Raw genomic sequence first — 56,455 nt, 5'->3', positions numbered from 1 at the left:
CGAACTCGCGAGCCAGCCCCATGTTGACGTAGTCACCCGCGCGCAGGTTGATCTCCGCCGGTGAGCCGGCGCCTTCGCAGACGACGAGCTCGTACTCGTCCGCGAGCTCCCGGTAGGCCGCGAACGCCGCGTCGGCCAGGTGGGCGCGCCCCACGGCATACTGCCCCGCCTCGAGCGTCCCGGCCGGCTCGCCGCGCACGACGACGAACGACCGCCGGTCGGTACCGGGCTTGAGCAGGACGGGGTTCATCGCCGTCGTCGGCTCGAGGCGGGCGGCCTGGGCCTGGAGGTACTGCGCGCGGCCGATCTCACCGCCGTCGAGGCAGACCATCGAGTTGTTCGACATGTTCTGCGCCTTGAACGGCGCCACCTTCACCCCGCGGCGCGCGAGGGCACGACACAGGCCCGCGACGATGACGGACTTGCCCGCATCGGACGACGTGCCGGCGACGAGGAGGCCGGACGCGCCGGAGCGGTCTGGACGGCCGGGGCGGTCGGAGGGCGCGGACGAGGGCACCCGGCCATCCTGCCGGACGACCCCCGCCGCACCCGGGTCGGTCCTACGCTTCAGGCATGCAGCTGCGCCGTGTCGACGAGGCCAACCCGGTCCAGCGATCGCTGCGCGGGCTCGTCGCGTCGCGTCCCGGGGCCTGGGTGTCCAAGCGCGTGCTGCACCGGCTCGACGGGCTCGGGCACCGGCTCGCACCCGGTCGCACCCTGCCCAGCCAGTGGCTCGCCGCCGTCCCGGTCGGGTTGCTGACGACGACCGGCGCCCGGTCGGGTCAGCCGCGCACCGTGCCGCTCATGCTCGCCCCGCTCGAGGACGGGTGGGGCGTCATCGCCTCGCACTACGGCTCCGAGCGGCCGCCGGCGTGGTACTTCAACCTCCGCGCCCACCCGCGGGCCTCCCTCGAGATCGACGGCGTCGTGCACCGGGTCCGGGCCGAGCAGGTGCAGGGCCCCGACAAGGAGCGGGTGCGCGAGGCGGCGCTGGAGTACTACCGCGGCTACACGGCCTACGAGGAGCGCGCCGGCGGCCGCGACCTCGGCTTCTTCGTGCTGCACCCCGAGCGCGACTGACGCGCCCGGGGTGCAGGTGGTGCCGGCTGGTGACGTCGGCTCCTACTCCGGGTCGCCGTCGGCGAGCAGCCGGTAGAGCTTGCGTCGGGTCTCCGTGAGGATCTCCGCCGCCTCGGCGCGCTGCTGCGAGGTGCCGGTCGTGACGACCTGCCACATGCCGCCCATGACCTGGCCGACGAGCGGCATCAGGTCGTTCGCGCCGCCGGAGGGCCGGGGCGCCTCCTCCTCGGCCTGCTCCTCGAAGGGCCGCCAGGTGGCAGCCATCTCCTCGGCGTTCTCCTCGACGTAGGCGCGACCCGCGTCGGTCAGGCGCAGCAGGCGCCGGCCGTCGACGTCGCGTCCCTCGACGAGGCCCTCGTCCTCGAGCTGCTGGACGGTGGGGTAGACCGAGCCGGGGCTCGGCTTCCACGCGCCGCCGGTGCGCTCGGAGATCTGCTGGATGAGCTGGTAGCCGTTCATCTCGTCGCCCGCCAGGACGTCGAGGATGGCGGCGCGGACGTCGCCTCGACGGGCGCGGGGCCCGCGGCGCGGGCCACCGAAGTCGGGGCCGAAGCCGGGCCCGCCGAAGTGGCGGACGAGGTCGGCGACCCACGGGGGCGGACCGGGGCGGCCGCGGCCGCCGGGGCCGGGTCCTCCGGGACCGCCCCAGGGGCCCCGTCCGGGTCCGAAGCCGGGGCCGTTGCCCTGGCCTCCCCAGCCGCCGCCCCAGCTGCCGTCCCAGCCGGACTCACGTCGGGTGTGGTGATGGTGGTGTCCGTGCATGGTGGTTCTCCTTCTACGAACGCGACTCACGAACAGTCGCGATAGGTCGACGATATATCGTGACTGTTCGCTATGCAAGAGAAAGAAAAGTGGGTACGGGCGGCCCGGGTGGACAGGCCACCCACCGCAGATCGTCACGATGGCGTCGTCTGTCACCGTCTAGCGATTCGGCTAGAACCTCGAAGACGGAAGAATTCGCAGGTCAGCGGGCTGGTAAAAACTCACACCCCGTTGAGGTACGGCGCAGGTTTCGTTAGCGTTCGACGACGGGGGCAGGCGAATCGCCCGTGAGGAGGACTTGACGTGGCGAGCACACAGGGGAGCGGCTCGGCGTCCCACGCCGGTGTGGATGCCAGACGAGCCGACGCAATCGCGAGGAGATCCATGAGCAACGTCCCGGCTGCACCGCTGGGCGAGAAGCGCACGGTCCGCATCCAGTGGGCCCCGTCAGCCGCACCGCGCATCCGCAAGGAGCTCGTCGAGGACCTCCTGTCCAGGGCGGTCGCACCCCAGGTCATCGACGAGGCCGAGATGGTGGTCAGCGAGCTCGTCGCCAACGCGATCCGCCACGCCCGTCCGCTGGCCGACGGCGCCATCCGGATCCACTGGAAGGTCAAGAACAACGTCGTCGAGGTCGAGGTGTCCGACGGGGGCGGCCCGACCGCGCCACGTCCGGCGCCGCCCACGACCTGGGCCCCCGGTGGCCGCGGCCTGCGCATCGTCCGGTCGCTCGCCCACGAGTGGGGTGTCATCGACGACCCCAACGGCCGCACCGTCTGGGCCTCGCTCGGCGGGCCGTCCCGCCGCCGCTCGCACTGAGCCGACCGGTCTGACGCCGCGGTGCGCCTCCCGGACCCGGCGCTCGTCGTCCTCGTCGGCGCGTCCGGCTCGGGCAAGTCGACGTGGGCCGGGTCGCGCTACCGCTCCGCCGAGATCGTCTCGTCCGACGCCCTGCGCGAGGTCGTCGGCAGCGGCGAGCACGACCTCGACGCCTCCACCGACGCCTTCGCGCTGCTCGAGCAGGTCGTCGCGGCCCGCCTGGGCCGGGGCCTGACCACCGTCGTCGACACGCTCGGCACCGACGTGTCACGTCGCCGGGGCTGGCTGGCCGCCGCCCGTGCCGCCGGCCTGCCGGCCGTCGCCGTCGTCCTCGACACCCCTGCTGGCGTATGCCGTTCGCGCAACTCGGCCCGGGACCGCCCGGTCCCTGCCCGCGTCCTCACGAGCCAGCTCGCCGCAGTCGCGTCGGCGGTCGACCTGCTCGAGGGGGAGGGGTGGCACGTCGTCCGGGTCGCCCCGGACGACGTGCCGGACGACGCGCCGGCCGCTGCGGGCGAGGCCGCGGCTCGCGCTACGACGTCGCCGGCCGGTCGCACGGGCCTGCGCGGTGTCGTGCTCCAGCTCTCGCACTTCCCCGCCGAGGGCGACCTGCTCACGTGGCTGCGCGACATGGTGGCCGCCGCCGAGCAGGCGGGGCTCGCCGGCATCGCCCTGATGGACCACCTCGTCCAGATCCCGCAGGTCGGCCGCGCGTGGGACCCGATCCCCGAGCCGTGGGTGACGCTCGGGGCGCTCGCGGCGCCGACGACGCGGCTCCGGCTCGGCACCCTCGTGACACCGGTGACGTTCCGGGCTCCAGGAGTTACTGCCAAGGCTGCGGCGACCCTCTCGGCGCTGACGGGTGGAAGGGCGTTCGTCGGGGTCGGCGCGGGCTGGTGGGAACGCGAGCACACGGCATACGGCCTCGGGTTCCCTTCTGCGAGAGCGCGGCTCGACGCGCTCGAGCGGGGGATCGAGACGATGAAGGCGCTCTGGGCGCCCGGCACGAAGCCGTATGCCGGACGGCTCGTCTCGCTGCCCGAGACGACCTGCTACCCCCGGCCGGTCGGCGAGCTGCCGGTCGTCGTCGGTGGCGGCGGCGACCGCACCCTGCGCATCGCCGCCCGGCTCGGCGACGGGTGCAACGTGCCGTCCGACGACGCCGGGCTGGCCAAGGTCGCGCGCTACCTCGAGCTCGTCGAGGAGGCGGGCCGCGACCGGGCCACGGTCCACGCGACGGTGCTCGACCTGCCACTCGTCGGCCGCGACCGCGACGACGCCTGGTCGCGCGTCGAGCGGCACCGCGGACGCGTCGCCGCAGCCACGTTCGCCGCCCGGCACCATGCCGGCACGCCGAGCGAGCACGCCGACCGGCTCGCGGGCCTTGTCGAGCGGGGCGTCACGACCGCCTTCGTCGCCCCCGTCGGGCTCGCAGGCCCCGACGACGTGCTGGCCCTCGCCCCGCTCGCGACCGCGTTCGGCTGACCCCGCCCCGGCCACTAGGGTGGCGCGCATGGGTAAGGCATCACGTCGACCGCGCGGCGAGCGCGCTGACCGTTCCGCACGTCCGCTTCCGGCACCCTTCGTGGCGCGCCCCTTCGAGGGCCTGCCCAACGAGACCGACTGGGTCGCCATGCGCGAGATCGTCCCGGCCGCGACCGCGACGGTGCGCTTCGCCAAGGGCAAGGCGCCCGAGGGTGCGCCCGACGAGGTGATGATCGCGACGGTGCTCCCGCTCGCGTGGCCCGGCCTGCACCGCGAGGGCGGCGAGGTCGTCGTCGGCATCCAGTCCGGCAACGGCAGCGGCGACACGAGCCGCGACATCGCCCAGGCCATCGCGCTCGCGTCGGTCGCCGAGCCCGGCTCGCCGGTCGCGACGCTGCCCGTCTCGATGGCCGACACCGCGCGCCTGCAGGACGTCCTCGACACCGACGCGCCCTTCGAGATGCAGCTGCACGAGGGCTTCGACTTCTGGGTCGCCGACGCCGACCTCGACGCCGACGGCAAGGAGTCGCTCGACCGCGCCAACGAGTCGGCCATCCCGACCGTCAAGCTCGACGCCGCCCCGTCCGCCTTCTGGTGCCGCATCGGCGAGCGCACCTACGTGCGCTGGGTGCTGCCCTTCGCCGAGGACGAGGCCACCAACGCCCTGGCGCGCCTGCACGCCGCCGGCGAGAGCCACCTCGGCGAGGACGGCCGCCTGCTCGGCTGCTTCCGCTCGAGCGGCTTGCTCATCCCGGTGTGGGAGGTCGACCCGGCCTCCGAGGCGGCCGACTTCGAGGACGCCGTCGCCGCCATGAAGACGAAGATCGACGCGGCCGCCGCCTCCACCGAGCCGCTCACCGCGGCCGAGCGCGGCGCCAAGGCCGGCCTGACCAACCGCCAGGTCACCCTGCGCTGAGAGGACGGGCGACGATGACGACGACCCCGCCGATGTCCGTCGCCGTCGTCATCCCGGCCAAGGACGAGTCGGCCCGCATCGCCGAGACGATCCGCGGGGTGCGCACCATCCCGGGCGTCTCCGCGGTCGTCGTCGTCGACGACGGGTCGGCCGACGGCACCGCCGCCATCGCCGCCCGCGAGGGCGCCGAGGTGGTGCGGCACGTCCGCAACCACGGCAAGGCCGACGCGATGATGAGCGGGCTGGGGCGCGTCAACGGCCTGCGCCGCGTCGGGCGGCTCGACGACAGCACCTCGGTGCTCTTCGTCGACGCCGACCTCGAGGCGTCGGCCCAGGCCGTCGGCGCCCTCGTCGGCCCGGTCGCGCGCGGCGAGGCCGACCTCACCATCGCGACCCTGCCCCGGCAGCAGGGCAGCGCCGGTGGTCACGGCCTCGTCGTCGGCCTCGCCCGCCGCGGCATCGAGGAGCTGACCGGCTGGTCGCCGCAGCAGCCGCTCTCGGGCATGCGCTGCCTGTCACCGGCCGCGATCGATGCGGCGACCCCCTTCGCGCGAGGGTGGGGCGTCGAGGTCGGCATGACGGTCGACGTGCTCGATGCCGGCCTGACGATCCTCGAGGTGCCGTGCGACCTCCAGCACCGGGTCACCGGCACCGACTGGCGCTCGCAGGTGCACCGGGCCGCGCAGTACCGCGACGTCGCCCTCGCGCTCGGGGTGCGACGGCTGCGCCGCCGCCTCGGCGCCGACTGACCCGCCGCCGCGGCACACTGTGCACTCGACACTCGAGTGCACACTTCCCGACGAGGTGGGCCGTGGGGAACTGGGCACTCGACGCTCGAGTGCTCATTTTCTGGCGGGGTGGGCCGTGGGGAAGTGTGCACTCGACGCGACCACTGCCTCCCGGGCTGCCCCGCGGGGCGCTCCTCAGATGTGGTGGCGGTCGCGGCGCCGGCGGACCGGGGCCTTGCGGGCCTCGATGGCCAGGAAGTGCATGACGGCGGACACGACGAGCGGCACGGTGAAGATCGCCGCGACCGGCGGGATCGCCGCGCCCGAGTCGTTGGTGAGGAAGCCGATGACGGCCATGACGATGATCGAGAGCAGGCCGCGACGCATGAGCGGGGCCTCGTCCAGCAGGCGGCGGAGCGGCTCGGTGCCGAGGATGCCGGGGCGCAGCACGACCATGACCGCGAGGACCATGAGCACCACGACGATGACGAGCAGCACCGGCAGGTGGACCGCGAGCGAGACGTTGGCCCACAGCTTGCGCGACATGACGTCCCACGCGCCGCCGTCGATGACGGTCTGGAGGAACCGGCCCGGGTGTGAGCGCTCGGACTCGGGCCGGCGCCAGTCGAGGTAGCAGACGAGCCCGACGACGAGACCGGCGACGAGCAGCACGATGGACACGTTGCGCACCGACGTGCGCCAGCCCATGACGCCCATGAGCAGGAAGCCGAGGGCGGGCACGAGCGCGATGGGACCGCCGAAGTCCGCGCCCCACGCCGGGAGCACGTCCACGGCCAGGGCGACGCCGCCCACGACGACGACGGCGAAGACCGCGAGGCGCGGTGCGTCCCGCCTGACGAGGGCGTGCGCGAGGGCGGCGCAGAGCAGCAGGACGGCCGCGGCATACAACGCGAAGGCGACGTTGCCCATGCCGTAGAAGCGGCCGCCGACGAGCGGCTGGAGGCCGAAGATCGACGAGATCTGCAGGTGCGACCCGGTGAGCAGGTCGATGCCGATGACGCCCGCGGTGATGGCCGACATCGCCGACAGCGGGCCGAGCGCCGAGCTGCTCCAGGGGCCCTTGAGGCTGGCGAGGGTGAGCGCGACGCTGATGACGAGCACGAGGACCATCAGCATCGCCACGAGCACGACGGTGTTGGTCGACCACCGCCACCACGGCACGAGGTTGGCGAGGAACGTCGCGGCCGGCATCGCGGCCGAGACGAGCCCGATGAGGCGGACCAGGCGCAGCACGCGGGCCCGGGTGAAGCGGCGGTTCCACGGACGCGCGCGCCGGACGACGACCCACAGCACGAGCATCGCCAGCGCCGTGCCGACGAGCCAGATGAGCAGGAAGGGCGCGACGATGCGGTGCATCGCGTCGGCCTTGGTGTCGATGTCGGTGAGCACGGTCAGCTTGCTCGCGGCGGTGGACTCGCTGTTGTTGGCCGACGGGACGACGCTCAGGGCCCGCCCGCCGATGGCCGACGTCGGCTCGACGCCGCCGCGCTGCAGGATCGTGGCGGTGATGTCGGACAGCTGCGCGACCCCGGTCAGGCGCGTCGACGCCGAGGCGAGCAGACCCGGCCCGTAGTGCGGCCCGCTCGCCGTCAGCAGCCGCAGCCGCTCCTGCTGGTCGCGGTCGGCCAGGCCCGCGACGACGAGGTCGGCGCCGTTGGGCATCGCGTCCATGACGAGCTCGATGCGCCGCTCGATGCCGTTGATCTTCTCCAGGTGGCGGGTCGGGTTCGGGTCGGTCGCGTCGATGCCACCGACGTCGACGATGCTGACCGGGCACTGCGCGAGGTCGGAGACGAGCGTCGTCGCCTGGAAGGGGGAGTACTTGGCGACCTTGCCGTCCGAGGTCGCCGCTGCGAGCCCGGCACCCGGGCCGACGGCCTGGATGCACGTCTTGCCCGTCGTGAAGCTGTCGCCGAGCAGTCCCAGCTGCGCCCGGAACTCGGCGTCGCGGGACGCCGTCGCCAGCGCGTCGAAGCCGATGACCCGGAAGCCGGTCGCCGCGCTCCCCGCGATCGACGGCAGGGGCGAGCACTGGGGGCGGGACTCGGCCGTGTCCGGACCGGCCGCCTCGCCGGCCGAGACAGTGGCCCAGCCGTCGGTGGGGCAGGTGGTCAGGCGCAGGCTCTTGACCGACACCGAGGCGGCCGACCCGTCGCGCAGCAGGCCCCACAGGATGGGGGTGTCCTCGGCGGAGACGTCGTCCCAGGAGAGGCCGCCGAGCCCGACGACGACGAGAGACTCACCCGGCTGGGGCTGCGTCGTGGGCGGGACGGGGACGGTGGTGCGCTTGACGTAGGCGAGCGTGAGCGCGGCCACCATCACCAGGAGCAGGACGACGAGCGTCTTGACGGGGTGGCGGCGGATCACGGGGGACAGACTACAAACCGGGGCTGTCCGTGGGCGCCGCGGTCACGGGCTGGAATCGAAGGGCTGGGCGGCACCCGCACGGCTACCCTTGCCGATCGTGGACGCCTCGACGCTGACGACCCTGGCCATCGCGGCCGTCGTCGTCGCGCTGCTCGCCCTCGTCCTCGCCGTCGGCGCCCAGCTGCGTCTCGCGGGTGTGCGGCGCGACTTCGCGGCGCTCGACGACGACGGCCAGACCGACATCGCCCGCGTCGCCGCCACCCAGAACCACCGCATCGACCGGCTGACGGCCGAGGTGACGAGGCTGCGCGAGCACGTCGAGAGCGCCGAGGAGGACGTGCGCCAGAGCCTGCGCAACGTCGCGGTCGTGCGCTACGACGCGTTCGGCGACATGGGCGGCCGCCTCTCCTTCTCCGCCGCCATCGTCGACGACCTCGGCGATGGCATCGTGCTCAGCTCGATCCACGCCCGCGGGGAGTCCCGCACCTACGCCAAGGGCATCGTCGGCGGCCGGTCGAGCATCACCCTGACCCCCGAGGAGCAGCAGGCGCTCGCCTCGGCCACCGGCCTGCCCGACCGCACGAAGGACGCGTCGTGACCCCACCCCGCACCCCGGACCAGCTGCACCGCTTCGGCTACCTCGGTCCGCGCGGCACCTTCACCCAGATGGCCCTCGACGCGTGGGACGCGGCCGAGGGCCGGGAGCACCTGCCCTTCGGGTCGGTCGACGCCGCGCTGTCGGCCCTGCGCGCCGGCGACATCGACGCGGCCATGGTGCCCATCGAGAACTCCGTCGAGGGCGGGGTCTCCGCGACGCTCGACTCGCTGGCGACGGGCGAGCCGCTCGTCGTCATCGGCGAGGTGCTCGTGCCGATCACCTTCGTGCTCTGCGCGAGGCCGGGTATGCCGTTGGCCGACGTCCGCACGGTCGGCACCCACTCGCACGCGTGGGCCCAGGTGCGCGGCTGGATGGGTCGCCACCTCCCCGACGCGGCCTACGTCCCGACGCTGTCGACGGCCGCGAGCGCAGCCGCGCTGGCCCAGCCGGGTGACGTGATGTTCGACGCCGGAGTGTGCGCTCCCGTCGCCGCGCGCAACGAGGGGCTCGAGGTGCTCGCCGAGGACATCGGCGACAACGCCTCGGCCGTGACGCGCTTCGTCCTCGTCGCCCGTCCCGGCACGCTCCCCGAGCCGACCGGCGCCGACAAGACGACCGTCGTGCTCTTCCAGCGCGACGACCACGCGGGCGGGCTGCTCGAGCTGCTCGAGCAGTTCGCGGTGCGCGGCGTCAACATGACCCGCCTCGAGTCGCGACCGACCGGCGCGGCCATGGGCTCGTACTGCTTCTCCATCGACTTCGAGGGGCACGTCCTCGATGCCCGCGTCGGCGAGACCCTAATGGGCCTGCGGCGGGTCTGCGCCGAGGTGCGCTTCCTCGGGTCCTACCCCCGCGCCGACGGCGGCCGGCCCGACGCGCGGCCCGGCACCGCCGACGAGGACTTCGACCGGGCGCGCGCCTGGCTCGACGACCTGCGCGCCTGACAGCGCACCGGCACGGACGGTGCCGGGTCAGCCGATCGTCGCGCCCATCTTGAGCAGGAAGAGCGTCTCCTCGCCGACGACGCCGTCGTCGCCGACGCGGTTGGCCTGCTGGAAGCGCTGAACGACCTTCTTGGTCTGGGCGCCGAAGCTGCCGTCGATCGTGATCGTGCCGCCCGCCGCCCGCAGCGCACGCTGGAGCGTCACGACGTCGGGGCCCTTGGCGCCGACCTTGAGCGTGCCATCGCCGAGGGTGCGCGAGATGAGCAGCACCCACATGCCGGCGTCGATGCGGCCCGGCTTGGGCGCCGGCCCCTCGAAGCTGGCCTCGACCTTCTTGACGGCCGCTCGCGTCTGGGCGCCGTAGACGCCGTCGACGACGACCGGTCCGTAGTCGCCGTCGTTGAGGAAGCACTGCAGGGCGCGTACGGCCGGGCCCTTCGCGCCGGGCTGGAGCACGGGGTATGCCGGGAGCGTCCGCTCGCACGAGCCCGCGACGCTCCCCGGGTCGGTGGCCGTCGCCTGCGGGGTGGGCGGCGCGGTCGTCGTCGTGGCCGGCGCGCTCGGCGTCGGCTTGGCCGGGGTGAGCGGGTCGGCCGTCACGGTCGGGATCGGGCCGTCGGTCGCCGCCGGGTCGGTGGGGCCGGGGTCGACCGCGCTGACCGCCGAGGCGGTGACCGAGGGCGTGGACGGCTCCTCGGTGGAGGTGCGTGCCGCGCCGCTGCTGCAGGCCGTCAGGGTGAGGCCCAGAGCGAGAGCGGTTGCCGCAGAGACGAACCCACCTCTTCGGCTGCCACTGTCGCGAACGCGCGTGCTGACCTGCATCTGACTCCCCTGAGCTCACGTGGCGGGCCCTGACGACCGCTCACGTTGGTGAAGTATGCGCCCACGCGAGCGAGCGCGCGAGCGCGACGCGCGGCACGGCATACGCCCGCTCGTCCCTGCGCGCCGACGCCGGCCACCGACGGGCAGGGGAGGGGGCGCCGGTGCTGCCAGGCCCGACGCCCCACGGACGGGACTGCCCCCTGGTAGTCCCGAACCCCTGCGAGGTCACCGGGCCAGCTGCCCCTCCGCAGCGCCCCGTAGCAGCCCGGTGACCGTTCCCCCTGCCCAGCCAGAGTGGGCGGGCGACGCCCTGATACGTCCTCGGACGAAGATTTTTCGGCGATGTTCTCGACGGTCCGACCGCGACCGATGTATCAGGAAACCGAGTACGCACACTCAGTCGGGTGTAAGGGTCTTTCCAACACCATCCGCCGCTCCACCACCAGCAGGAGGCAGTCGATGTCAGAGTCGGGTCCCGACGCCCCCCAGGGCGCGAACGACGACAGCGCGGCCGGCGGCTCCCGCCGGGCCGAACGCCCGCCCGTCCGCGCCCTCGACCCGGCCACGGCGATGCGCCTGACCGACGGTCGGACGCCGCTGCCCGCGCTCTACCTCTCGGAGCGGCTGCTCGTGCGCACCGTCACGAGCGGGGGCAAGCCGCGCGGTCTCACCGACCTGCGCACCTCGCTCGAGAAGTACGACCTCGACTACCGGCTCACGCCGCGGTCCGACGGCTCGACGCGTGACCTCGAGGGGTCCTCCTGGGGCACGAGCATCACGTTGACCCCGAAGCGGTCGATCGACCCCGTCGACGCGTGGAGCGTGCTCCAGCGGCTGCGCGCCGACCACGACCCGATCGCCGACCAGCTGAGCCTCGAGCACGTGCTCCGGCCTGCCGACGGCTACTGGGGCGGCGTGGGCGGCTACTGGGGTGGCGTGGGTGGCTACTGGGGTGGTGTCGGTGGTTACTGGGGTGGCGTGGGCGGCTACTGGGGCGGGGTCGGGGGGACCGCGCTGCAGGAGTACTCTGTGCCCGGCCGCGGAGGTCGTATGCCGGTGGCCCTGGCCCTGCCCGACCCGCGGCTGCGTGCCCGCTCCCTCGACCGCCCGCCCGTCGTCGTGCTGCCCGACACCGCGATCGCCCCGCACCAGTGGTTCAAGGCGGACTCGGGCATCGTGCGGATGAAGCTCGAGGGCGGCCGGCTCGTGCCTCTCCTGACGTCGCCGGGAGGTCCACCGATCTCGGGGGCGCCGGCCCCGGCCGAGCCCGTGGGCCTGCTGCAGGGGCACGCGACGTTCATCGCCGGGCTCGTGCGCCAGGGGTGCCCCGAGGCCACGATCCTGTCGATCCCCGTCATGGACGACGACGGCATCGTCGACGAGAGCGTCATGCTCGACGTCCTGCAGGCGCTGCTCGACCGGCACGTCCACGGGCAGGAGCACAACGACCCCTCGGAGGTCGTCGACGTGCTGTCGCTCTCGCTCGGCTACTACGCGGAGGACAGCAAGTACCTCTCCGGTCCCGTCGCCGACCTGCTCGACCGGCTCGCCGAGCGCGGCGTCCTCGTCACCGCCGGCGTCGGCAACGACGGCACCGACGCCCCGTTCGTGCCCGCGGCGCTCGCTGCAGCGCCTCCGAAGAGGATCACCCCCACGGCCGTGCCTCCCCTCGCGAGCGTCGGGGCGACCAACCCCGACGGCACGACCGTCGCCCTCTTCTCCAACAACCTCAGCGTCGTCAGCGCCGTCCGGTCCGGGGTCTCCGTCGTCAGCACCATGCCGCTCACCAACGGCATGGGCCAGCCGTCGGCCGAGGTCAGCAAGGACGGGACGGTGCGCTGCACCGTCGACCCCGACGACTACACCGGCGGCTTCGGGATCTGGAGCGGCACGTCGTTCGCGACCCCGGTCTTCGCCTCCGAGCTGGCGGCCGAGCTCATCACCATCTCGAAGGGCGACCTGACCGACGTCTCCGCCCGCACCATGCGCAGCCGCGCCATCCGCGCGCTGCGCACCTGCACCGGAAGGACGCGGTCATGACCCCGACCCCCACCGCCCCCGACGGCCTCGGCACGCTCGCCGGACGGGCGTTCGCCGCCTACCGTGCCGGTGAGCGCGAGCGGCTCTCGGAGCTCGTCGACCTCGTGACACCCGTGCTGTGGAACGCCGCGCGGTCGCAGGGCGGCGCGCCGGCCATGTGCGAGGACGCCGTCCAGACGGCCTTCCTCCAGCTCGTCGACCGGGCCGACTCCATCCAGGAGCCGGCAGCGGTGCTCGGCTGGCTCGTCGTCGTCGTCAAGCGCGAGGTCTGGCGCCTCGCGCGGGGCGCCCGGCGCGAGTTCGGCGTCGACGAGGTGCCCGAGGCCCCGGCCCAGCAGCTCGACCCCGAGGCCCAGTCGATCCTCTCCGAGCGCCAGCGCGTGCTCTGGAAGCACGTCTCCACCCTCTCACCGCGGTGCCAGGAGCTGCTCCGGGTCATCGCGTTCGCCGACCGCCCCGACTACGCCGCCATCGCGGAGTCGCTGGGCATGCCCGTCGGCAGCATCGGCCCGACCCGCGGCCGCTGCCTCCAGAAGCTGAGGACCACCCTCGGCACCGATCCCGGATGGGCGGTCTGACATGACATCTCACACTGACGCCATCGATGCCCGCGACATCGCCAACCTGGGCCACGTGCGTGACCTGTTCGCCCACGCCGACCCCGTGCCGAGCGACCTCGCCGAGCGGGTCAAGTTCGCCATCACCGTGCACGCCCTGCACGCCGAGGTCGCCGAGCTCATGGACTCCGCCCTGCTGACGACGCGGGGCGCCGAGGCCGAGGTCGAGCCCACGCCCACCGAGTCCGTCACCTTCACCGCCGCCTCGATGAGCCTCATGGTCACCGCGGCACCGATGGACTCCGACGAGACCGAGGACCGCGTGCGCGTCGACGGCTGGGTCACCACGCCCGGCGCGCGCGTCGAAGCCGTGACGAGCGAGGGCAGCAGCTCGGTGATTTCGGATGCGAACGGACGCTTCGTTCTGGATGATCTACCCCATGGGCCGGTGCACTTCGTCGTGACCGACCCGGGCAACGACGACACGCGACCGGTCATCACCCCCACGATCCAGATCTGACGATCCCGACGCCGTGGTGACCGGCCCTGAGCGAGAGGCCGGGCGGGACCCATCGATCTGCTCGAGAGTGCACGCACCCTGCGCGAGCAGGGCGCCGCGGACAACGTGGCCGGCCGCCCCGTCGACGCGGCGCGCTCGCTGACCGCGGCGCTGGACGAGATCGACCGAGCCGGCTCGGCCCCCTCGCGCGAGCGGCTCGAGCTGCGCTGCAAGACGCTGATCACCCTGGCGCTGACGGAGTTCATGCTCTCCGGCGTCGAGGCGGCGTCGGCGCGGCTCGCCGAGGCCGAGGAGGTCGTCGACGACCTCGGCGACGACCGGCTCCGGGCGCGTCTCGACTACCAGCGCGCCAACATCCATGGCCGCGTCGGCGACCTCGCCTCGGCGTGGGACGGCATCGAGGGCGCCGTGCGCCGGCTCGACGCCTTCACCGAGCCCGAGCAGTGCTCGGTGCACCTGAGCCGCGGCATGCTCGCCTTCGAGCTGCTGCGTCCGCAGGAGGCCCTCGAGTCGTTCGCCGAGGCGGCCCGGCTCGCGCACGCCCTGGGTGGGCCGGCCCAGGAGTTCATGGCCCGCCACAACGAGGGGTATGCCGCCTACCTCCTCGGCGACATCCCGCGGTCGCTCGCCGGCATGGCACGCGCCGAGGAGCTCGAGTCCGACGTCTTCACCGGGCCGGCGCGCCTCGACCGGGCCCAGGTCCTGCTCGAGGCCGGCCTCGTCAAGGAGGCCGTCGAGGCCCTGCACGCGGGGCTCGAGTCCCTCGAGGGCGACGGGCACGACCAGATGCGCGCCGAGTTCGAGCTCGCCCTGGCCCGCGCCCACCGGCTCCTCGGGCACCTCGACCTCGCGGCAGGGGCGGCGGCGTCGGCGCGCGAGACGTACGGCCGCATCGGGGCGACCGCGTGGGCCGCCAAGGCGATGCTCGTCGAGCTGCTCGTCGACCTGGACCGGCAGCGGCGGACGCGCCGGACGCGCCAGGCGCAGGAGGACGGGACGTCCGAGTCCGATCTGGTCCGCCGCGTCGTGGGCGTCGGCGACGCCACCGTGGCGCTCGCGGCAGCTGCGACCGCCGACGAGCTCACCGAGATCGCGACGGAGCTCGGGGACCCCGAGCTGGCCGACAGCGCCCGGGTCGTGGCCGCGCAGGCGCTGCTGCTCGCCGGTGACGCGGCCGGCGCCAACACCCGGCTGCTGAGCCTCGAGCGGGTCTCGACCGGGTCGCTTTCCGACGAGCTCGACGCGGCGGTCGTCACCGCGATGACGCTCGTGGCCACCGGCGACCTCGCGCCGGCCCGACGCATCCTCGTGCGGGCGTCCCGCCGCCTCGCCGCCGGTCAGCAGGGCAGCGCGAGCCTCGACCTGCGCACGGCCCGCGCCGTCCACGGCGCCCGGCTCTCGGAGCTCGACCTCGAGCTCGCCGTGCCGCGCGGCAGCTCCTCCGTGCTCGAGGCGCTCGAGCGCTGGCGCAGTGCCACCGACCGGCTGCCGTCGCTCGGGCGGCCCGACGACGAGCAGCTGGCCCAGCTCACCGAGCAGCTGCGTGCCGTGCGCGGCCACCTCCGCGGCGAGAGCGATCCCGCTCAGCTGCGCGAGCTGCACGACCACGCGTCACGCCTCGAGCGCCAGATCCGCGACCGTGACTGGGCCCTGAGCCGCAGCGGCGGATCGGCGCAGACCGTCCCGGTGCGCGTGCGCGAGGCCCGCGAGCACCTGCGGCAGGTCGACCGCGACCTCGTGTGGTTCTTCCGGCACCAGGGGCGCATCGGCGCCGTCGGGGTCATCGGCGGACGGGCGATGATGCGCGACCTCGTGGCCGCCGACCGCGCGGCCGAGCTCGCCCAGCGCATCCGCGTCGACCTGCGCACCGCAGCCACCCACCACCTCGGTCCGCTCGCCGGAGCCGTCTGGTCCTCGCTCCGCTCCAGCGCGACCGAGCTCGACGACGTCCTGCTGCGGCCGTGGCGCTCGAGCCGCGGGCTCGTCGTCGTGACCTGCCCCGAGCTCTCGGCCCTCCCGTGGGCGCTGTTGCCGTCGATGTCCGGGCGGCCGTTCACCGTGGCGCTGTCGCTGACGTCGTTCGCGCGGCGGGGCGCGCCGCGTCCGGACGCACCCGCTCCCCAAGACGGGTCAGGTGCGCCCGGCGTGCACGTCAGCGTCGGCCCGTCGGTGCCCCGGGCCTCGAGCGAGGGGCGCAGCATCGTCGGCACCTGGGGCGAGCGCGCCCGGCTCGCCGAGCCCTCCCGGCGCGACGAGCTCGTCGGGGCCCTCGCCCGGCCCGGGGTCGTCCACGTGGCCGCCCACGGCACGCACCAGCTCGAGTCGCCGCTCTTCTCCTCGCTCATGCTCCACGACGGGCCTGTCTTCGCCCACGAGCTGCAGCCGACCGGTGTGCGCGCCGACCACGTCGTGCTGTCGGCGTGCGAGGTGGGTCTCGCATCGGCGAGGCCCGGACACGAGTCCCTGGGGCTCGCGCTGTCGCTGCTCTCGCTCGGGGCCCGGTCGGTCGTCGCGGCGGTCTCACCGGTGCCGGACGACGTGGCCGCGACGACGATGACCCGCCACCACGAGCTGCTCGCCTCGGGGCTCCCGAGCGACGAGGCACTGGCCCGCGCGGTCGCCGAGACCGAGGACGTGGCCGCAGCCTTCCTCAACATCGGCGGCCAGCACCGCCCCTGACGCCGTGGGTCAGCGGACGAGGCAGGGGCGCTTCGGGTCGAAGGTCCAGTCGTCGACGAGGTACTGCATGGCCGCGGCGTCGTCACGCGCGCCGAGACCGTGCTCGAGGTAGAGCTCGTGCGCCTCGGCGAGCGCGTCGCGATCCAGGGTCACGCCGAGGCCGGGCACGGTCGGCACCTCGATGGCGCCGTCGTGGATCTCGAGCGGCGCCGTCGTCAGGGCCTGGCCGTCCTGCCAGATCCAGTGCGTGTCGAGGGCCGTGATCTCGCCGGGGGCGGCTGCGCCCACGTGCGTGAACATGGCGAGCGAGATGTCGAAGTGGTTGTTGGAGTGCGACCCCCACGTGAGGCCGAAGTCGTTGCACAGCTGGGCGACCCGCACCGAGCCGGCCATCGTCCAGAAGTGCGGGTCCGCGAGCGGGATGTCGACGGCGCTCGTGCGGATCGCGTGCGCCATCTCGCGCCAGTCGGTCGCGACCATGTTCGTCGCCGTCCGCAGCCCCGTGGCTCGCTTGAACTCGGCCATCACCTCACGGCTCGAGAACCGGCCCTCCGCACCGCACGGGTCCTCGGCGTACGCGAGCACGTCACCGAGCCCGCGGCAGAGCCGGACTGCGTCGTCGAGGAGCCAGCCGCCGTTGGGGTCGAGCGTGATCCGCGCGTCGGGGAAGCGGCGGGCGAGCGCCGTGACGGCCTCGACCTCGTCCTCGCCGGCGAGCACCCCGCCCTTGAGCTTGAAGTCGCTGAAGCCGTAGCGCTCCTGCGCCGCCTCGGCCAGCGCGACGACGCTCTCCGGCGTCAGTGCCTCGCGCCGGCGCAGCTGCGACCAGCGGTCCTCGCCCTCGTCGCCGACGAGGTAGGGCAGGTCAGTGCGTGCCGGGTCGCCGACGTAGAAGAGGTAGCCGAGCATCGGCACGTGGCTGCGCTGCTGCCCGTCGCCGAGCAGCTCCGCGACCGGCACGCCGAGGTGCTGGCCCATGAGGTCGAGCAGCGCCGACTCCAGCCCGGTGACCGCGTGCACGGTCGTGCGGAGGTCGAACGTCTGGGCGCCGCGACCGCCCGCGTCGCGGCCGGCATACGTCTCGGAGACCTGGCGGAGCAGCTGGCGGAACCGCGCGATCTCCTTGCCCTGCAGCAGCTCTGCGGCTTCGCGGATCGTGCCCGCGATCGTCTCGCCGCCGGGCACCTCGCCGAGTCCGGTGTTGCCGTCGCTGTCGGTGACGACGACGACGTTGCGGGTGAAGAACGGGCCGTGCGCGCCGCTGAGGTTGAGCAGCATGCTGTCGTGCCCGGCGACGGGCACCACCTCGACGGAGGCGATCTTCGGTGACATCGGCGTGCTCCTGTCAGTCCTGGGCGAGGCGGAGGCGGCCGTCGACGCGCTGGTTGAGTCCCCACGGGTTGTCGTCGCGGGTGGCCTCGGGCAGCAGGTCGGCCGGCACGTCCTGATAGGCGACGGGCCTCTGGAAACGGTAGATCGCGAGCGAGCCGACCGAGGTGGTGCGCGGGTCGCTCGTCGCCGGGAACGGGCCGCCGTGCACCATCGCGTGGCCGACCTCGACGCCGGTGGGCCAGCCGTTGAAGAGGATGCGGCCGGCCTTGGTCTCGAGCAGCGGCATCAGGGTGCGTGCGACCTCGTGGTCGGAGTCCGCCGCCTGCACGGTCACGGTCAGCTGCCCCTCGAGGCCCCGGAGCGCGTCCGCGAGCTCGTTGACGTCGCCCCACCTGACGACGACGCCGGCAGCGCCGAAGACCTCCTCGCTCACCGCGGCCTCGTCGCGCAGCGCCGCGGTGGTCGTCGACGCGAGGAGCGGAGCGGGTGCGTTCGCGGCCTGCCCGGGCGCACCCTCGGCCTCCACGGTCACTCCTGCAGCGCCGCGCAGGGCGTCCGTGCCCTTGCCGAAGGCCTGCGCGATTCCGGTGGTCAGCATGGTCTGCCCGGTGGCGTCGGCCACAGCCCGCGCCGCGGCGGCGAGGAAGGCATCGCCGTCGGGTCCGGCAGGCACGAAGGTGAGGCCGGGGTTGGTGCAGAACTGTCCGCTCCCGAGCGTCAGCGAGACGACGTAGGCCGCCGCGAGCCCCTCCGCGCGCCCGTCGCCGATGCTGCCGGGCAGGACCACGACGGGGTTGACCGAGCTCATCTCGGCGTAGACGGGAATCGGCTCGCGGCGGGCCGCGGCGGCGGCGACGAGGGCGAGGCCCCCGGCGCGCGAGCCGGTGAAGCCGACCGCCTTGATGCGCGGGTCGCGCACGAGGGCCTGGCCGACGGACGTGCCGCTGCCGAAGACGAGCGAGAACACCCCTGCGGGCAAGCCGCAGGCCGCCACGGCGCGCGTCACCGCGGTGCCGACGAGCTCGCTCGTGCCGGGGTGGGCGTTGTGCGCCTTGACGACGACGGGGCATCCCGCGGCCAGGGCCGACGCGGTGTCGCCACCGGCGACGGAGAACGCAAGGGGGAAGTTGCTCGCGCCGAAGACCGCGACCGGACCGAGCGGCACCTGGCGCTGGCGGATGTCGGCCCGGGGGAGCGGCGAGCGGTCCGGCAGGGCCGGGTCGATGCGTGACTCGAGATGGTCACCGACGCGTACGACCTCGGCGAACATCCGCAGCTGGCCCGTGGTGCGACCGAGCTCACCGGTGAGGCGGCCGAGCGGAAGTCCCGACTCGGCGACCGCACGCGCGACGATGGCCTCGCCGTCGGCCTCGATCTCGTGGGCGACCCTCTCGAGAAAGGCGGCCCGCTCCGCAGGTGAGGTGGCGCGGTACGCGTCGAAGGCCTCGGCTGCGGCCTGCGTCGCCGCCGCGAGCTGGTCCTCGTCGACGTAGGTGTAGGTGGGCTCGAGGGACTCGCCGGTGGCCGCGGCCACTCCAGCAGAGCCGGGGAGCTTTCCGGCAGTGGGGGATCCGGCGATGATCGAGTGCCCGGTCAGGGTGGTCATGCGGGAGTGCTCCGTTCAGCTGATCTTGTCGACGAGGATCTTGAGGTCGGACAGGTCCTGCTCGGTGAGGTTCGTCAGGGGCGGCCGCACCGGACCCGCTGGGCGGCCGATCGCGCTGAGACCCCCCTTGATGATGCTCACCGCGTACCCACGCTCGCGGTCGCGGATGTCGAGGTAGGGCAGCACGAAGTCGTTCAGCTTGCGGTAGACGGCGTCCTTGTCCTGGCGGCGGACGTCCTCGTAGAAGCCGACGGCGAACTCGGGCACGAAGTTGAAGATCGCCGACGAGTACGTCGTGACGCCGAGCTGCAGCAGTGGCAGGGCGAAGGTCTCGGCGGTCGGCAGGCCTCCGACGTAGAGCAGCCGGTCGCCGACCCGGGCGTAGGTGCGGGTCATCTCCTCGACGTTGCCGACGCCGTCCTTGAGCCCGATGAGGTTGGGGTTGCGCTCGGCGGCCTCGGCGACGGCGACGTCGCCGAGGATGGCGTTGGCGCGCGAGTAGGCGATGACGCCGAGGGAGGTGGCGCGGCACACGGCCGAGACGTGCTCGACGAGACCGCGCTGGCCCGCCTCGGTGAGGTAGGGCGGGAAGAGCAGGATGCCGTCGGCGCCGGCGGCCTCGGCCGCCCTCGCCTGGGCGACCGCGACGGCGGTGCCACCGGTCGCCGGGGCGAGCACGGGCACCTTGCCGCCGATCTCGTCGACGGCGACGCGCACCACGGTGTCGATCTCCTCGCTCCGGAGCGAGAAGCCCTCACCCGTGCCGCCCGCGGCGAAGAGGCCCGCGACGTCGTAGCCGCTGAGCCACGAGAGGTGCTCGCGGTAGGCGGCCTCGTCGAACGCGAGGTCGGGCGTGAAGTGGGTGACGGGGAACGAGAGCAGTCCGGTGCCCAGCGTGTGAGCGAGTTCGTCGGGAGCCAGAGGCACGGGAGCGTCCTTTGCGACAGAGCGGCGGCCGTCCCGCAGGTCGGGAGGCACGTCGCCGGGCCAGTGAGTTGGCCTCAGGCTAGGAAATCGCTGGATACCTGTCCAAGACGGATTCTGTATGCCGTGATGCTCGCCGAGCATCACGGTGTGCGGTCGCGCTCACTCCTCCTCACCGAGCCGCATGCGGCCGATCTGGGCGAGGACACGGCGCAGCATCGGGCTGCGCCGTCCCCGTGCCCAGATGGCGTGCAGCTCGACGGGGCGGCCCGGCACCTCGCTACCGTCGGGGTCGCCGCCACCGTCGACGAGATCCTTGTAGACCACGCCCTGCACCCCGAGCGAACGCGCGGAGGCGGGCACGAGGGCGCATCCGCGACCCGCGGCGACGAGCAGGACGGCGGTGAGGATCTGGTGGACCTGTTGCTCCACCCGAGGGTGCGCGTTGGTGAGGAACCGGACGGTGAGCTCGTGGAAGTAGCGCGACTGGACCGGGTTGTAGCTGATGACCGGCACCCCGTCGAAGTCGCCGGCGGTCAGCGGGCGGTCGACCTCGGCGAGGGCGTGGTCGGCCGGGACGGCAGCGCAGAGCGCCTCGCGGAAGACGACGCGGGACTCGAACTCCGAGGTGTCGAACGGAGGACGCGCGAGCCCGAGATCGAGCTCGCCCCTGCGGATGCCGTCGGCCTGGGCGGCGGTGACGCGCTCGTGCAGGATCACCTCGATGCCGGGGAGGCTCCGGTCGAGGTCCTTGAGCAGGGGGCCGAGCATGCCGATGGCCGACACCGCGGTGAACCCCAGCCTCAGGGTGCCGGTGGCGCCGCCGTCGATCCGGCGGGCCAGGTCGCCGGCGCTGTCGACGAGGGCGAGGAGCCGGTAGGACTCGTCGAGGAAGGCGCGACCGGCCTCGGTCAGCTCGACCTTGCGGTTGTCGCGCTCGAGGAGGGTGACGCCGACGGTGCGCTCGAGCTTCTGGATCTGCCGGCTCAGCGGCGGCTGCGTCATGCGCAGGCGTTCGGCGGCGCGACCGAAGTGCAGCTCCTCGGCGACGGCGACGAAGGCCCGGACCTGGTCGAGGGTCATCATGCCGGCCGACGCTACCGGACGATGCGGCGAAGGTATCAACTTATGCACTATCGGGTTTGGACAGGCATCGAGTGGCTTCGTAGTGTCGGGCCGCACGGGGACAGACCTCACACCCCAGAGCACCCACGTCGGTGCCCCAGCTCGTAGGAGACCTTCAATGACGAATGTTCGAACGAGGACCCGCATCGCGTCCGTTGCGGGCGCCGCCGCTCTCGCCCTCGCCCTCTCCGCCTGCGGCGGGGTCAAGACCGCGTCGGGCGGTGGCGGAGACGCCTCGGGCGGCAGCGACTACCCGACGAAGAGCATCGAGATGACCGTCGGCGCCTCGGCCGGCGGCAGCAGCGACCTCATCAGCCGCGCGATGTCCAAGGGGATGGGCCAGTCGCTCGGCGTCGCCATGCCCGTCGTCAACAAGCCGGGCGCCAACGGGGCGCTCGTCGCCAAGGCGCTGCAGTCCGCCGCCCCCGACGGCTACTCCATCGCGATCCAGAACGCCTCGCTCTTCGCGATCACGCCGCTCGCCGTCTCGGAGTCCGAGGCCGTCAAGGTCGACGACTTCGACATCGTCTACGGCGTCTCGCGCGACGACTACGTGCTCGCCACGAACCCGAAGACCGGGTGGAAGAGCATCGCCGACATGAAGGCGGCCGGCAAGACGATCCGCTACGGCACGACCGGTGTCGGCACCGGCGCCCAGCTCAACTCGGCGCTCACGTTCGCGACGGCGGGGATCAAGGCGACGGCGGTGCCCTTCGACGGTGGCGCCCCGAACCTCACGGCCCTGCTCGGCGCGCAGGTGGACGTGTCGACGATGCAGGTCGGCGAGGCCATCGAGAACATCCGCGCCGGCAAGCTCGTCCCGCTGGCGGTCTTCTCCGCCGACCGCGTGAAGTTCCTGCCCGACGTGCCCACGGCCAAGGAGCAGGGCTTCGACGTGCAGGTGTCGCAGTACCGCTTCATCACGACGCCCAAGGGCACGCCCCAGGCGGTCAAGGACAAGCTCGTCGAGGCGGCGAAGAAGACCTTCGCGACCGAGGAGTACAAGAAGTTCAACGAGCAGAACAACCTCACGCCGCTCGAGATCCCGGGCTCCGAGGTCGCGACCAAGCTCAAGGCCGACCTCGAGTCGAACACCGCCAAGCTCAAGGAGTTCGGCATCTCCCTCGCGTCCAACAGCTGACGCGGGACACCACGAGGCCCGGCGTGGGGTGGGTCCGCCCATCCCACGCCGGCCACGACCGACCACCATCCACTCGAAGAGGAGTCACGGATGAGCACGACGAGCGAACCGGGCCGGCAGCAGACCGGCGAGGTCGACATCCTCGAGGAGCTCAAGGCCGAGCTCGCCCAGGACCTCGACGAGGAGCGGCCGCCCCATGCCGGCCCCCTCGCCCAGGTGGCCGCCGGCCTCGTGACGCTGGCCCTCGGGCTGGCCGGCACGGTCCTGTCCCTCGGCTACGGGCTCGGCAGCCTGACCGAGCCCGGTCCGGGGCTCTGGCCCTTCGCGGTCGCGGTCGCGGTGACGGCCCTGTCCCTGGCGCAGATCGCCTTCGGGCGGAGCGCCCAGGACACGGAGCAGTTCACCCGGTCCAGCGTCCTCACCGGCCTCGGGGTCCTCTCCCTCGTCGGGCTCGCGGCCCTCCTGCCGGTGATCGGCTTCGAGGTGCCTTCGCTCGTGCTCATGGTGGTCTGGCTCCGCTTCCTCGGCGGCGAGTCGTGGCGCATGACGGCGGTCGTCAGCGTCGTCACCGTCGCGGCGTTCTACGCGCTGTTCGTGCTCGCCCTGTCCATCCCCCTCCCGCGACTGATCTGAAGGGAGGCCTGCCATGGACTTCACCCCCATCATCGACGGCTTCGGCATCGTCCTGCAGCCGACGAACCTGCTCTACTGCCTCGTCGGCGTCGTCATCGGCATGCTCATCGGCGTGCTCCCGGGCCTCGGTCCGGCGGCGACGATCGCGATCCTGCTGCCGATCACCTACGGCATCGAGCCGGTCTCGGCGATCATCATGCTCGCCGGCATCTTCTACGGCGCCCAGTACGGCGGCACCATCACCTCGGTGCTCCTGCGGCTGCCGGGAGAGGCGAGCTCGGTCGTCACCGTCTTCGACGGCTTCGCGATGGCGAAGCAGGGCAGGGCCGGCGCCGCCCTCGGCATCGCGGCCATCGGCTCCTTCATCGGGGGCACCGTCTCGATCATCGGCCTGTCGGTGCTCGCCCCCGTCGTCGCGGGCTACGCGCTGGACTTCGGCCCGCCGGAGTATGCCGCCCTCGGCCTGCTCGGCGTCCTGCTCGTCTCGACCGTCGGCAACGGCGGCAAGCTCAAGGCCATCATCGCCGCTGCGATCGGCCTGCTCATCGCGACGGTGGGGCGCGACTCCTTCACCGGCGCCGAGCGCTTCACCTTCGGCAACCTCAACCTGGCCGACGGCATCGACTTCGTGCCGATCGCGATGGGCCTCTTCGGCCTCGGCGAGATCCTCTACAACCTCGAGGAGAACCACAAGAAGGTCCATGCGCCGGCGAAGGTCACCAAGGTGTGGCCGAGCCGCCAGGACCTCTCGGACTCCAAGGGCGCCATCGCGCGCGGCTCGGGCATCGGCTTCGGCCTGGGCGTGCTGCCCGGTGGAGGCGCCGTGCTGTCGTCACTCGTCGCGTATGCCGTGGAGAAGCGCCGCGCGAAGCAGCCGGAGCGCTTCGGCCGGGGTGCCATCGAGGGCGTCGCGGCGCCCGAGACGGCCAACAACGCCGCCGCGACGTCGTCGTTCATCCCGCTGCTCACGCTCGGCATCCCGGCCAACGCGACGATGGCGCTGATGTTCGGCGCCCTGCTCATCCAGGGCGTCCAGCCCGGCCCGCAGCTCGTCGACACCCACCCCGACATCTTCTGGGGTGTCATCAACTCGATGTACATCGGCAACATCCTGCTGCTCATCATGAGCATCCCGATGGTGGGCGTCTTCGTGCGCATCCTCAAGGTGCGCCCGGCGATCCTCGCGCCGATCACGGCCCTCATCACGATGCTCGGCGTCTACACCGTCAACAACTCGGTCTTCGACATCTACCTCGTCATCGTCTTCGGCGTCATCGGCTACCTCATGAAGAAGTTCGGCTTCGACCCCGGACCGATGGTCCTGGCGTTCGTCCTCGGCACGCTCATCGAGTCGTCGGCACGCCAGTCGCTGCTCATCTTCGGTGGCGACCCGACCGGCTTCCTGACCCGCCCGATCTCCGGCACGATCCTTGCCGCAATCGTCGCGGTCGCGATCTTCCCCTTGGTGCGCAGGGCGATCCGGGCCAAGCGCGGTGAGCCGGCTGGGGCCCCGGCTCCGACCGAGGCGTCCCCCGCACCAGTTCCCGACCGCGAGACCACGGAGGCGAAATGACCATCCTCGTCGGCTACCTCGACACCCCAGAGGGGCGTGCGGCGCTCGACGCCGGCATCGCCGAGGCGCGCCTGCGCGAGCAGCCGCTCGTCGTCGTCAACTCACCGCGGCGCGGAGCCCCGGTGGACGACGCCATGCTCGGCCCCGAGCAGGTGAGCGAGATCGTCGACCGCGCGAGCGACCTCGGCGTCCGGGTCGAGGTGCGCCAACCGCTCCACGGCGACTCGCTCGCCGACACGCTCGAGTCGGTCGCCCGAGAGGTCGACGCGTCGCTCGTCGTCATCGGGCTCCGCCACCGCAGCCCCGTCGGCAAGCTCATCCTCGGCAGCACGGCGCAGCGCATCCTGCTCGACGCGAGCGTGCCGGTGCTCGCCGTCAAGGCCTCCGGCTGATGGGGCCAGTGCGCTCGCGCATCGCGTCGGTGTCGATCACGCCGGTCGCCTTCGAGGACCCCCCGCTGCTCAACGTCGTGGGCGTCCACCAGCCGTATGCCCTGCGCGCGATCGTGCGCGTCCGCACCGACACCGGGTCGGTCGGGCTGGGCGAGACCTACGGCGACGAGGCCCAGCTCCAGCGGCTCGAGGCCGTCGGCCGGGCGGTCTTCGGTCACGACGTCTACGACCTCAACGGCCTGTGGCGCAAGGCGGCCGACGCCCTCGGCACCGGGTCGGCCGACGCCGGAGCGAGCTTCGGCGGCATGCTTCAGGTGGACTCCGCCGTGGCCACGGCCTACTCGCCGTTCGAGGTCGCCTGCCTCGACATCCAGGGGCACGAGACGGGCCGGCCGGTCAGCGACCTGCTCGGCGGCGCGGTCCGCGACACCGTGCCCTTCAGCGCCTATCTGTTCTACAAGTGGGCCGGGCACCCCGGCCGGCCGGACGACGACTGGGGTGAGGCCCTCACACCCGACCAGCTCGTCGTGCAGGCCAAGCGGATGGTGACGGCATACGGCTTCGACGCCATCAAGCTCAAGGGAGGCGTGCTGCCGCCCGACGACGAGATCGCCGCGATGCGCGCCCTCCGCGAGGCGTTCCCCGACCACAAGCTGCGCATCGACCCCAACGGTGGCTGGACGGTCGACACCTCGGTCCGCGTCGCGCACGAGCTCGCGGACGTGCTCGAGTACCTCGAGGACCCCACGCCGGGCATCGAGGGGATGGCCGCCGTCGCCCGCGAGACCGGGCTGCCGCTCGCGACGAACATGTGTGTCGTCGCCTTCGAGCACCTCGCCCGGGCCGTGCGGGCGCAGGCCGTCGGCGTCGTGCTCTCGGACCACCACCTCTGGGGTGGGCTGCTGCGCTCGCGACTGCTCGCCGGCATCTGCGACACCTTCGGGATGGGGCTGTCGATGCACTCGAACAGCCACCTCGGGGTCAGCCTCGCGGCCATGACGCACCTGGCGGCAGCGACGCCGAACCTCACGTATGCGTGCGACACCCACTACCCGTGGAAGACCGAGGAGGTCGTGAAGCCGGGTGTCCTGGAGTTCGTCGACGGCTCCGTCGCGGTGCCGACAGGTCCCGGTCTCGGCATCGAGATCGACGAGGACGCGCTCGGGACGCTCCACGAGCAGTACCTGTCGTGCGGCATCACGCGCCGCGAGGACACGGTCTACATGCAGTCGGTGCAGCCGGGTTTCGAGCCCAACACGGCACGCTGGTAGGAGCTCGCCGCTGGCTCGACGGGCTCACGGGCTCACGGGCACGGCCATGCTCGGCTTCGGCGCGCGGCTGGCCGCCGAGCACGCCTGAGGCTCAGTCCTGCTGGAGGCGCGCTCGCGAGTTCGCCAGGTGCAGGCGCATCGCGGCGCGCGCGGCCGGTCCGTCGCCGCGGGCGATCGCGAGGTAGACGTTCTCGTGCTCGAGCGAGACGCGTGTCAGGTGCGTCGCGTCCGAGACGGTGTAGGCCGGCTCGAGCCGGGTGCGCGGCAGCATGATCATCATCGGCCCCAACGACGCGAGCAGGTCCGCGTAGAAGCGGTTCCCGGATGCCAGGGCGATGCGGCGGTGGAACTCGAAGTCGGCCTCCACGGCGCCGCTCGGCTTCTCGCCGACCCGGGTCAGGTCGCGCAGCGCCCGCTCGACCGCCTTCAGCTGCACGTCGGTGCGCCGCTCGGCCGCGAGCCCGGCAGCCTCGCTCTCGACGCCGATGCGGAAGTCGATCATGTCGAGCACGTCGCGGTGCGTGCGCACCCGCTCCGCCCCGACGGCGAAGCCCTCGGTCTCGGGCAGGGCGAGGACGAACGACCCACGGCCCTGGAACGTCTCGACGAGGCCGGCGGCCTGCAGCCGCGAGATCGCCTCGCGCACCACGGTGCGGCTCACGCCGAACTCGGCGACGAGCGAGGCCTCGGTCGGCAACTTCTGGCCCGGCTCCATCTGGCCGGCGAGGATCTGCTCCTTGAGCCGCTCGACGAGCTCGTGGGCCAGGCCGCGGCCGGTCTCGCGGTCGAGCCGCTGGTCGTCGTCGGCGCGTGAGGTCACGCCGACAACCTAGTCGGCACGCAGCTCGACGTGGTCGCGTCGCAGGCCGGCGGCCTGGTCCGACAGCGTCAGGCCGAGGCCCGGCGCGGTCGGGACCTGCATGCGGCCGTCGGTGATGGTGAGCCGTTCGTCGAAGAGCGGGCTCAGCCACTCGATGTGCTCGACCCACGACTCCCTCGGGTAGGCAGCGGCCAGGTGCACGTGGATCTCCATGACGAAGTGCGGAGCCACCTGCAGGCCGGCGTGGTCGGCGAGCGTGGCCACGCGCAGGTAGGGCGTGACGCCGCCGACCCGGGGGACGTCGGGCTGGAGGAAGGTCGCCGCACGGAGGTCGACGAGCCGGACCAGCTCGCCGACGCTCGTCAGCATCTCGCCCGTCGCGATGGGCGTGTCGAGAGCCCGGCTGAGGGCCGCGTGGCCCTGGGCGTCGTAGGCGTCGAGCGGCTCCTCGATCCACATGAGGTCGTGCTCGGCGAGCGCCCGGCCGGCGCGCAGGGCCGTCGCACGGTCCCACTGCTGGTTGGCGTCGACCATGAGCGGCACGTCGGGACCGAGGTGCTCGCGCACGGCGGCGACTCGGCGCAGGTCCTCGCGCAGGTCGGGCTGGCCGACCTTCATCTTGATGCCGCCGATACCGGCGGCGAGTGAGGCGGATGCCTTGTCGCAGACCTCCTCGACCGGCGCCTGGAGGAACCCGCCCGACGTGTTGTAGGTGCGCACGGAGTCGCGGTGCGACCCCAGCAGCTTGGCGAGCGACAGGCCGGCGCGGCGTGCCTTGACGTCCCAGAGGGCGGTGTCGATGGTCGAGATCGCTTGGGTCGCAACGCCCGAGCGGCCCACGGAGGCGCCGGCCCAGAGGAGCGAGTCGTAGACCTTGGCGATGTCGCTCGGGTCCTGGCCGAGGGCGACGCCGGCGACCTCGGAGGCGTGGGCGAACTGCGCCCGGCAGCCGGCTCGGGTCGTGTAGCTGAACCCGAGCCCGGTGAGGCCGTCGGCGGTCTCGACGTGGCAGGTGAGCACCGAGACCTCGGCCATCGGCTTCTGCCGGCCGGTGAGCACCTTGGCATCGCTCACGGGGAAGGCGAGCGGGACGTCGTGCAGGCCGAGCTCGATGCGGGTGATGCGGTCGCCCCGGTGACCGCCGTGAGTGGTCGGGTCAGGCACGACCGACCTCGTAGGTGTCCACGGTCCAGGCCTTGGCCTGCTCGCTCAGCGTGAAGCCGAGACCGGGACGGTCGGGCACGACCATGCGCCCGTCGCGCGTCTCGAGGCGCTCGTTGAAGAGCGGGTCGAGCCACTCGAAGTGCTCGACCCACGGCTCGCGGGGGTAGCAGGCGGCCAGGTGCAGGTGGATCTCCATCGCGAAGTGCGGCGCGAGCTGGAGCCCGGCGTGGTCGGCCAGGGTCGCGAGACGCAGGAACGGCGTGATGCCGCCGACACGGGGTGCGTCCGGCTGGATGACGTCGGCCGCACGGGCCTCGATGAGGCGCACGTGCTCGGCGACGCTCGAGAGCATCTCGCCCGTCGCGATCGGGGTGTCGAGCGCCGCTGCGAGCTGGGCGTGCCCCTCGGCGTCGTAGGCGTCGAGCGGCTCCTCGATCCACACCAGGTTGAGCTCCTCGACGGCGCGGCCGAAGCGCAGGGCGCTCGCGCGGTCCCACTGCTGGTTGGCGTCGACCATGAGCGGCACGTCGTCGCCGAGGTGCTCGCGCACGGCGGTGAGGCGCTGCAGGTCGATCTTCATGTCCGGCTGGCCGACCTTGATCTTGATGCCGCCGATGCCGGCCGCGACCGACTCGGACGCGCGCACCTTGACCTCCTCGATGGGGGCGTGGAGGAAGCCGCCGGACGTGTTGTAGGTCCGCACGGAGTCGCGGTGGGAGCCGATGAGCTTGCTGAGCGGCAGGTCGGCGCGGCGGGCCTTGAGGTCCCAGAGCGCGATGTCGATGGCGGCGAGGGCCTGGGTCGCGACGCCCGATCGACCGACGGAAGCGCCGGCCCAGAGCAGCTTGTCGTAGACCTTGGCGATGTCGTTGGGATCCTCGCCGAGGAGGCCCTCGGCGACCTCCTTCGCGTGGGCGAACTGGGCCGGGCCGCCGGCGCGCTTGCTGTAGCTGAACCCGGTGCCCCGGTGGTCCTGCTCGGTCGTGATCTCGGCGAAGAGGAGCACGATCTCGGTCATCGGCTTCTGCCGGCCGGTCAGGACCTTGGCGTCGCTGATCGGGGTGGGCAGCGGCAGGACGACGGACGAGAGTGCGACGTGGCGGATCCGGTCGGCGGTCATGAGAGTCCTCGGGTCGGTGGCGACGTTGACCGCGTCATCTTATGACTATAGAAGTTGTATGACAACTATCCCGCTCGCGGAGTCGAGGGAGCATGTGTCGGCCCGGACCCACCCCTCCAACGCGCCGAACGCAGCGTTCGGTCTCGAACTCAGTGTTCTAACAGCGAGTTCGACACCGAACGCTGCGTTCGGTCGGGGAAGTCGGGGAAGTCGGGGAAACCGGGGCCGGGGATCGCCGCGCCGGAGTGTCAGGCGGCCTTGCGGTACGCCTTGGTCTCGCGGCGTTTGCGCAGCGCCATCGCCATGGCGATCTTGCGGGCGTCGATCGACAGCTCGCGGAGCATGCCGGAGATCGGGTTGGTGTAGCCGGTGAACCACAGCCCCTTGGCGCCGCGTGCGGTGCGGCCACCGCGCTCGACCGGGCGGCCCTTCTCGTCGAGCACGCCGAGATGGCCGAGGAGCGGCTCGAGGCCCTGGCCGTAGCCGGTCGCGAGGACGACGAGGTCGGGCTGGATCCGGCTGCCGTCGGCGAGCACGACGCTGTCACCGTCGAACTCGCGCACCGCGACGACGGGCTCGACCGTCCCGGACCGGATCGCGTCGATGATGCCGACGTCCTGCACCGGGATCGCGTTGTCGCGCTCCACGCGGGTCAGCAGTCCGGTGGTCGGGCGTGGCAGCCCGTGGGCGGAGAGGTCGGGAGTCTGGAGCCGCTCGACGATCGGGGCGACGCGGTCGACGAGGGCGGTGGGCAGGTGCCGCACGGCGATGCCGGTGTACTGCGCGGCATACGGCCCCGTGTTGCGGCGCAGGATGTGCGGCACGGTGCGGACGGACAGGCGCACCCGCGCCGCCCCGTGCTCGACGAGGTCGACGGCGAGCTCGGTGCCGGTGTTGCCCGAGCCCACGACGAGCACGTCCTTGCCCGCGTGGGCGGCGCCGTTGCGATAGTCGCGTGCCAGCACGACGTCGCCCGAATAGCCCTGCAGTCCAGGCACATCCGGTTCGCGTGGCGTGTGGTTGAAGCCCGTCGCCATCACGGCGTAGGGGGCGGTGAGGGTCGACCCGTCGGCGAGCGTCAGGGTCCACGAGGCGCCGTCGGCGGAGCGGTCGAGGCGCCGCACCTCCGTGCCCAGGCGCACGTCGAGACGGTGGTGGGCGGCATACAGCTCGAGGTAACGCACGACGTCGTCGCGGGAGACCCAGCGCCCCATCTCCTTGGGGATCGGGAGGCCCGGGAGGCCAGACAGCTCGCGGGGCGTGTGCAGGTGCAGACGGTCGTAGTGGCCCCGCCACGACGTGCCGACGCCCGTGCTGCGCTCGAGGACGACGGCGTGCAGACCGCGCGCCTTCAGGGCTGCGGCCGTGGCCAGGCCGCCCGGGCCGGCACCGATGATGTACGCGTCGACCGGGACGCTGCGCTGGGTCACCGGGACAACGTAGCGGCCCACCCTCGACAGTTCTCGGGAAACCGTGGCCCGACCATCGCGGGGGCAGCATGCTGGACGAGTGACCCCTGACCCGGTCGCGACCCCCTCCGGGGAGTCGGGTGCCGCCCCGAACATGTTCACGCGGGAGCGGATCGGTGAGGGCGGCGCGGCCCGCGTCGCCACCCTCGTCGCGCTCCTCGACGCGCAGGAGCAGCAGCCGGCCGTCCGGCGCCTGCGGGACTGGGCGTTCGAGGCCCTCGCGCCGCAGCCGGGGGAGTCGGTCGTCGACGTGGGGGCGGGCACCGGCACCGAGCTGCGCCGCCTCGCCCAGGCCGTCGCCCCCAACGGCCGCGCCGTCGGGGTCGAGCCGAACCCGGGTCTGCGCGAGGAGGCGGCGAAGCGAGCCGCCCTGATGGGATCGGCGGCGACCTTCGTCGACGGCGACGCGGCAGACCTGCCCTTCGCCGACGGGGCCGTGCACGTCCTGCGCTGCGAGCGCGTCTTCCAGCACCTCACGGACCCGCAGGCCGCGGCGCACGAGTTCGCCCGCGTCCTCGCTCCGGACGGACGGGTGGCGGTCCTCGACAGCGACTGGGGCACCGTTATCAGTCACCCCGGCGACCCCGACCTCGTGCGCCGCTACACCGAGGCCAACCAGCGGCGCATGCCCAACCCCTTCTCGGCCCGGCACCTCCCGGCCCAGCTGCGGACCGCGGGCCTGGTCGTCGACCACGACATCGGCTCCGCGGCGCTGATCATGCCGCCGCGCGCCCTGCTCGGCAGCGGCGTCGTGCACCGCAATGCCGACGCGGCGGTCGAGGAGGGCGTGCTGACCCGCGAGGAGGCCGACGAGCTCCTCGCCGACGCGATGGCCGCCGCCCGCAACGGCACGGCCTTCTTCTCCGTGACGATGTATGCCGTCATCGCCCGCAAGCCCGACCGTGCCCTCGGGCGGTCGGCCGGCTGACCCGCCGGGACGCGACCCTCGGGCTCAGCGGCGGGCGCCCGCGCCCTCCGCACCCTCTGAGCCCACGTGCTCGTCCAGCCATTCGGTGAGCGGGCGCGCGGCCCGCCACGTGTCGCGCACCATGGTGAGCGCGCGCCGCGTCGACAGCCACGCCGGGGCGCCGAAGTCGCGGGTGACCATGAGCTCCTTGTGACGCAGCGTCGCGATGCGAGGGTGGTCGACGGCATACCCCCGCGGTGCCGTCTTGACCTGCTCGCCGAGCAGCTCGAAGCCCTTGCCGCGCAGGGCAGCCAGGATCGCCTCGAGCTCGAGCCCGCTCGACGGGGCGTCGACGGCAGCGCGGAAGCGGGCCGTCTGCGCGGTGCTGGCCGCCCGGAAGCCGCCCCCGGCGCGCAGCCCGTCCGCGCTCACCTGGACGTAGTAGCCGAGCACGGTCCCGGACCCCACGAGCGCGCCCTGGTGGGTCTTGTAGGGCGACTTGTCGGCGCTGAAGCGCACGTCGCGGTTGGGGCGGAAGAGCTTCGCCTCGCCGAACTCCTCCTCGAGCCCGTCGAGCAGGGCGAGCATGGGCTCGCGCACGTCGCGCTCGTAGACGTCCTTGTGGGCGAGCCACCAGTCGCGGGAGTTGCGGTCCTCGAGCTCGGCGTAGAAGGACAGGGCGCCGGGCGGGAAGCCGGAGAAGGTCGGCGCCGCCGGACCTGTCGAGGGTGTGCTCATGTGGCGACTCTGACATCCCGACGGACTTGTTAGGCAAGCCTTGCCTGTGCTTTCCTGATTTCAGTCACGTGGGTGTGGCGTAATTCCTGCAAGCAACCTGAGAGAAGGCACCGTGCTCGCGAGCAACGCGCTCATCGGCCTCCGGGAGGGGCTCGAAGCCGCCCTCGTGGTGGTCATCCTCGCGGCCTTCCTCGTCAAGACCGACCGCCGCTGGGCGCTGCGCCACGTGTGGACCGGCGTCGGCGTGGCCGTCGCGCTCTCGGTTGCCCTCGGTGCGCTGCTCACCTACGGCACGAAGCAGCTGACCTTCGAGGCCCAGGAGCTCATCGGCGGCACCGCCTCGATCATCGCGGTCGTCTTCGTCACCTTCATGGTCTTCTGGATGAAGTCCGCCTCGCGCACCATCTCGGGCGAGCTCAAGGGCAAGCTCGACAAGGCGCTCGACATGGGTCCCTTCGCCATCGCGCTCGTCGCCTTCCTCGGCGTCGGCCGCGAGGGTCTCGAGACGGCGATCTTCTTCTACGCCACGACCGAGGCCGCCGGCCAGGGCAACAACCAGCCGCTCATCGGCTGGGTCATCGGCCTCGGCGGCGCGGTCCTGCTCGGCTGGCTCATCTACCGCGGCGCCGTGAAGATCAACCTCACGAAGTTCTTCCGCTGGACCGGCATCCTGCTCGTGCTCGTCGCGGCGGGCATCCTCGCCTACGGCATCCACGACCTGCAGGAGGCCGGCTTCCTCCCGGGCCTCACGACGCTCGCCTTCGACGTCAGCGCGACGGTCGACCCGGGCAGCTGGTACGCCACCCTGCTCAAGGGCATCTTCAACTTCACGCCGGCCACCACGGTGCTCCAGGCGATCGCCTGGGTGCTCTACGTCGGCATCGTCCTGACGCTCTTCCTGCGCCCGGCCCGCACGACGCCGAAGGCCCCGGCCGTGACCCCCTCGAGCGACGCGCGCCCCACCGTCGCCGCCTGAGCAGATCTCACACCCGACGCTCCTCACTCGCCGAACCCCTCCAGGAGAACCCCCATGCCCCGCCCTGCCCTGCGCCCTGCCCTGCGCGTCGCCCCCGTCGCGGTCTCCCTTGCCGCCGCGCTCGCCCTCGCCGGCTGCGCCGACAAGCCCGCAACCACGGCGGCCTCGACCGCGGCCGGTGCCGGTGCCGGCGGCCCGATCACGGTCAACGCGACCGACACCGCCTGCGAGCTGAGCGCGACGACGGCCAAGGCCGGCACCGTGACCTTCAAGGTCACCAACTCAGGCAGCAAGGTCAACGAGTTCTACCTCTACGCCGAGGGTGACCGCATCGTCTCCGAGGTCGAGAACATCACGCCGGGCCTGAGCCGCGAGCTCAAGGTCGAGCTCACCGAGCCCGGCACGTTCACGACCTCGTGCAAGCCCGGCATGGTCGGCGACGGCATCCGCGGCACCTTCACCGTGACCGGCACGGCCGCCAAGGGCAGCACCGACGCCAAGGTCGCCAAGGCGATCGCGGACTACAAGGCGTTCGTCGCCTCCGAGGCCGACGAGTTCGTCGAGAACACCAAGGGTTTCGTCGCGGCGGTCAAGGCCGGCGACGTCGCGAAGGCCAAGTCGCTCTACGCCCAGGCGCGCCACCCGTGGGAGGCCATCGAGCCCGTCGCCGAGAGCTTCGGCGACCTCGACCCCAAGATCGACGGCCGCGAGGACGTCATCGCCGACGGCATGGCCTTCACCGGCTACCACCGCCTCGAGAAGGACCTCTGGAAGGACGGCCTCCAGAAGGACTCCGGCGCGATCGCCGACCAGCTCCTCGCCGACGTCACCGAGATCGCCGCCAAGAGCAAGACCGTCGAGCCGACCGCCCTGTCCATCGCGAACGGCGCCAAGGCCCTGCTCGACGAGGTCGCGACCGGCAAGATCACCGGCGAGGAGGAGCGCTACTCGCACACCGACCTCTGGGACTTCGACGGCAACCTCGAGGGCTCGCGCCAGGCGCTCGCCGCGCTGCGCCCGGTCATCGCCGAGCGCGACCCGGCCCTGCAGAAGGCCCTCGACGCCGACTTCACGGAGCTGTCCAGCCTGCTCGCCAAGCACAAGGCCGGCGCCGACTACAAGAGCTACACCGCGCTGACCGCTGCGGACCTCAAGGAGCTGACCGTCTCGCTCGACGCGCTCTCGGAGCAGGTGTCGAAGGTCCCCGGGGTCGTGGAGGCCAAGTGACCGACGAGGGTCTGAGCCGCCGCCGCCTGCTTGGTGTGTCGGGCACGGCGGCCGTCGCCGGAGTCATGGCCGGGGCAGGCGGGGCGTATGCCGTGTCGCGCGGTGAGGACGCCGCCGCGGCAGGTGCCCCGTCGTCCACGACGTCCGGCGCGCTCGCGCTCGACGCCGCGATCCCGTTCCGCGGCGAGCACCAGGCCGGCATCGTCACGCCGGCCCAGGACCGGCTCCACTTCGTCGCGCTCGACGTCGTGACGAAGGACCGCGAGCAGCTGCGTCAGCTGCTGGAGGACTGGACGCGCGCGGCCGAGCGGATGACGGCCGGCGCCGAGGCTGCTCCGGGCGGGCTCGTCGGGGGCGGCCCCAACCGGGCACCCGAGGACACCGGGGAGGCGTACGGCCTGCCGGCATCCGGCCTGACGATCACGATCGGCTACGGCCCGTCGCTCTTCGACGACCGGTTCGGCCTCGCGGCGAAGAGGCCGGCCGCGCTGCAGGACCTGCCCGCCTTCACCGGCGACCAGCTCGACCCGCGCCGCACGGGCGGCGACCTCTGCATCCAGGCCTGCGCCAACGACCCGCAGGTCGCGGTCCACGCCGTGCGCAACCTCGTCCGGCTCGGCTTCGGGGTCGTCGCGGTGCGCTGGTCGCAGCTCGGCTTCGGCCGCACGTCGTCGACCTCGACCGCGCAGGCGACGCCCCGCAACATGTTCGGCTTCAAGGACGGCACCAACAACGTCAAGGCCGAGGAGCCCGAGAGCCTCGCCCAGCACGTGTGGGTCGCCGACGCCGACGACACGGGTGGCGGCGCCTGGATGGCCGGCGGCTCCTACCTCGTCGCGCGGCGCATCCGCATGCACATCGAGGTCTGGGACCGGACGAGCCTGCAGGAGCAGGAGGACGTCATCGGCCGCGACAAGAAGGAGGGCGCCCCGCTCGGTGCCACCAAGGAGTTCGACACCCTCGACTTCGCGAAGAAGGGGCCGGACGGCGCGCCTTCGATCCCCATGACCGCCCACGTGCGCCTCGCCCACGAGAGCCAGCTCGGCGGCATCCGCATCCTGCGCCGCGGCTACAACTTCACTGACGGGTCCGACGGCGTCGGCCACCTCGACGCGGGCCTCTTCTTCATCGCGTACATGCGCGACCCGGCCAAGCAGTTCGTCCCCATGCAGCGGGCGCTCGCCAAGGCCGACGGGCTCAACGAGTACATCGAGCACAACGGGTCGGCCGTCTTCGCGTGCCCACCCGGACTGAAGGACGGGGAGCACTGGGGTCAGGCGCTGTTCGCCTGACGCGTGGCCCGGGGACTCACCCCCTCCTGACCGAACGCTGCGTTCGGTCGCGAACTCAGTGTTGTAACAGCGCGTTCGCCATCGAACGCTGCGTTCGGTGAGGAGAGTGAGGGGGGCGGGCTACTGGCTGACGCGGACCGTCAGGCAGCCGGGGCGCACGGTCGCGCTGACCTCGCTGGCCTCGCCGATGACGTCGCCGTCGATCTGCACCGGCACCGGGCGGTCGGTGCGGACGCGGATCTCCTTGCACGTCTTGTGGTCCAGCGTCGGGTGACCCTTGCGCTGACGCGTCGCGACCCGGGTCGCGACGGGCACCCAGCCGACGACACCGCGCGGGGACGCGATGACGGTGTCGAGCTGGCCGTCGTCGACGCGGGCGTTGGGCATGAGCACGAGCCCGCCGAGCAGCCGCCCGCAGTTGCCGATGACGACCATCCGCGCGCGGCGGCGGAACTCGAGCTCGTCGTCGACCTTGACGGCGATGCGGAACTCGGGGGAGACGAGGTGCTTGAGGCCCGAGACCATGTAGGCCGGCCAGCCCACCTTGGCCTTGAGGTTCTCGTTGGTGCCGGCCATGATCTGCGCGTCCATGCCGACCCCGCTCATGACGAGGAAGTAGTGCGTCTCGGGGTCGCCGGACTCGTCGGGGGCGTCGTCCATGGGCGCCGCCCCGATGACGAGCTCGCCGACGTCGATGCGCCGGTTGCGGCCGGTGAGGGCGACGGCGACGGCCGCCTCGAGGGCGACGGGCAGGTCGAGGTTGCGGGCCAGCAGGTTGCCGGTGCCGGCGGGCAGGATGCCGAGGGCCGTCTCGGTGCCGACGAGCGCGCTCGCGACGTTGCGCACCGTGCCGTCGCCGCCGAGGGTGCAGACGATGTCGGCGCCGTCCCGGACGGCCTGCGCGGCCTGGCCCTGGCCCGGGTCCTCGACGGTCGTCTCGTAGAAGAGCGGCTCGTCCCAGCCGTTCGCGAGGCACGCGGCCGTGATGCGGTCGCGCACGGCCGGCACGTCGGCGTACTTCGTCGGGTTGACGACGACGCCCGCGCGCTTGAGCGGTGCCGGTGCCTCGTCCCCGTTGCGGAAGTGGTCACGCGGGGGGCGCGGGCGGCGACGACGCGTCGCGGCGACCTCGGGCACGACGCGGGTCAGGACGAGGCCCCCGATGACCAGCGCCAGCACGACGAGGCCGGCGATGATCCACGGCAGGTAGTCCTTGAGCACGAAGACATACGCTATCCCGCTGGCCGGGCGCTCCCCGAATCGCCGAGGCCCCGTGCCCCCGCGGCCCTAGGCTGGCCGCATGAGCGAGCCCGTCACCGACCCCGGCCCGTCGACGCCGGACGACGCGGACTGGACGTGGGTGCTGACACGCCCGTGCCCCGACTGCGGCTTCGACGCCGCGGCCACCGACCCTGCCGCCGTCCCCGGGATCCTCCGCGACGCGTCGAGGAGGTATGCCGTGAGGCTGGGTCGCGACGACGTGCGCACCCGCCCGGCCGAGGGGGTCTGGTCACCGCTGGAGTACGCCTGCCACGTCCGTGACGTCTGCGACGTCATGCGCGGGCGGCTCGAGCAGATCCTCGCGGGCGAGGGCTCGCTCGTGCAGTTCGCGAACTGGGACCAGGACGAGACCGCCGTCGAGGCGCAGTACTGGCGCTCCGATCCGGAGGTCGTGGCGCGCGAGCTCACGGAGGCGTTCGAGAGGGCGGCGACGGCATACGCCCTCCCGTCGGGTACGCAGTGGGAGTGGCCGGCCCTGCGCAGCAACGGCTCCCCGTTCACGGCCCGCACCCTCGCGCTCTACTTCGTCCACGACATCCACCACCACCTCTGGGACGTGACCTCTTGACCCTGCCCATCGACGTGCCCCTCCACCTGCCCGAGGCGCGAACGCCCGACCCGCACGACGCACCGGCCATTCGCTGGGGGATCCTCGCGCCCGGCGGCATCGCGCACACCTTCGCCGACGCCGTCGCGGTCGGGACGTCGTCGTCCGTCGTCGCCGTCGGCTCGCGCAGCCGCGAGCGCGCCCAGGACTTCGCGGACGAGTTCGCGATCCCGCGGGCGTACGGCTCCTACGAGGAGCTCGTCGCCGACCCCGAGGTCGACGCCGTCTACGTCGCGTCGCCGCACTCCGAGCACCGCGACCACGCGCTGCTCGCCATCGAGGCCGGCAAGCCCGTCCTCGTCGAGAAGGCTTTCACCCGCAGTGCCGCCGAGGCGCGCGAGGTCCTCGCGGCCGCGGACGAGCGGGGCTTGCTCGTCGTCGAGGCGATGTGGAGCCGCTTCCTGCCGCACTACGATGTCGTGCGCCACGTCGTCGAGACCGGCCTCATCGGCGAGCTCGTCGCCGTCTTCGCCGACCACGGCCAGCGCCTCTACCCGGACGGGCCGGCCCGGCTCTCGCAGCCTGAGCTCGCCGGTGGCGCCCTGCTCGACCTCGGCGTCTATCCCGTCTCGTTCGCCGACATGGTGCTCGGCGCCCCCGCGTCGGTGTCGGCGCACGGCACGCTGACCGACCTCGGCGTCGACGCCACGACGACCGTCACGGTGGCCGGCGCCGGCGGCGCGCACGGCGTCCTGTCGTGCACGATGGCCGGCGTGACGCCGTGCAGCGCCGTCGTCGCGGGCACCGAGGCGCGCCTCGAGCTGTCCGGCACCTTCTACGCCCCCGGCTCGAGCATCCGGCTCGTCAACCGGCACAACGAGGTCGTCGACGAGCGCGTCGGAGGCCTCGCCGACGACGTGCGCGGCTTCTCCTACGAGGCGGCCGAGTTCGCCCGCTGCCTCGTCGCCGGCGAGACCGAGTCGCCGATCCTGCCGCACGCAACGACGCTGCGCGTCATGGAGACGATGGACGCCGTGCGCCGCCAGGTGGGGGTCGTCTACCCCGGCGAGTGACACGTTCCCCCGGGGTCTGGCGCAGCCGACGGGCATCACCCTGCTGAGGTGATGCCCGGGCTGGCGCCGGCGGCGAGGATCGAGTGTCATGACGACGACGACATCGCTGACCGCGCCGCAGGCCGACCTCGTCCGTGAGACCGAGCCCGCCCGGCTCGCCGAGCTGACCGAGGACGAGCTCATCGAGCTGCACCAGAGGGTGCGTCGGGCCCGCAACAAGCACGTGGGCCTCTACCGCCGGCAGGCCAGCGCCCGCGTCCCGGCCAAGGGGGCACGCGGTGCTGCGCGACCGGCCAACCGGCTCAACGCCGACCGCGCCGAGGTCTTCGAGCTGGCGCTTGCCCGCGTCAGCGCACGGCTCGGTGTCGTCGCCCGGGCGGCCGCCGCGGAGCTCAAGGTCGAGCGCCTCGCCGCGGCCCGCGAGGTCAAGGCGGGGACGGGTCCGGGCTCGGTCGCGTCGTCGTCCGCGGCCGCGTCGGTGCCGTCCGCGAAGCGGCGGGCCACCAAGACGACCGGCGGCCTCAAGCGCGACGCCTCGTCGCAGTCGCAGGGAGCGCGCCGCCAGGCCCGCAAGGACTCCCGCTAGTCCGTCCGGGCGGCACGCGCTCGCCATGCAACCAAAGACCCCGGGTCGAAGTCATACTTCTGCCTCATCCGATCGAGACATCAGGGGTCCTCATGCTCACCGACGAGTTCATCCCGTTCGACCAGGCCATGTCGGGGCCGCCGCCGATCTTCCTCGCGTTCTTCGGCATCGTCGCGGCGATCGTCGTCGCAGGCTTCGCCTTCGTCGTCGTCAAGGGTGTTTCGCAGTGGCGGGCCAATGAGGCCAGCCCCCTGCGCAGCGTCGACGCCCTTGTCGTGTCACGCCGCACCGACGTGCGCCGGCGCTCCGGCTCGACAGCACTTCCCGGGGCGGATCCGGGCGCACCCATGGTCGGCGGGACGCCAGCGACCTCGAGCACGACCTACTTCGTGACGTTCGAGGAGCCGTCGGGTGAACGGCGCGAGCTCCAGGTCAGCGGGCACGACTTCGGGCAGCTCGCCGAGGGCGACCGCGGACATCTCATGCACCAGGGCACGCGCTACAAGGGCTTCACCCGGCAGGGCGCCCTCGACGGATCCCAGTGACCGTCCCGCGACCCGACGGGAGCCGGCCGAACGGCATACGCCATCGGTGACACCCGGCGGTCGCCCTGAGTGGCGGGTGCGGTGTGGCGCACCACGAAGCGGGTACGGCCATTCCCACACTCCACGCGCCCTTCACGGGGCGCCACGGCACCTGGGACTCGGCATGACGGCATACAGCACCATCGTTCGCGCAACGCACCTGCTCACCAACGCGGCCTGGTTCGGGGGCTCCCTGGCCGGGGCTGCGGCGCTCAACCCGGCGGCACGCGAGGGGGAGGACGCCCGCGACCGGGCCGACATCGCCGATGCGGGCTGGCGGCGCTGGGGGCCGGTCCAGGGCGCCGCGGTCGGCCTGCACCTGCTGAGCGGCATCGCCATCCTCGTCGACAACCGTCGCCGCGTCGTCGAGCACCGACCCACGACCGCCGCCGTCATCCTCAAGACGGCGCTCACCGCGACGGCCATCGCCGTGAGCGCCGAGGCCTACCGGTCGGGCGCCGAGCTGGGCGACGCGCTGGAGCACGCCGACGACGACCCGGCGGCCGGCAAGCACGCGAGGGACCTGACGAAGCGGATGGGCTGGCTCCAGTGGGCCACGCCGGCGACCACGGCCGGGCTGCTCGTCCTCGACGCCTACCTCGGCGAGCAGCAGCGCGGCGTCGCGGGCCTGCTCGACCAGCCGTCCCGCCTGGGACGCCGGTCGTGAGGCGCGAGTTCGAGTTCGACTTCGAGGGCCGCTACCGCCTGGCCGCGCTGGCCTTCGGGGTCACCCCGGCCACGACGAAGGTCGTCGTCACCGACACCGAGCTGTTCGTGCGGTTCGGTCTCTGGCGGCTGCGCACCCCGCTCGCCAACGTCGCCGGCACGCAGATCACCGGGGACTACGCGTGGTACCGCACCGCCGGTCCTGCGCACCTCTCGCTGACCGACCGCGGCGTCACCTTCGCGACGAACTCGCGTCGGGGCCTGTGCGTGTCGTTCGTCGAGCCCGTCCGAGCGATCGAGCCCACGGGCACGCTCCGCCATCCGGGCGCGACGATGACCGTCGCCGACCCCGAGGCGCTGGCGGAGGCCCTGCGTCGCTGACTCCGCGGCGGGTCAGGCGTGCTGGTCCGGGGCCGGTGCGGGCTGCACGGACCAGGCTGCGGGATCGTCGTCAGTGTCGGCGTCGGCGACCTGCTTGGTCTCGTGGACCTTCCCGGGGGTGTGGTGCTGCGGCGCGTAGACGGTGTAGAGCTGCATCGGCTCGTCGCCCGTGTTGGTCACGTTGTGCCAGCTCCCGGCCGGGACGACGACGCACCAGCCGTCGCCCACCTCCTGGTCGAAGGTCAGCTCGTCCTTGCCGGGCCCCATCTGGGCTCGGCCGCGCCCGCGGTCGAGACGGATGAACTGGTCGGTGTCGGGGTGCTGCTCGAGCCCGATCTCGCCACCGACCGGGATCGACATGAGCGTGACCTGCAGGTACTTCCCGCTCCAGGCCACGGTGCGGTAGTTGGGGTTCTCGAGCGTCTCGCCCTCGAGGTCGAACGCCTGAGGGGCGGGTCCCACGTCTTCGATGCTCATACTTCGACCGTAGCCTCGCGGGGTCGTGGCCGAGGGGGTTCGCCGAGGAGCGAGTCGACGCAGGTCCTCACGCGCTCACCTCAGTGAACGGCGCCGCCGACCGGTCGGGCCCGGACTGGCGGTGTACGACAGTGATCCGGTCTTGAGCCCATGTTTCCGCCCTGTCCGAGTCCTTGTCCCACCCAGACAGGTTCTTGGGCGCTCATTGACGGCTCTTGGTGTCTGAAGCAGAGTCGCGCAGGTCAGCGAGTCACTTCGCTCATGTGACGAAGTTTCTCGAAGGCCGTCCCGAACCGCCTCTCGCCGTAGGGCCTTTCGGGGATGGCTTCCGGCGACCGGAAGGAACGAGCTCGTGCCCAACGAGGAAGACCAGACGCGTGGATCCAGGGTCGGCAGACGCCGTTTCCTCACGGGAGCCGCAGCGGCCGCTGCCACTGCACCTGCCGTTCTGGCTGCGCCGGATGCCCTTGCCGCGACGTCTGGGGACAGCCGTTCGTCGGGGCGTACCCCGGGCCAGTGGCCCCAGACGGACGTGAGCTTTCCCATAGGTCCGTTCGAGAAGTACTCGGGGAATCCCATCCTCCGCCCCGACCCCGCGCACGACTGGGAATCGGCGTTCCTCTACAACCCGTGCGCCACGGTGGTCGGCGGCCGCGTCGCCATGCTCTACCGCGCGCAGAACGCGACCAAGGTCTCGAGTATCGGCCTCGCCTGGAGCCGCGACGGCTACACCTTCGAACGGCGTCCCGAGCCGGTGCTCGTTCCCACCGAGCCGTATGAGACTCCTGGCGGCTGCGAGGACCCACGCGTGGTCCACGTCGGCGACACGTACTACCTGACCTACACCGGCTACGACGGCAAGCACGCGCTGCTCTGCCTGGCCACGTCCAAGGACCTCGTCAACTGGACCAAGCACGGCCCGCTGTTCCCAGACTTCCGCGACTTCGGCCACCTGTCCCGTGCCCCGTGGAGCAAGTCGGGCGCCATTCTCGCAACACCCATCGACGGCTGGTACTGGATGTACTTCGGCGAGTCCTGGATCTACTGGGCGCGCTCCAGGGACCTCATCGCCTGGGAGATCGCAGACACCGGCCCGACTCCGCCTGGCCCCGTCGCGCGGGTCGACGACGTCACGTTCAGCCCGACAACCGCACGATACGTCCGCCTCCTGGGCGTCACTCCGGTCACGGCATACGGCTACTCCGTCTACGAGATGGAGGTCCGTAACGGAGCGTCGGGTGCCAACCTTGCACGAGGAAAGTCGGCGACCGCGTCCTCGCAGAGCCTGCCGGCCACGAACGCCGTCGACGGTGACTACTCGACGCGCTGGGCGGTGTCCGCGGGCGACCGCGGTCGGGCGGACTCCTGGCTGTCGGTGGACCTCGGACAGACCACGACCGTGGACCGGGTAGCTGTCTACTGGGAGGCGGCCACGGCTCTTGTCTATCGAGTCCAGACCTCCTCAGACGGCACGCGGTGGACCGATGTCGCGACGTATGACGTGTCCACCCAGGACGACGGCGTCGTGGCGCGGCCGGTATTCGACTTCGAGGACCAGCGGCTGGAGCCGGGCCCGCCACCGATCCTCACCCGCGACGGCAAGATCCTGCTCGTGTACAACGGCCAGACCACCGGGGCAGGTGGCTTCGCGAAGAACTCGTACTCGAGTGGCCAGATGCTCATCGATCCCGCGAACCCGAAGGTCGCACTCGCGCGGCTCGAACGGCCCTTCATCGCGCCGTCGACGGGAGACGAGCAGAACGGGCAGGTCAACAACGTCGTCTTCAGTGAGGGTCTCGTTGAGTTCCGCGACACCTATTTCCTGTACTTCGGGATGGCTGACTCGGTCCTCGGGGTAGCGACGTGGAAACCCTGAGCGTGAGCGGATGGCCGTCAGCGAGACGCTTCTGTCGTTACAACGAAGCCAGCCAACGGTCAGGCTGACAGCCGACCATCGCCCCGTCGACTGAGGTCCAGGTCGGCGATGACAGACCATCTCAACAGGACCACCACCACGTCGCCATCAAGGACGCGGTCCGGATGGCCGTCGCCATCGCGAGCGGTCGATCCATGTGGAACAGCTCCCGCTCCGTGGAGGTCAACGTCGGTCAAATCCTGTCGTCAGGCGCTCCGGTCACGGCTCGATCGACCGCTTCGTGTCACATGCGTGCATCGGAGGCTCGCTGCGGGGAGACGTAGGGCTGCCGTGGGGTGGCCGGTTGCCGAGGCATGAGCCGCCGGTAGGTGTCGGCGTAGTAGGGCGCGATCTGTTCGGGCGTGAAGCGTGCGGCGTAGACGCGCCCCGGTGTCGGGTCGGGGACCCCGCGCCCGTGCAGGAGCTCGTCGATGGCGCGGGCGAGCTCTTCGGGGTCCTCGGGCGGGACGAGCACACCGCGGCCCTGCGCCAACGTGACGGGCAGCCCTTCCACGGCGCTGGCAAGGACCGGCACCCCGAGGCCCAGGGCCAGGACGGCACTCTGGGACCAGGCTTCCTCCCGGGAGGGGACGACGTGCAGGCTGGCTCCTGAGATGTAGGAGCCGGGCGAACGCACCCACCCCGGCAGGAGAACCCGATCGGCCAGGCCGAGGGTGCGCGACCGGGCTGTGAGGGACTCGCGCAGGGGACCGTCTCCGAGGAGCAGCGTCACCGGCGGGTCGGGGATCAAGGCCAGTGCCTCGAGCAGGACGTCCACACCCTTCTCGGGGTGGAGGCGCCCGGCGAAGGTCACTCTGGGACTCGGCAGTCCCGGCAGCGGTCGCGCATCGAAGCCGTCGACGATGGAGCGTCCCTCGAGCCGCCGGCTCTGCGGGACGCCGAGTGATTCGGCGAAGCCGCGGGCGGCGGGGCCGTGTGCGAAGAAGGCCGCAAGGCGTCCGGCGGCGGCGCGGGCCTGGGCGACATGGTCGCCGTACGGCCAGGTCATGGCGTTGTGTTCGGAGGCCACGAGCGGAACCCCGTCGGGCACGACCGCGGCCGCCGCCCACCAGGCCCCGAACATGTGGGCGTGGACGAGGTCGGCGTCGGCCAGGCGGGGGCGCAGCCACTGTGCGAAATCGGTCGACGGCACCCATTGCAGGTGTGCGTCCCGAGCGAAGGTCTCGACGGGCACGTCGAAGGCGGCGGCGAGGGCGATCCCTTCGTCGGTGGCGTCGCCGGCGTAGAGGCGGGTGTCGAAGCCCTCAGAGCGCAGGGCGGCAGAAAGCCGCAGCGCGGAGAGCTGGGCCCCGCCACGCTCCAGCACCCCGATGACCCGCGCGATGGTGAGCGGCCGCCGGCCCGCCGAGGTCAAGTCAGCCATGGCTGGTGCCCGGGCCCTCGCCGGCCATCCGGGCCACGGCGACGCCGCCCCGCTCCGGGCTGCGGTCGAAGGGGAGTCCCATCTCTTGCTCCCACCGGCGCAGGACCTCCTGTTCCCCGGGACGATCGGTGTCGTCGAGAACGACGGTGGCGCCCGGGGCAAGCAGGTCTGCGAGGACCGGCAGGGCGGGGTAACGCGCCAAGCCGTGGCCGGTGGCATGAGCGGGCGGGCCGTCCACCAACAACAGGTCGATCGAATCGCCTCCTAGCGCTTCGCGTAGCCCCTGGGCCATGGCCTCCTCGTCATACCAGACCAGGCCGGGCTCAGCGCGGGCGTGCTGTATCAACGGCGCCTGAACGATCGTGACGTTGGCCCCGATGCCTTCGCGATCGAGCTGGTCGCGCACCCACCGGGCCCAGACCGGGTCGTGCTCAACGCTCGCCATGAGGAAGCCACCGGGCGGTGGGCGCTGGTGCATCAGGCGGGGCAGCAGAACGGTGCTGACACCGCTGCCGAGCTCGACGATGCGGCGCCGCTCGTTCAAGACGATGTCGTTGCACACGGTCACGAGCCCGGCGGGTCGCATCGCGCCCGAACTCCACGGCAAGTACGGGCCGGACAGGTCAGCGAGCCCGTGCAGGGCGGCCCCGTCAGAGAAGCCACGACCTGCCGACGTTGAGAAACGGGTCACGGCCACAGGGCCGACCGTAGCGCCTGACGGACCGCACCATCGGCAGGTGCGTCATTGATCTGCATCGTGCCCGCCGAGTGGCACTGCTCGAGGAGTCAACCCATGACATCCAATTCGGCACCCGGGAAGGCGTGCTCGCAAGGCGGCCGCCCGCTCGCGGGGGCGCCGTCAACCGCTCACTGCCACGCTGTCGGCTCGGCAAGTCCAGAACACGAGAGCCGCCCGCTTCGCGGCGGTGTGGGTCGGCCATCAGGGCGGTAAGCGGGGGTGCTGTCGTCGAGAGGCGTGCTTCCGTAGGACGGGTCGGAGACTGTCGTCGGCGGTCCCGCGGCGACGCCCACGCGGCGCGCAGAGGTGGGCGGACGGCATACCCCATCGGTGACGGTCAGGCGCCCATCGCGTTGGGGTCGCGCCAGCGGCGCTCGAACGGCAGGCGCCACGTGAACGGTGCGACGAGCTGGTGGATCTGGTTGGGACCCCACGTGCCCGCGTCGTAGGGGCGCACGATCGGCGGGTTGTCGAGGAGCGGCTGGCTGATCTCCCAGAGGCGCTCGATGCCCTCGGCGGAGGTGAAGAGGGTCCGGTCACCGCGGGCGGCGTCGTAGATGAGGCGCTCGTAGGCCTCGAGCACGGCGCCGGCCCAGTGGGTCTCCTGCATGGAGAACTGCATTGACAGCTTGTCGAGCTTCATGCCGGGACCGGGCCGCTTTCCGTAGAACGACAACGACATCCGGGCCTTGTCGGCGAGGTCGAAGGTCAGGTGGTCAGGCCCGTTGTCGCCGACGCCCGACCCCTCGGGGAACATCGAGCGCGGCGGCTCCTTGAAGGCGATCGAGATGATGCGGGCGCCCTCGGCCAGCCGCTTGCCGGTGCGGAGGTAGAAGGGGACGCCGGCCCAGCGCCAGTTGTCGACGAAGCACTTGAGGGCGACGAACGTCTCGGTCTGGCTCTCGGCCCGGACGCCGGGCTCGTCGCGGTAGCCGACGTACTGCCCGCGCACGACGTCGTGGGGCTCGATCGGCGACATCGACCGGAAGACCTTGTTCTTCTCCTCGCTGATCGCGGCCGGCTCGAGCGCGGTCGGCGGCTCCATGGCGGTGAACGCCAGGACCTGGAAGAGGTGCGTCACGACCATGTCGCGGTAGGCGCCGGTGCTCTCGTAGAAGTCGGCGCGCTGGGCGAGACCGAGCGTCTCGGGCACGTCGATCTGGATGTGGTCGATGTGGTTGCGGTGCCAGATCGGCTCGAAGAGGCCGTTGGCGAAGCGGAAGGCGAGGATGTTCTGCGCCGCCTCCTTGCCGAGGAAGTGGTCGATGCGGAAGATCTGCTCCTCGTCGAAGACCTCGTGCAGCTCGGCGTTGAGCGCCCGCGCGCTCGCGAGGTCGGTGCCGAAGGGCTTCTCCATGATGATGCGGCTGCGCTCGACGAGCCCGGCCTCGGCGAGCTGGTGGACGACCGTCAGCGCGGCCTTGGGCGGCACCGACAGGTAGTGCAGCCGTCGCGCGCCCTCCCCGAGGATCTGCTCGGACTCGTCGACCGCAGCCCGGATGCCTTGTGGCCCAAGGCTGCCCGGCACCCAGTGGATGCGTTCGGCGAACTCGCGCAGATCGTCGTCGGTGACGTCGTGGCTGGAGTGCTCGCGGATCGAGGCGAAGACGAGCTCGAGGAACTCGTCACGGCTCAGCTCGTCGAGCGAGGTCGCGACGACGCGCAGACCCTCGAGCAGCTGCGACTCGTGCAGGTGCAGCATGCCCGGGAGCAGCTTGCGCTTGGCGAGGTCTCCGGTGGCGCCGAAGAGGACGACCGTGGTGGCTGGCATGGGTCCAGCGTGGCGCAGATCGGGCGCCAGCGGGAGGTGCGCCCCCGGTGAGGCTCGATCCCGCCCCGCGCGGTGTGACCGTGTGGGAACCTCAGCCATGGCACCCGAGGCCGCCGACGACGACCTCCCCGGCGAGCACGACCCGGCGGACGTCACCTCGGGACGGCTCGCCCGGCTGCGGTCGCGCGGCGAGGAACGGGCGATGCGATATGCCGCCCGCTACAGCGAGCTCGCCCGCCGCGTCCCGCTGTTGCGGGTCCCCCTCCAGATGGTCTCGCTCTACGTCGCGCGCCAGGGGATGCTGCTCGCCAGCGCCGTCGCCTTCCGGACCTTCCTGTGGCTGCTGCCGCTCGCGCTCGTCGCCGCCGGCGTCCTGGCGGGCATCGGGGTCGCGTCACCCTCAGCAGGCTCGGAGCTGCTGGCCGCGGCCGGGGTGACGGGCACCATCCGTGGCCAGATCACGGCGGCCCTCGTCGAGTCGAGCGGCTCGTGGTGGGTGGCCGTCCTCGTCGGGATCGTGCTGTCGCTGTGGACGACGCGGACGCTGCTGCGCAACCTGGTCATCGTCAACGCGCACCTGTGGGACGCGGCCGTCCCGCGGCGCACGCAGCGAGAGGTGCTCCGCGGCACGCTCGTCTTCGGCGGCGCATGGGTCGCCATCTTCGCGGGCGCTGCGCTCGTCTCGCACGTCGACCGGCTCTTCCCCGGAGGCATCGTCCTGTCGTTCTTCGGCCAGGCGGTGGTCTCGGGCGCCGGCTGGCTCTTCGTCTCCTCCTACCTGCCCGACCGGCGCACCTCGTGGACGGACCTGCTGCCCGGCGCGGCCCTCTTCGGCATCGGGCTGTCCGCGCTGCACCTCGTCAGCCGCGTCCTGCTCCCCGCTCGCATCGAGCACTCGGCCGCCCTCTACGGCTCGCTCGGCGTCGCCGGTGCGGTCCTGCTCTGGCTGCTCATCGCGGGCCAGCTCATCGTCGGCTGCGCCATCCTCAACCGGGTGGTGCTGCGGCACCGCGACCCGACCTTCGACACCGAGGCCGCGGCGCGCGCGGAACATTCCGCGGAGACAGGCGCCTGAGGGGGCCGAGCGCCCTATGCTCGGCCCATGCTCATCATCGGCATGATCCTCTTCGGCATGCTCATCGGCGCCGCAGCCCAGCTCATCCTGGGTCGCGAGGGCAAGAGCATCGACTGGACGATGGCGATCGTCGCGGGCCTCGTCGGCTCGTTCGTCGGTGGCCTGCTCGCGAGCCTCCTCGCGGGCGACGGCATCCAGCTGCGGCCCAGCGGCATCATCGGCTCCATCGTCGGGGCCGTGATCGTCACCGCGGCGTGGCGCTGGAGCCGCACCCGCAGCGTCACCCGCTGACGCCGACCACCTCGAGGCGGATGGCCTCGAGCGCCTCGCTGAGCTGACGCGCGCCCACGGCGAGGTTGAAGGGCAGCGAGATCCCGTCAGGCGCGGGTGAGGCGAGGGGGTGGAGGCGCGAGAGCCGGTCGCCGGCATTGCTGCGCCCAGTCGCCCACTCGGTGACCGAGGCCTCGTCGACGAGGACGGTGGCCAGCAGGTGGCTATTGGGGCCGTGGCCCTCGTAACGGCTCGTGCTGAAGCCGGAGATGACGGTCCACGGGACGCAGCCGCCCTGGACGTGCACGCCCTCTGAGTCAACGACCACCGGCGGCCGTGAGGGACGTGCCAGCGCCAGGCCGAGAGTCAGGACCAAGAGGCCGAGGGCGGCTGTGACGAGGCCGATGACGACGCCGATGACGCCGCTCGCCGGCTTGCCGGTGCCGGCGGAGATGACGTGGATCCCGCCGCCGATGAGCACGAGCCCGCACGCGAGCAGAGCGAGTCCGAGCGTCCAGTAGAGGGCGATCCTCAGCCGGCTGAAGCCGACCTCCACGCGCCCCTTGCGCCGGAAGGTCTCCACGAGACGACGGGCCTGGGCTCCCCTGAGTGCCGTCACCGGCGCGATTGTGCCGCACGGCGGCCGGCCCCGCGTCAGAGGGCCTCGACCCGCACCCGTCCGCGGACGACCGCCCACCGGTGGGTGAGTCGTATGCCGTCCAGCAGGCTCTCGTCGTGGCTGACGACGAGCACGGTCCCCCCGAAGGCCGCCACGGCGGCCTCGAGCTGCTCGATGGCGTCGACGTCCAGGTGGTTCGTCGGCTCGTCGAGCACGAGGACGTTGACCTCCCGGCCCTGGAAGAGCGCCATGAGGGCACGGGTCCGCTCGCCCATCGACAGGCTCCGCGCCGGCCGAGACACGTGCTCGGAGCCGAGCCCGAACTTCGCGAGCAGGGTGCGCACCTCGGCGATCGGCCACTCGCGGGAGGTCTTCGGGTCGGGGCCGAGCTCGCGGCGCACGACGTCGAGGACCGTCGCGTCGTCGTCGAGCAGGTGGCGCCGCTGGTCGATGACGCCGACGGCGACGCGGGTGCCCAGGGACTGCCGGCCCGACGTGAGCGGGAGCCGGCCGAGGAGCGCGCCGAGCAGGGTCGTCTTGCCCGAGCCGTTGTCACCGACGAGGGCGATCCGGTCGCCCCGGCCGACGGTGAGGCTGACCGGGCCCAGCCGGAAGTCGTGCCGTTCGACGACCGCGTCGGACAGGGTCGCCACGACGTCGGCGGACGGGCGGCCCTCGGTGATGGCGTAGCGCAGCTGCCACTCCTTGCGCGGCTGCTCCACGGCGTCGAGCCGGTCGGCGGCCCGCTCGAGCCGACCACCCCTCGCGGCCTGCCGGTCGGCCCGCGCCTTGTGCTTCTCGCGGATGTGCTTGTCCGGCTCCTTGCCGAGGGCGACGTTGCGTCGGCCCTTGTCGGCCCAGTCGTGGCGCTGCCGGGACTGCGCGAGCAGCGAGTCTCGCTCCGCGGCATACCCCTCGTACGCCTCCCACGCGTGGGCACGGGCGACCGCGCGCTGCGCGACGAAGCTGCTCCAGCCGCCGGTGTAGTGGCCGATGCGCTGCTGCTTGACGTCGAGCTCGACGACGCTCGTGGCCACCGCGTCGAGGAAGGTGCGGTCGTGGCTGGCGATGAGGATCGGGCCCTCGTGGGCAGCGACGAAGTCGGCCATCAGGGTGAGACCCCGGGCGTCGAGGTCGTTGGTCGGCTCGTCGAGCAGGAGCACGTCGTACTGGCTGAGCAGCACGGCGACGAGGCAGGCGCGAGCGGCCTGGCCGCCCGACAAGGTGCCGAGAGGCCGCTCCGGATCGACGTGGAGCCCGACGCGGGCGGCCACCTCGGGCAGCCGCTCGTCGAGGTCGGCGGCGCCGAGGGCGAGCCAGCGCTCGAGCGCCGCGGCGTAGCGGTCCTCGCTGCCCTCCTCGCCGGCGGCGATCGCTGCGGACGCCGCCTCGAGCTCGGCGTCGGCGGCCAGGACGCCGGTGCGGCGACGCGCATACGCCAGCAGCGTCTCGGACGGGTCGGGCACGACCTGCGGCAGCCAGCCGATCGTCGCGTCGCGCGGCGCGAGCTGGATCGTGCCGGCCTCGACGGGCAGGTCGCCGACGACGGTGCGCATCAGCGTCGACTTGCCCGAGCCGTTGGGGCCGACGACGGCCGTGACGTCGCCGTCGGCGAGGGTCAGGTCGAGGCCGGAGAAGAGGGTGCGGGCACCGAAGGCGACGTCGAGCCCGGAGATGGTGAGGGTGGAAGACATGTGGGGTCCTTGATGGTCAGCAGGGCCCCGCGGCGTGACCTCAACCGTTCATCGGGAGGAAGCGCGCGGGCGGGCTCGAGGCATCAGGAGATCCACACGGGAGAGACCGTAAGGGGCGCAACCCCGCCGCGTCCACCGACTTTCCGCCGCCACCCCCGCGCGAAGAACCCCCGCCTGCCCCACCGAACGCAGCGTTCGGTGGCGAAAGCTGTGTTCTAACACTGAGTTCGAGACCGAACGCTGCGTTCGGTGCGAGAAGAGGGGGGAGGGGCTGGTGCCCGCGCGGCCTCAGGCGAGGGCGGCGTCGTGGACGACGATGGCGATCTGCACGCGGTTGTCGGCGCCGAGCTTGTCGAGCACGCGCGACACGTGGGCCTTGACGGTCGGCACCGAGAGGTAGAGCTCGCGGGAGATGTCGGCGTTGGACAGGCCGCGCCCGATGGCGAGGGCGACCTCGCGCTCCCGGTCGGTCAGCGTGGCGAGGAGGGTCTCCGCCCCGGTGCGCCTGTGGTCGCCGGCATCGACGGCGACGCCGCCGGTCGCGACGTGGGCGATGAGGGTTGCGGTGACGCTGGGGGAGAGGATGGGCTCGCCCGCTGCGACGAGCTGCACGGCCTCGACGAGCCGGCGCGGCTCGGTGTCCTTGAGCAGGAAGCCGTGCGCGCCCGCCCGGAGCGCCTGCACGACCATGTCGTCGGCGTCGAACGTCGTCAGCACGATGACCTTGAGGTCGTCGCCGCGAGCCGCGCGCACGGCCCGGGCGGCCTCGGACAGAAGCGATCTCGTCGTCTCGAGCCCGTCACGCCGCGGCATGCGGATGTCCATGAGGACGACGTCGGGCCGGTGCTCGTCGACGACCCGCTCGCCGTCGATGCCGTCGCCGGCCTCGGCGACCACCTCGAGGTCCGGCGCGCCGCCGAGGATCATCCTCAGCCCGGCGCGCACGAGCGCGTCGTCGTCGACGATGACGACCCGCGTGCGCCCCTGGTCCCCGTTCATCGCGACCACGGTAGCCGAGCCGTGAGGACGAAATCGCCTGCCCGGTCAGGGCCGTAGGTCAGCTCGCCACCGGCGAGGACGGCGCGCTCGGTGAGCCCGAGCAGTCCCAGCCCGGCGCCGACGGTCGGAGCCCGGCGTATGCCGTCCGCTGCGTCGGTGCCCCCGCGCGGCACCGCGTTGCGCACCGTGACCTGCACCGCCTCGTCGTCGAGCCCGCGCTCGGGAGCCGTCGAGACGGTGACGCGGACCGCCGCACCGGGGGCGTGCTTGCGGGCGTTGGTCAGGCCCTCCTGCACGATGCGGTAGGCGCTGCGCGAGACCTGCTCGGGCACGGCGTCGAGGTCGCCCGCACGGTCGAGCAGCACCGTCGCGCCACCCGAGCGGGCCTCTGCCACAAGGGCGTCGAGGTCGCCGAGCGTCGGTTGCGGCGCCTCGGGCGAGCCGTCCTCCGAGGCCCCGGCGCCCGGCACGTCGCGGAGCACCCCGAGGACGGCCCGCAGCTCGGTCAGGGCCTGGTTGGCGCTCTCGCGGACGATCTCGGCCGTCTCGGCGACCTGCTCCGGAGCGAGGTCGGTGCGATAGGCGAGGGCCCCGGAGTGCATGGCCACCAACGAGATCCGGTGCGCGAGCACGTCGTGCATCTCGCGAGCGATGCGAGCCCGCTCGGCCACCTGCGCCTGCACGACCCGCATGGCCTGCTCGCGCTCCGCGGTCAGGGCGCGGTCGTGCAGCGAGGCGACGAAGGCCCGGCGCTCGCCGACGGCCCACCCGATGGAGACGCCCACGGCGAGGGTGAGCAGCCCGATGATGATGTTGGGCAGCGTGATCGCCTCGGGCTCGGTCGGGTAGACGAGGGAGTGCGACACCCCGGCGAGCATCCACGGCACGGCGACGACCGCGATCTCGCGCCAGCGCTGCCGCGTCGAGAGCGACACGAGCGCGACGAGGGACGCCCCGACGCTGACCGACGAGACGCCGGAGAGCACCGTCGTGACGAGGGCCACGGCGAGCGGCCACCGCCGGCGCCACAGCAGCAGGACGGTCGAGCCGACCCCGAGGGCGAGGTCCACGAGGAGCCAGTCCTTGCCGAACGTCGGGTCGACGCCACGCTGGTCGAGCTGCGCCTGCACGACGCCCCAGATCGCGAGCCCGAAGAGGAAACCGACGCCGAGCCGCCACGACTCGCCCCACACGTGACCGCGTCGGGTGCGGGCGATCCTGGGCAGCGGCACTCCGCCAGCCTAGGCGCGGGCGGCGGGTGACGGCATACGACCAAGGTCTGCTCCTGCACCCGCGCAGGGGGCCGACCCTGAGCACGGACCCTGACTCCGGTCAGGGTCGGCTACGACCTAGGTAGGGGTCGGAATCAGGCTTGTGACGGATGTGCGACCCCACCCCGGCCCGGGAGGGTGGAGCCCATGATCACAGTGGAACGACTCACCAAGCGCTACGGCCCCTTCACGGCCGTCGACGACGTCTCCTTCGACGTCAAGCCGGGCCTCGTCACCGGCTTCCTCGGCCCCAACGGTGCCGGCAAGACCACCGCCATGCGTGTCATGGCCGGCCTGACGCCCGCCACGTCGGGCCGGGCCACGGTGCTCGGCAAGCCGTATGCCGCCCTGCCGAACCCGGGCCGCCACGTCGGCCTGCTGCTCGACGCCTCCGCGCAGCACGCCGGTCGCACCGGCCGCGAGGTGCTGACCCTCGGCGCGATCCTCATGGGTGTCGGCAGGCACCGCGTCGACGAGATGGTCGAGCTCGTCGGCCTCACCGAGAAGGAGGCGAACCGCCGGGTCCGCAACTACTCCCTCGGCATGCGCCAGCGCCTCGGCATCGCCCACGCGCTGCTCGGCGACCCCGAGGTGCTCATCCTCGACGAGCCGGCCAACGGCCTCGACCCGGCGGGCATCCGCTGGATGCGCGACCTGCTGCGCGGCTACGCCAACGAGGGCGGCACGGTGCTGCTCAGCTCGCACCTGCTCAACGAGATCGAGCGCGTCGCCGACGAGATCATCGTCATCGGCCACGGCAAGATCGTCGCCCAGGGCACCAAGGACGAGCTGCTCGCGGGCGCAGGGACGTTCACCCGCTCCACCGACGACGACGCCCTCATGGCCGCACTGGCCGAGCAGTCGATCGTCGCGCAGCGCACGCCCACCGGCGGCCTGCAGGTCGAGGCCGAGCCGATCGCCGTCGGCCGCGTCGCGGTCGCCCACCAGATCGTCCTGACCGAGCTGCGCGGCGCCGACAGCCGGGGTCTCGAGGAGATGTTCCTCGACCTCACGGCCGACGCCGCCCGAGAGGAGGTGGCGGCATGACCACCGCGACCACAACCGCTGCGCCCACGGCGGCCGTCTCCAAGAACGCCGAGTCGGCGCTGCCGACCCATGCCAAGGTGCCGAGCCGCATCGACGGCCCGCGCCCGACGACCGGGGTGCCCTTCGGACGGCTCATCCACGTCGAGCTGCGCAAGATGCTCGACACCCGCGCCGGCCGCTGGCTCATCATCGGCATCGGCGCGATCATCGCGATCGCGCTGACGATCATGTTCTTCAACGAGGGCGGCCAGCACGCCTTCGGCGAGTACCTCCAGGCCACGACGATGCCGATGGCGCTCATCCTCCCGGTCGTCGGCATCCTCGCCGTGACGTCCGAGTGGAGCCAGCGCACCGGCCTCGTCACCTTCGGTCTCGAGCCGCGCCGCATGCGCATCGCGTGGGCCAAGCTGCTGTCGGCGCTCGTCGTCGGCGTCTGCGCCTTCGCGCTGGCGCTCGTCCTCGCCGGCATCGCCCATCAGGCCGCGATCACCTTCCGCGGGATCCAGGGTGACTGGTCGACCGATGCACTCGTGCTCCTCGGCGCCGGCGGCTACGTGCTGCTCGGCATCGCCCAGGGCGTCGGCTTCGGCATGCTCTTCAAGAACACGCCGGCCGCGGTCGTCGTCTTCTTCGTCCTGCCGACCGCGTGGTCGATCCTCGGCTCGATGGTCTCGTGGCTGCGCGACGCCGCCACCTGGCTCGACATGAACCAGACGATGCAGCCGCTCTTCGAGGGCTCGCTGACCGGCCAGCAGTGGGCGCACCTCGCCACCTCGGTCGGCCTCTGGGTCGTCGCACCCCTCGCCGTCGGCATCTGGCGCCTCACCCGCGCCGAGGTGAAGTAGCCGGCACCACGAACGAGAGGTATGCCGTGTGCCTGACGGGGGCACACGGCATACCTCTTCGTGTTGTTCGGGTCGAAAACCCTTGTCAGTGAGCGGCGTTCGTCGCCGACTCGACGATGGGCTCCTCGACGACCTTGGCGTCGTCGGCGTCGCCGCCCGGGTTCTCGGCGCCGAGCCCGGCGCGGACGAGCTCCTCGATCTGCTTACCCGTCTCGGTGTCGACGCTCTTCCAGTAGTCGAAGGCGCGCAGCGTGTAGGCCTGGCGCACCATGGCGCCGTCGGTCTCCCAGCCCTCCTCGACCTCGCCGACGTTGTCGGCGTAGCCGCGGTCCTCGCTGTTGGGGGCGTAGACGGGGGCGTCGCCGCGGTGGTCGTAGGCCATCGGTCCGTCCTGCGTGTAGGTGTTGACGTGCGTGCTTTCGCTCAGGCCTGCTCCTTCGACGTCTGAGTAGGGGCCAGACCCACTGGGCCGCCATCGGCTGGGAACGCGCCTAGAGTCGGCGTGTGCGAGGGATCCGGGGCGCGGTCGTGGCGCTGCTCGCCGTCGTCCCGGCGTCGGTCGTGGCGTCGGTCGCGGGCGGGTGCACGGCCGGCGTCACCGTGCCCGTCGCGCCCACGGAGGTCCGGTCCGTGTCGACCCCCACCCCCGACGTCTCCCTGACGCCCATCGACCCCGGGCCGCTGCCGGTCGTCACGGTGCCTGCGCCCGTGGCCGGTGAGGTGGCGCGCGTCGTCGTGACGAAGCAGGGCGCGGGCAAGGCGTTCCGCAACGTGCCCGGCGTGCCGGTGGCCGAGGGCCGGACCTACACCGTCGAGGTCGCGTGCGCGGCGGGCCGCCCGTCGACCGGCACGAGCTATGCCGTCTACGACGCGGCGCCCGGCACGTGGGGCCACGGTGAGCCGCTCTACTCCCGTCCGTTCACCTGCGACGGCGCCGTCCAGCGGACCGTCCACCTCGGCCTGCCGGCAGGCAAGGTCCAGATCGACGTCCGCGGCCTCCCCGGGGACGCCGTGACGGCATACGCCCTCATCCGCCCCGAGTAGGGCCCGACTAGTCGAGTGAGCGCCCCGTCCCACTCGAGTGAGCGCCCCGCCCCACGTGTCGGGGGCGGTTTCAGGGCGTGTGCGCAACGGTGAGTAGTTCGTTGAGTTTATGGGCGGGGGTGTGGAAGCCGAGGGTGGC

Annotated in this window: 55 protein-coding genes (1 of these 55 cut by a window edge); 32 read left to right on the top strand and 23 right to left on the bottom strand. The window is 72.4% G+C overall.

The window, feature by feature from the left end:
- Positions 1-517, bottom strand: the 5' portion of a protein-coding gene (locus IEY30_RS18570; protein WP_052358944.1) for a cobyric acid synthase. Its footprint begins 1,034 nt before the window's first position; 517 of the gene's 1,551 nt are visible here — the first part of the coding sequence; the start codon lies at positions 515-517; its stop codon lies off the left edge, out of view.
- A 56-nt stretch (positions 518-573) separates the two neighbouring features.
- Between IEY30_RS18570 and IEY30_RS18565 the strand changes: the two genes are divergently transcribed.
- Positions 574-1,080 (top strand): nitroreductase/quinone reductase family protein, encoded by a 507-nt coding sequence (locus IEY30_RS18565; RefSeq protein WP_030202573.1) that lies wholly within the window; start codon positions 574-576, stop codon positions 1,078-1,080.
- Between the two features lie 42 nt (positions 1,081-1,122).
- Here the strand turns inward: IEY30_RS18565 and IEY30_RS18560 are convergent, their stop codons facing one another.
- Positions 1,123-1,842: a PadR family transcriptional regulator gene (locus tag IEY30_RS18560; RefSeq protein ID WP_030202575.1), complete on the bottom strand. Its 720-nt coding sequence runs from the start codon at positions 1,840-1,842 to the stop codon at positions 1,123-1,125.
- A 384-nt stretch (positions 1,843-2,226) separates the two neighbouring features.
- Between IEY30_RS18560 and IEY30_RS18555 the strand changes: the two genes are divergently transcribed.
- From IEY30_RS18555 to IEY30_RS18540, 4 genes are all read left to right on the top strand, one after another.
- Positions 2,227-2,661: an ATP-binding protein gene (locus IEY30_RS18555; RefSeq protein ID WP_030202578.1), complete on the top strand. Its 435-nt coding sequence runs from the start codon at positions 2,227-2,229 to the stop codon at positions 2,659-2,661.
- A gap of 21 nt (positions 2,662-2,682) precedes the next feature.
- Entirely contained in the window at positions 2,683-4,146 is a 1,464-nt protein-coding gene (locus IEY30_RS18550; protein ID WP_030202581.1) for an LLM class flavin-dependent oxidoreductase, read from the top strand.
- Positions 4,147-4,246: 100 nt separating this feature from the next.
- Entirely contained in the window at positions 4,247-5,062 is an 816-nt protein-coding gene (locus tag IEY30_RS18545) for a DUF5926 family protein (protein WP_043417315.1), read from the top strand.
- A 14-nt stretch (positions 5,063-5,076) separates the two neighbouring features.
- Positions 5,077-5,811 (top strand): glycosyltransferase family 2 protein, encoded by a 735-nt coding sequence (locus tag IEY30_RS18540; protein ID WP_081920643.1) that lies wholly within the window; start codon positions 5,077-5,079, stop codon positions 5,809-5,811.
- Between the two features lie 174 nt (positions 5,812-5,985).
- Here the strand turns inward: IEY30_RS18540 and IEY30_RS18535 are convergent, their stop codons facing one another.
- On the bottom strand, positions 5,986-8,178 hold the full coding sequence (locus IEY30_RS18535) for a hypothetical protein (protein ID WP_052358946.1): 2,193 nt from the start codon (positions 8,176-8,178) through the stop codon (positions 5,986-5,988).
- 97 nt (positions 8,179-8,275) lie between these two features.
- Here IEY30_RS18535 and IEY30_RS18530 point away from each other — a divergent pair, with 97 nt between their 5' ends.
- Together IEY30_RS18530 and pheA are read left to right on the top strand one after the other, a co-directional pair.
- On the top strand, positions 8,276-8,776 hold the full coding sequence (locus tag IEY30_RS18530) for a DUF4446 family protein (RefSeq protein WP_043417317.1): 501 nt from the start codon (positions 8,276-8,278) through the stop codon (positions 8,774-8,776).
- Entirely contained in the window at positions 8,773-9,720 is a 948-nt protein-coding gene (gene pheA / locus IEY30_RS18525) for a prephenate dehydratase (protein WP_268240978.1), read from the top strand. The genes IEY30_RS18530 and pheA overlap by 4 nt, the downstream gene beginning before the upstream one ends.
- Positions 9,721-9,747: 27 nt before the next feature.
- Here the strand turns inward: pheA and IEY30_RS18520 are convergent, their stop codons facing one another.
- Entirely contained in the window at positions 9,748-10,542 is a 795-nt protein-coding gene (locus IEY30_RS18520) for a peptidoglycan-binding domain-containing protein (protein WP_030202598.1), read from the bottom strand.
- A gap of 459 nt (positions 10,543-11,001) precedes the next feature.
- On the opposite strand from IEY30_RS18520, the gene IEY30_RS18515 reads away from it, so the two are divergent.
- From IEY30_RS18515 to IEY30_RS18500, 4 genes are all read left to right on the top strand, one after another.
- A complete protein-coding gene (locus IEY30_RS18515) occupies positions 11,002-12,582 on the top strand; it encodes a S8/S53 family peptidase (protein WP_030202601.1) in 1,581 nt (526 codons plus the stop codon).
- Positions 12,579-13,160 (top strand): RNA polymerase sigma factor, encoded by a 582-nt coding sequence (locus tag IEY30_RS18510; protein ID WP_030202604.1) that lies wholly within the window; start codon positions 12,579-12,581, stop codon positions 13,158-13,160. The genes IEY30_RS18515 and IEY30_RS18510 overlap by 4 nt, the downstream gene beginning before the upstream one ends.
- 1 nt (position 13,161) lies before the next feature.
- Positions 13,162-13,659 (top strand): peptidase associated/transthyretin-like domain-containing protein, encoded by a 498-nt coding sequence (locus IEY30_RS18505; protein WP_052358948.1) that lies wholly within the window; start codon positions 13,162-13,164, stop codon positions 13,657-13,659.
- 105 nt (positions 13,660-13,764) lie between these two features.
- Positions 13,765-16,338: a CHAT domain-containing protein gene (locus IEY30_RS18500; protein WP_043417319.1), complete on the top strand. Its 2,574-nt coding sequence runs from the start codon at positions 13,765-13,767 to the stop codon at positions 16,336-16,338.
- A gap of 9 nt (positions 16,339-16,347) precedes the next feature.
- Here the strand turns inward: IEY30_RS18500 and IEY30_RS18495 are convergent, their stop codons facing one another.
- The 4 genes from IEY30_RS18495 to IEY30_RS18480 form a co-directional block, all read right to left on the bottom strand.
- Positions 16,348-17,670, bottom strand: a complete 1,323-nt coding sequence (locus IEY30_RS18495) for an enolase C-terminal domain-like protein (RefSeq protein ID WP_030202609.1) — start codon at positions 17,668-17,670, stop codon at positions 16,348-16,350.
- 13 nt (positions 17,671-17,683) lie between these two features.
- Positions 17,684-19,276, bottom strand: a complete 1,593-nt coding sequence (locus IEY30_RS18490; protein ID WP_030202612.1) for an aldehyde dehydrogenase (NADP(+)) — start codon at positions 19,274-19,276, stop codon at positions 17,684-17,686.
- Positions 19,277-19,291: 15 nt separating this feature from the next.
- Positions 19,292-20,203 carry a 5-dehydro-4-deoxyglucarate dehydratase gene (kdgD, locus tag IEY30_RS18485; protein ID WP_030202616.1) on the bottom strand — a complete coding sequence of 304 codons (912 nt, stop codon included), beginning with the start codon at positions 20,201-20,203 and terminating at the stop codon, positions 19,292-19,294.
- Between the two features lie 159 nt (positions 20,204-20,362).
- A complete protein-coding gene (locus IEY30_RS18480; protein WP_030202617.1) occupies positions 20,363-21,286 on the bottom strand; it encodes a LysR substrate-binding domain-containing protein in 924 nt (307 codons plus the stop codon).
- Between the two features lie 157 nt (positions 21,287-21,443).
- On the opposite strand from IEY30_RS18480, the gene IEY30_RS18475 reads away from it, so the two are divergent.
- From IEY30_RS18475 to IEY30_RS18455, 5 genes are all read left to right on the top strand, one after another.
- Positions 21,444-22,466, top strand: coding sequence for a tripartite tricarboxylate transporter substrate binding protein (locus tag IEY30_RS18475; RefSeq protein ID WP_030202619.1), 1,023 nt, complete (start codon positions 21,444-21,446; stop codon positions 22,464-22,466).
- 90 nt (positions 22,467-22,556) lie between these two features.
- Positions 22,557-23,099, top strand: coding sequence for a tripartite tricarboxylate transporter TctB family protein (locus IEY30_RS18470; protein ID WP_156035470.1), 543 nt, complete (start codon positions 22,557-22,559; stop codon positions 23,097-23,099).
- Positions 23,100-23,112: 13 nt separating this feature from the next.
- Positions 23,113-24,672, top strand: coding sequence for a tripartite tricarboxylate transporter permease (locus IEY30_RS18465; RefSeq protein WP_043417320.1), 1,560 nt, complete (start codon positions 23,113-23,115; stop codon positions 24,670-24,672).
- Complete coding sequence (locus IEY30_RS18460; protein WP_030202627.1) at positions 24,669-25,064, top strand: universal stress protein; 396 nt, start codon at positions 24,669-24,671, stop codon at positions 25,062-25,064. The genes IEY30_RS18465 and IEY30_RS18460 overlap by 4 nt, the downstream gene beginning before the upstream one ends.
- Entirely contained in the window at positions 25,064-26,335 is a 1,272-nt protein-coding gene (locus IEY30_RS18455) for a glucarate dehydratase family protein (protein WP_030202632.1), read from the top strand. The genes IEY30_RS18460 and IEY30_RS18455 overlap by 1 nt, the downstream gene beginning before the upstream one ends.
- Before the next feature lie 91 nt (positions 26,336-26,426).
- Here the strand turns inward: IEY30_RS18455 and IEY30_RS18450 are convergent, their stop codons facing one another.
- The 4 genes from IEY30_RS18450 to IEY30_RS18435 form a co-directional block, all read right to left on the bottom strand.
- A complete protein-coding gene (locus IEY30_RS18450; RefSeq protein WP_229675087.1) occupies positions 26,427-27,155 on the bottom strand; it encodes a FadR/GntR family transcriptional regulator in 729 nt (242 codons plus the stop codon).
- A 9-nt stretch (positions 27,156-27,164) separates the two neighbouring features.
- Entirely contained in the window at positions 27,165-28,319 is a 1,155-nt protein-coding gene (locus IEY30_RS18445) for an L-talarate/galactarate dehydratase (RefSeq protein WP_052358951.1), read from the bottom strand.
- Positions 28,312-29,439 carry an L-talarate/galactarate dehydratase gene (locus tag IEY30_RS18440; RefSeq protein WP_030202642.1) on the bottom strand — a complete coding sequence of 376 codons (1,128 nt, stop codon included), beginning with the start codon at positions 29,437-29,439 and terminating at the stop codon, positions 28,312-28,314. Before IEY30_RS18440 ends, IEY30_RS18445 begins: the two co-directional genes overlap by 8 nt.
- Positions 29,440-29,687: 248 nt before the next feature.
- Entirely contained in the window at positions 29,688-30,869 is a 1,182-nt protein-coding gene (locus tag IEY30_RS18435) for a flavin-containing monooxygenase (protein WP_030202645.1), read from the bottom strand.
- A gap of 79 nt (positions 30,870-30,948) precedes the next feature.
- Between IEY30_RS18435 and IEY30_RS18430 the strand changes: the two genes are divergently transcribed.
- Positions 30,949-31,836 (top strand): methyltransferase domain-containing protein, encoded by an 888-nt coding sequence (locus IEY30_RS18430; protein ID WP_156035471.1) that lies wholly within the window; start codon positions 30,949-30,951, stop codon positions 31,834-31,836.
- Between the two features lie 24 nt (positions 31,837-31,860).
- Here the strand turns inward: IEY30_RS18430 and IEY30_RS18425 are convergent, their stop codons facing one another.
- On the bottom strand, positions 31,861-32,553 hold the full coding sequence (locus tag IEY30_RS18425) for a DUF2461 domain-containing protein (RefSeq protein ID WP_030202649.1): 693 nt from the start codon (positions 32,551-32,553) through the stop codon (positions 31,861-31,863).
- 112 nt (positions 32,554-32,665) lie between these two features.
- Between IEY30_RS18425 and efeU the strand changes: the two genes are divergently transcribed.
- Genes efeU through efeB form a run of 3 tightly spaced genes read left to right on the top strand, consistent with a single transcriptional unit; the run spans position 32,666 to position 36,048 of the window.
- Positions 32,666-33,529, top strand: coding sequence for an iron uptake transporter permease EfeU (gene efeU / locus IEY30_RS18420; RefSeq protein WP_030202651.1), 864 nt, complete (start codon positions 32,666-32,668; stop codon positions 33,527-33,529).
- A gap of 54 nt (positions 33,530-33,583) precedes the next feature.
- Positions 33,584-34,756 carry an iron uptake system protein EfeO gene (efeO, locus tag IEY30_RS18415; RefSeq protein ID WP_030202655.1) on the top strand — a complete coding sequence of 391 codons (1,173 nt, stop codon included), beginning with the start codon at positions 33,584-33,586 and terminating at the stop codon, positions 34,754-34,756.
- Positions 34,753-36,048 carry an iron uptake transporter deferrochelatase/peroxidase subunit gene (gene efeB, locus IEY30_RS18410; protein ID WP_030202657.1) on the top strand — a complete coding sequence of 432 codons (1,296 nt, stop codon included), beginning with the start codon at positions 34,753-34,755 and terminating at the stop codon, positions 36,046-36,048. Before efeO ends, efeB begins: the two co-directional genes overlap by 4 nt.
- A gap of 120 nt (positions 36,049-36,168) precedes the next feature.
- Here efeB and IEY30_RS18405 read toward each other — a convergent pair whose 3' ends face one another.
- Positions 36,169-37,269, bottom strand: a complete 1,101-nt coding sequence (locus IEY30_RS18405) for a diacylglycerol/lipid kinase family protein (protein WP_030202661.1) — start codon at positions 37,267-37,269, stop codon at positions 36,169-36,171.
- A 79-nt stretch (positions 37,270-37,348) separates the two neighbouring features.
- On the opposite strand from IEY30_RS18405, the gene IEY30_RS18400 reads away from it, so the two are divergent.
- From IEY30_RS18400 to IEY30_RS18375, 6 genes are all read left to right on the top strand, one after another.
- Entirely contained in the window at positions 37,349-37,897 is a 549-nt protein-coding gene (locus IEY30_RS18400) for a DinB family protein (RefSeq protein ID WP_030202662.1), read from the top strand.
- The gene (locus IEY30_RS18395) at positions 37,894-38,949 is read left to right on the top strand and encodes a Gfo/Idh/MocA family protein (protein ID WP_030202664.1); all 1,056 of its coding nucleotides are present in this window, start codon (positions 37,894-37,896) and stop codon (positions 38,947-38,949) included. The genes IEY30_RS18400 and IEY30_RS18395 overlap by 4 nt, the downstream gene beginning before the upstream one ends.
- Before the next feature lie 88 nt (positions 38,950-39,037).
- On the top strand, positions 39,038-39,535 hold the full coding sequence (locus IEY30_RS18390; RefSeq protein WP_030202665.1) for a hypothetical protein: 498 nt from the start codon (positions 39,038-39,040) through the stop codon (positions 39,533-39,535).
- 92 nt (positions 39,536-39,627) lie between these two features.
- A complete protein-coding gene (locus IEY30_RS18385) occupies positions 39,628-40,080 on the top strand; it encodes a DUF2500 domain-containing protein (protein ID WP_229675086.1) in 453 nt (150 codons plus the stop codon).
- 163 nt (positions 40,081-40,243) lie between these two features.
- A complete protein-coding gene (locus IEY30_RS18380) occupies positions 40,244-40,786 on the top strand; it encodes a hypothetical protein (protein ID WP_030202671.1) in 543 nt (180 codons plus the stop codon).
- Entirely contained in the window at positions 40,783-41,166 is a 384-nt protein-coding gene (locus IEY30_RS18375) for a hypothetical protein (RefSeq protein ID WP_030202672.1), read from the top strand. Before IEY30_RS18380 ends, IEY30_RS18375 begins: the two co-directional genes overlap by 4 nt.
- Positions 41,167-41,178: 12 nt before the next feature.
- On the opposite strand, the gene IEY30_RS18370 is transcribed toward IEY30_RS18375, so the two are convergent.
- Positions 41,179-41,643 (bottom strand): cupin domain-containing protein, encoded by a 465-nt coding sequence (locus IEY30_RS18370; RefSeq protein ID WP_030202673.1) that lies wholly within the window; start codon positions 41,641-41,643, stop codon positions 41,179-41,181.
- A 532-nt stretch (positions 41,644-42,175) separates the two neighbouring features.
- On the opposite strand from IEY30_RS18370, the gene IEY30_RS18365 reads away from it, so the two are divergent.
- On the top strand, positions 42,176-43,519 hold the full coding sequence (locus tag IEY30_RS18365) for a glycoside hydrolase family 130 protein (RefSeq protein WP_081920644.1): 1,344 nt from the start codon (positions 42,176-42,178) through the stop codon (positions 43,517-43,519).
- Positions 43,520-43,802: 283 nt separating this feature from the next.
- Here IEY30_RS18365 and IEY30_RS18360 read toward each other — a convergent pair whose 3' ends face one another.
- The 3 genes from IEY30_RS18360 to zwf form a co-directional block, all read right to left on the bottom strand.
- Entirely contained in the window at positions 43,803-44,942 is a 1,140-nt protein-coding gene (locus IEY30_RS18360; RefSeq protein ID WP_030202677.1) for a glycosyltransferase, read from the bottom strand.
- Positions 44,935-45,639 (bottom strand): class I SAM-dependent methyltransferase, encoded by a 705-nt coding sequence (locus IEY30_RS18355; RefSeq protein ID WP_052358957.1) that lies wholly within the window; start codon positions 45,637-45,639, stop codon positions 44,935-44,937. The genes IEY30_RS18360 and IEY30_RS18355 overlap by 8 nt, the downstream gene beginning before the upstream one ends.
- 379 nt (positions 45,640-46,018) lie before the next feature.
- Positions 46,019-47,452 (bottom strand): glucose-6-phosphate dehydrogenase, encoded by a 1,434-nt coding sequence (gene zwf / locus IEY30_RS18350; RefSeq protein ID WP_030202680.1) that lies wholly within the window; start codon positions 47,450-47,452, stop codon positions 46,019-46,021.
- Between the two features lie 97 nt (positions 47,453-47,549).
- Here zwf and IEY30_RS18345 point away from each other — a divergent pair, with 97 nt between their 5' ends.
- Both IEY30_RS18345 and IEY30_RS18340 read left to right on the top strand, forming a co-directional pair.
- On the top strand, positions 47,550-48,527 hold the full coding sequence (locus IEY30_RS18345) for a YihY/virulence factor BrkB family protein (protein ID WP_030202682.1): 978 nt from the start codon (positions 47,550-47,552) through the stop codon (positions 48,525-48,527).
- Between the two features lie 27 nt (positions 48,528-48,554).
- On the top strand, positions 48,555-48,818 hold the full coding sequence (locus tag IEY30_RS18340) for a GlsB/YeaQ/YmgE family stress response membrane protein (RefSeq protein WP_030202684.1): 264 nt from the start codon (positions 48,555-48,557) through the stop codon (positions 48,816-48,818).
- Here the strand turns inward: IEY30_RS18340 and IEY30_RS18335 are convergent.
- The 4 genes from IEY30_RS18335 to IEY30_RS18320 form a co-directional block, all read right to left on the bottom strand.
- Positions 48,808-49,416 carry a hypothetical protein gene (locus tag IEY30_RS18335; RefSeq protein ID WP_156035473.1) on the bottom strand — a complete coding sequence of 203 codons (609 nt, stop codon included), beginning with the start codon at positions 49,414-49,416 and terminating at the stop codon, positions 48,808-48,810. The two genes, IEY30_RS18340 and IEY30_RS18335, sit on opposite strands and share 11 nt — an antisense overlap.
- A 35-nt stretch (positions 49,417-49,451) precedes the next feature.
- Entirely contained in the window at positions 49,452-51,110 is a 1,659-nt protein-coding gene (locus IEY30_RS18330; RefSeq protein ID WP_030202687.1) for an ABC-F family ATP-binding cassette domain-containing protein, read from the bottom strand.
- Positions 51,111-51,398: 288 nt separating this feature from the next.
- A complete protein-coding gene (locus tag IEY30_RS18325) occupies positions 51,399-52,109 on the bottom strand; it encodes a response regulator (protein WP_030202688.1) in 711 nt (236 codons plus the stop codon).
- On the bottom strand, positions 52,106-53,341 hold the full coding sequence (locus IEY30_RS18320; RefSeq protein ID WP_156035474.1) for a sensor histidine kinase: 1,236 nt from the start codon (positions 53,339-53,341) through the stop codon (positions 52,106-52,108). The genes IEY30_RS18325 and IEY30_RS18320 overlap by 4 nt, the downstream gene beginning before the upstream one ends.
- Before the next feature lie 186 nt (positions 53,342-53,527).
- Between IEY30_RS18320 and IEY30_RS18315 the strand changes: the two genes are divergently transcribed.
- Together IEY30_RS18315 and IEY30_RS18310 are read left to right on the top strand one after the other, a co-directional pair.
- Positions 53,528-54,427: an ABC transporter ATP-binding protein gene (locus IEY30_RS18315; RefSeq protein ID WP_030202693.1), complete on the top strand. Its 900-nt coding sequence runs from the start codon at positions 53,528-53,530 to the stop codon at positions 54,425-54,427.
- Positions 54,424-55,272, top strand: coding sequence for an ABC-2 transporter permease (locus tag IEY30_RS18310; RefSeq protein WP_052358961.1), 849 nt, complete (start codon positions 54,424-54,426; stop codon positions 55,270-55,272). The genes IEY30_RS18315 and IEY30_RS18310 overlap by 4 nt, the downstream gene beginning before the upstream one ends.
- Positions 55,273-55,357: 85 nt before the next feature.
- Here IEY30_RS18310 and IEY30_RS18305 read toward each other — a convergent pair whose 3' ends face one another.
- Complete coding sequence (locus tag IEY30_RS18305) at positions 55,358-55,654, bottom strand: hypothetical protein (RefSeq protein ID WP_030202697.1); 297 nt, start codon at positions 55,652-55,654, stop codon at positions 55,358-55,360.
- A gap of 122 nt (positions 55,655-55,776) precedes the next feature.
- Here IEY30_RS18305 and IEY30_RS18300 point away from each other — a divergent pair, with 122 nt between their 5' ends.
- Entirely contained in the window at positions 55,777-56,316 is a 540-nt protein-coding gene (locus IEY30_RS18300) for a hypothetical protein (protein ID WP_156035476.1), read from the top strand.
- Positions 56,317-56,455: the final 139 nt, after the last annotated feature.

Origin of the sequence: Terrabacter tumescens, assembly GCF_014646815.1 — a bacterium.
Classification (GTDB): Bacteria; Actinomycetota; Actinomycetes; order Actinomycetales; family Dermatophilaceae; genus Terrabacter; species Terrabacter tumescens.
This window is presented reverse-complemented; position numbering and strand designations above follow the sequence as displayed.

Coding starts and splice junctions, on each gene's coding strand:
- IEY30_RS18565 (WP_030202573.1), top strand. CDS start 574: ATGCAGCTGCGCCGTGTCGACGAGGCCAACCCGGTCCAGCGATCGCTG.
- IEY30_RS18560 (WP_030202575.1), bottom strand. CDS start 1,842: ATGCACGGACACCACCATCACCACACCCGACGTGAGTCCGGCTGGGAC.
- IEY30_RS18555 (WP_030202578.1), top strand. CDS start 2,227: ATGAGCAACGTCCCGGCTGCACCGCTGGGCGAGAAGCGCACGGTCCGC.
- IEY30_RS18540 (WP_081920643.1), top strand. CDS start 5,077: ATGACGACGACCCCGCCGATGTCCGTCGCCGTCGTCATCCCGGCCAAG.
- IEY30_RS18520 (WP_030202598.1), bottom strand. CDS start 10,542: ATGCAGGTCAGCACGCGCGTTCGCGACAGTGGCAGCCGAAGAGGTGGG.
- IEY30_RS18515 (WP_030202601.1), top strand. CDS start 11,002: ATGTCAGAGTCGGGTCCCGACGCCCCCCAGGGCGCGAACGACGACAGC.
- IEY30_RS18510 (WP_030202604.1), top strand. CDS start 12,579: ATGACCCCGACCCCCACCGCCCCCGACGGCCTCGGCACGCTCGCCGGA.
- IEY30_RS18505 (WP_052358948.1), top strand. CDS start 13,162: ATGACATCTCACACTGACGCCATCGATGCCCGCGACATCGCCAACCTG.
- IEY30_RS18495 (WP_030202609.1), bottom strand. CDS start 17,670: ATGTCACCGAAGATCGCCTCCGTCGAGGTGGTGCCCGTCGCCGGGCAC.
- IEY30_RS18490 (WP_030202612.1), bottom strand. CDS start 19,276: ATGACCACCCTGACCGGGCACTCGATCATCGCCGGATCCCCCACTGCC.
- IEY30_RS18480 (WP_030202617.1), bottom strand. CDS start 21,286: ATGATGACCCTCGACCAGGTCCGGGCCTTCGTCGCCGTCGCCGAGGAG.
- IEY30_RS18475 (WP_030202619.1), top strand. CDS start 21,444: ATGACGAATGTTCGAACGAGGACCCGCATCGCGTCCGTTGCGGGCGCC.
- IEY30_RS18470 (WP_156035470.1), top strand. CDS start 22,557: ATGAGCACGACGAGCGAACCGGGCCGGCAGCAGACCGGCGAGGTCGAC.
- IEY30_RS18465 (WP_043417320.1), top strand. CDS start 23,113: ATGGACTTCACCCCCATCATCGACGGCTTCGGCATCGTCCTGCAGCCG.
- IEY30_RS18460 (WP_030202627.1), top strand. CDS start 24,669: ATGACCATCCTCGTCGGCTACCTCGACACCCCAGAGGGGCGTGCGGCG.
- IEY30_RS18455 (WP_030202632.1), top strand. CDS start 25,064: ATGGGGCCAGTGCGCTCGCGCATCGCGTCGGTGTCGATCACGCCGGTC.
- IEY30_RS18440 (WP_030202642.1), bottom strand. CDS start 29,439: ATGACCGCCGACCGGATCCGCCACGTCGCACTCTCGTCCGTCGTCCTG.
- IEY30_RS18425 (WP_030202649.1), bottom strand. CDS start 32,553: ATGAGCACACCCTCGACAGGTCCGGCGGCGCCGACCTTCTCCGGCTTC.
- efeO (WP_030202655.1), top strand. CDS start 33,584: ATGCCCCGCCCTGCCCTGCGCCCTGCCCTGCGCGTCGCCCCCGTCGCG.
- IEY30_RS18400 (WP_030202662.1), top strand. CDS start 37,349: ATGAGCGAGCCCGTCACCGACCCCGGCCCGTCGACGCCGGACGACGCG.
- IEY30_RS18390 (WP_030202665.1), top strand. CDS start 39,038: ATGACGACGACGACATCGCTGACCGCGCCGCAGGCCGACCTCGTCCGT.
- IEY30_RS18385 (WP_229675086.1), top strand. CDS start 39,628: ATGCTCACCGACGAGTTCATCCCGTTCGACCAGGCCATGTCGGGGCCG.
- IEY30_RS18380 (WP_030202671.1), top strand. CDS start 40,244: ATGACGGCATACAGCACCATCGTTCGCGCAACGCACCTGCTCACCAAC.
- IEY30_RS18370 (WP_030202673.1), bottom strand. CDS start 41,643: ATGAGCATCGAAGACGTGGGACCCGCCCCTCAGGCGTTCGACCTCGAG.
- IEY30_RS18360 (WP_030202677.1), bottom strand. CDS start 44,942: ATGGCTGACTTGACCTCGGCGGGCCGGCGGCCGCTCACCATCGCGCGG.
- zwf (WP_030202680.1), bottom strand. CDS start 47,452: ATGCCAGCCACCACGGTCGTCCTCTTCGGCGCCACCGGAGACCTCGCC.
- IEY30_RS18345 (WP_030202682.1), top strand. CDS start 47,550: ATGGCACCCGAGGCCGCCGACGACGACCTCCCCGGCGAGCACGACCCG.
- IEY30_RS18340 (WP_030202684.1), top strand. CDS start 48,555: ATGCTCATCATCGGCATGATCCTCTTCGGCATGCTCATCGGCGCCGCA.
- IEY30_RS18330 (WP_030202687.1), bottom strand. CDS start 51,110: ATGTCTTCCACCCTCACCATCTCCGGGCTCGACGTCGCCTTCGGTGCC.
- IEY30_RS18325 (WP_030202688.1), bottom strand. CDS start 52,109: ATGAACGGGGACCAGGGGCGCACGCGGGTCGTCATCGTCGACGACGAC.
- IEY30_RS18315 (WP_030202693.1), top strand. CDS start 53,528: ATGATCACAGTGGAACGACTCACCAAGCGCTACGGCCCCTTCACGGCC.
- IEY30_RS18310 (WP_052358961.1), top strand. CDS start 54,424: ATGACCACCGCGACCACAACCGCTGCGCCCACGGCGGCCGTCTCCAAG.
- IEY30_RS18305 (WP_030202697.1), bottom strand. CDS start 55,654: ATGGCCTACGACCACCGCGGCGACGCCCCCGTCTACGCCCCCAACAGC.